The following is a 44,592-nucleotide window of genomic DNA, read 5'->3' on the forward strand; positions in this document are numbered from 1 at the left end:
ATGGAGCCGACGCCCTTCGCGGTTTCGATGTCGGCGCTGGTGAATTTGATGCAGTTCGTGGTCATTGCTCTTCTCCTTGTTTGCGTTGCAATGATGGTCACCTTGCAGCTGGCCAAGGCCCGGCCACACCGAAGGCGAAGCACAGCGGAGAGGGGCAGGCGCCGGTCTTTTTGTCTCGCGAGGAATGACCCGCAGGGGCAGGGGAAAAAGATCGGCGACAACCTTTGTGGACGGGCCGACAGCTGCGACCAGCATGTCATGCAACTCAGACATCGGGAGAAGTGCGGGGGCCACGAAGGAAACTGGGTGAACTGCAAACAGAGATGCTGCGGGGGGGGGCGCAATCCACTCCTAACTAAACTCGCCTGAAATATAACCTAAGCCAGACTTCAAAGTCGCGCGCCCGCGCTGGCCTGCCGCAATCAATGTCTTCGCTGCAGCGTCCACGATGCGGACGAGTACTCGATGCGTCGAGGCTAAGAACGAAGGGCCGCCTCGTTACGTGACACCGCCACCCTCCAATGGTCTGAAACGACGAACCGGTCGGTCGGATCGGTCATTCTATGCGAGGATACACATGGCCAGGGTAGTCCCGCCCACCGACCGCGCATACCAATTGGCCCAGGCAACCGTCGCTGACTTGCCCTTCCAGTGCGCATGCTATACGTCATTGACACATATGCCGCCAAAAACTATATGGAACTGACGATGACGCGATTACAGACAGTGGTCGAACTGCCCGAATTCCAAAGGCGCGCCAAGGTAATCATGTCGGACCAGGAGCGTGAGGCGGCGATCAACTTCATTGCCGCCAATCCGGAAGCGGGCATTTCTCTTGGTGGCGGGTTACGCAAAGTCCGCATCCCGAGAGAGGGTAGCGGCAAGAGTGGCGGCTTCAGGACGGTGTATGTCTTTGGCGGGACCCATATGCCGATCTTTCTGATCACGGTCTTCGCCAAGAATGAGAAAGCCAACCTGTCGAAGACCGAACAGGCCGCTGCGGTAGAGATGAGCAAGGCGCTTGTCGCGAAATATGGAGACGCAACATGAGTGCATTCGAATCCATCACCAAGGGGCTGGAAGAGGCGCTGGCCTTCGCAGATGGCGACTTGGCCGGCGTGAAGGTCCATGAAGTTTCCGTCGCGGAAGTCGATGTCGCCGAAGTCCGGCAACGGACGGGCCTGTCCCAGGCGGAATTCGCCAAGAGCATCGGCGTCGCGAAAGGCACGCTTCTGAACTGGGAACACGGGCGCCGGCACCCCACGGGCCCGGCCCAGGTTCTGTTGGCACTGATCGCAAAGAAGCCTTCTGTCGTGCAGGACCTGTTGCGCGGTGCGTGAACCGGGGCCTAAGCCCCGATCCTCTTGATGCGGATACCGATCTTGCGGGCCTTGTCGACGATGTTCTCGGTGATGCCCGAACCGGGGGTGGCGATAAGACCCTGTGGCATGGTCTCGAGCATCTTGTCGTTGCGCTTGAAGGGAGCGGCCTTGCCGTGGCTCTTCCAATCAGGTTTGAAGACCACCTGTGTGACGCCACGGGTATCTGCCCAGCGGGCCGCGATCATCTCAGCGCCCTTGGGCGTGCCACCGTGCAGGAGCACCATGTCGGGGTATTTGGCGTGGGTGGCGTCGAGGACGGACCAGATCAGATCGTAAGCCTGATAGTCCCCGCCCGAGAAGGCGATCCGCGTGCCTTCGGGGCAGTGCACCTCGGTCTCCTTGCGGCGCTTGGCCGAGAGATAGGCCCGGCTGTCCACCACGGCTGAAGTCAGGCCGCGGTGCGAGACCTTCGATCCGGTGCGGGGCAGCCAGGGCGATCCTGTGGCGGCTGAGAAGTGGTCCACGGCCAGATCGCGCATCTGCTCGAAAGCGTCGCGATGGTCCCAGAGCTTGAGCCCGATCATCTGGAGGCGCTCGAGCTCGACCGAAGCGACCTCGGAGCCGTCCTGGATGGCCAGACTTTCCCGGACCTCGAATTCGTTGTCGTCCAGAAGCTTCTGGATATAGGTGAGACGGCGATGGAAGATAGAGGTGAGCGACCAAAGCATCTCTTCGAGATTATCTTCCAACTGGCTGCCCGTGAGGAGGCCGATGGTGGTCTCGAACAGTGTCGCCATGGCGAACTCGACCTCGTCAGGCTGGGGCAGGGGGCGGTGATCGGTCTCGCCGGGCCCGGGCGTTGCGCCATGAAGTGCGAGGTGGTCGAGGATGGCGGATGTCACGCCGGTCTCCTCGGGGATATCTTTCTGATGGGGCATTGTCTGGTTCCTCTGTTTGATCTGACCCGATTTGGATGGGCGATAACAGGACCGGCGGCGACCGGGCCGCATCCGTCAGGATCGGAGCGCAGCGGAGAATGCGCCGCGGACCGGAAAATTGTTCCCGCGAGGAATGAGCCGAAGGCTCAGGGGAATTTTCTGGTTCGGGGCGCATTGCTGCCCGGGCGAGGAGCGCTCTGCCCCGACCCGCTGGTCCATCGCTCCCGAAATCCAAACGGGATCAGATCGAACCCGCGGAACCTTTGCCCCGTCAGGCATCCCAGAGGAGGTTGGCGCTCAGCCGGCCTCGAGCTTCAGACCTTGCTCTTTCATGGCCTCTATCAGCGACCGGCGCAGCGCATCCTTGCCGAAAGCCCGCAGATCGTCGTTGAAATCACCCATGTTTGGCACGAGATCACCACAGGTAATTCCAAGCGATTCCAGTTTGTTACGCAATCTCATTGATCCGTTACGCCCAGCTTCGTCATTGTCCCGCGCGATGCAGATACGCTTGACGCCCGGCGGCGGGATGAAGAGACCGAGATGGGCGGCGGTGAGACAGGAGGCGAGATCGAACTCGGGGAGAGCCGTGCCGACCGAGAGGGTGTTCTCGAGCCCTTCGCCGACGATGAGATCGCTGCGAGGTGAGCCGGACCAGAAGCGGATGGCATGGCCGTGCAGCTGTCCGATGATCCGCTTCGGGCTCTCGATCTCGGCCAAACCGCCGGTGGACGGGTCGAGATAGACCCTTGCGCATCCGGTGATCTGGCCGCGATTGTCGGTGATCTTTGCGAGCAGGGCAGGGGCTCTTTGCGGCGGATCAGGATCGTCGTCGCCTTGCCACAGAAAGACCCGTGGGTGATAGCGCAGGGCCGGACCTAGCCGTGTGATACCGCGCCCTTGCAGATAGGCGGCAGCCAGAGTGCCGAGTAACGGCTTGCCTGCGGCAAAGAGTTTGCGCGCCCGCGCGATGCGTTTGTCGGCGTCTGCATCCGAGCGCTCAGCTTTTCGTGGCTCTCGTGGCTCTCGTGGCACGGCAGGGCAGGGGTCCCCGCCGAGAAAGGACCGGGCCTCCCTCAGCGTTTCCTTCAGCGTGACCGACCCAAGCCGTTCCTGCAGCAGGTCGATCAGATCGCCATATTCACCCGTCGCGAAATCGGTCCAGGATCCGGCTTTACGACCACCCTGCGCTTGCAGCCGGATGGCGAGGCTCTGGCCCTTTGCGCCCGAAGTGTCGCCGACCTGCCAATAATTGCCCTGCTTGCGCCCCTCGGGAAAATACTGGCGGCAGAAACTCTCGGCCCGGTCCGCCAGATCGGCCGAGAGCTCCGCGATGCTGCGCGGCGCGCTCATGCGGCAGCATCCGCGGCGCTGGCGCCAACCGGATGTTCGGCGAGCACGCGCGCCAGCACGTCAGTGCCGTCCACCGGGATGAACACCCGCGTCTTCCACTGGATGACCTCGGTGAAACAGCCCAAGGCCTTCAATGCGGGCAGTGCCGCGCCCGACGCTCCGATCAGCTCGAGCCTCGGCTGTCCCATGACCAGAGAGCGACGCAGCTGGTAGCCCCCAAGCAGGCTGAGGGTCGTCTTGGCCTCCATCACTGCGCTGAACACTTCCAGAGGTGTCATCTCGATCTGGCAGTCGAGCCCGAGCCGCGCGTAGACGTTCAGGAGTTGCTCCTGGCTGACCAGACGGCCGATGGCGCGCTCCCCATCGTCAGTCTGCAGGCGATAGATGCGCATGTTGTCGGCTGGCAACCGGTCCCAGATCGGCAGGAGCAACCCGCAGATCAGCGTGGTCTTCGAGGTGGTGAACTCCGGCACCGCGTCCACCTCGGCCTGCCAGAGCTGTTCGAACATCGCGTCATCAACCTCTTCCCAGTGCGATTTCGAGAACTCGGTGAGGGCGAGGATCTCCGTCGCCATGGGCCGAAGGAGCTTCACCCGCAGGATCGGCACGCCATCCTCGTCCATGAAGGCCGGCGCCTTCACCATCAACGCCGCGCGTTTGGAGGAGGCGTTCCAGCACAGCGTCGCGCCTTTTGTTTCCGCGCAGATCGCTTTGACGCGAGGCAAGGTCAGCGGATCGTTGCGATCCGTGCGCTCGACGGTCAGGGCGGTGGCCGCCGCCCCGGTCGCCTCATGCTCGAAGATGACCTTGCGATCAACTAACTCGAACTTCTCGGCGCGCAGGGTCTCGAGGCCGACATCGAGCGTGCCTGCCTGGCGCGCATCCTCGATGATGGCCGAAAGAAAACCGCCGAAGGCATCAAAAATTGCGTCCTGCATGTCGATCCGCAGCGCCAGGCAGCGGTTCAGGAACTGCTGGATCGGCGGCAGGTTTTCTTTCATCGTGCCATCCGCCTCATCGAGCGTCAGCCCGGTCATTTCCTGGAACTTGGCGTAAGAGCAAGCCTCGATCTTGCCCGCGCGGAGCTTGTAGAAGAACTGCCGCAGCGCCGCGCGCGCGTAGGGGCTTTCGAGGTTGTCCTCGGCACGAAACATGTTCTGCCCGCCAGTCTCGCGCTGTCCCTTGGTGATGGCGCCAAGCGTGTCGAGGCGACGCGCGATGGTGGAGAGAAACCGCTTCTCACCTTTCACGTCTGTCGCGACGGGTCGAAAGAGCGGCGGCTGCGCCTGATTTGTGCGATTGGTGCGTCCAAGACCCTGGATCGCATTGTCGGCCTTCCAGCCGGGCTCCAGCAGGTAATGCACCCGAAGGCGCTGGTTCTTTGCCCCGAGATCGGCGTGGTAGCTGCGCCCGGTTCCACCGGCATCGGAGAAGATCAGGATGCGCTTAGCGTCATCCATGAAGGCCTGCGTTTCACCAAGGTTGGAAGAAGCAGGGCGGTTCTCGACCTTGAACCGTCCTTCACGCGTCTTCACAATGCGCCGCTTGCGCCCCGTGACCTCGGCCACCGCATCGCCTCCGAAATGCCAGAGGATCTGATCAAGCGCACCCTGCACCGGGGCCAGCGCCCCAAGATGCTCGACAAGCTCGTCGCGACGCCGCTCCGCCTCACGGCAGATAATCGGGTTGCCATCGCCATCGAGGGCAGGGCGAGACCGCAGGTCGCCATTCTCGTCCGTGTAAGGCTCAAAAAGCTGCGTCGGGAAGCTGTGCATCAGGTAGTCCATGATGTTTTCTCTCGGCGTGAAGTCGACCTGCAGGTCGTCCCACTCCGAAGGCGGGATCTCTTCGAGGCGGCGCTCCATCACCGCCTCACTGGTCGAGACCACCTGGATCACCGCTGAATGGCCCGCCGCCAGGTCCGCCTCGATCGAACGGATCAGCGAGGGACATTTCATGGCGGTGATGAGATGGTTGAAGAAGCGCTGTTTGTTGCTCTCGAAGGCCGAGCGCGCGGCGGATTTCGCCTGAGCGTTCAAGGTGCCCGTCTCGGTGGAAATACCGGATGCCTGCAGTGCTGCACCGAGGTTGGTGTGGATGATCTGGTAGGCATCGGCGTAGCTGTCATAGATCGCGACCTGGGCAGGTGACAGTTCATGGACCAGCATCTCGTATTCGACCCCCGCATAGGAAAGCGAGCGCGCGAGATAGAGCCCGAGCGCCTTCAGGTCGCGCGAGATCATCTCCATGGCGGCAATACCCCCGGCCTCCATCGCGGCGACAAACTCGGCCCGCGTCACGAAGGGGAAATCACCAGTGCCCCAGAGACCGAAGCGGGAAGCATAGGCGAGATTGCCGACGACCGTCGCCCCGGTGGCCGATACGTAGAGGACGCGCGCATCGGGAACCGCGTTCTGCAGCGCGAGGCCCGCAAGGCCTTGCTGGGACGCTTTCTTGTCACCGCGGTCGGACTTTTCACCGGCGGCATTTGCCATGGCGTGGCTTTCATCAAAAGCGATGACTCCATTGAACCCTTCGCCGAGCCAGGACGTCACCTGGTCCAGGCGAGAGGCTTTGCCCTCACGTTCGGCCGAGCGCAGCGTGGCATAGGTGACGAAGAGGATACCCTCGGGCAGGCGGATGTCGCTGCCCTGGCGGAACTTCGAGAGCGGCACGATATCGCCCTCGCGCCCCCCGAGCGCCATCCAGTCGCGCCGCGCATCTTCGATGAGCTTGTCGCTTTTTGAGACCCAGACCGCCCTGCGGCGGCCTTGTAGCCAATTGTCGAGGATGATGCCCGCAACTTGCCGGCCCTTGCCGCAGCCGGTGCCATCGCCCAAGAACCAGCCCTTGCGCAGGCGGAAGGCGCCCTCGTCACCCTCGGCCGCTGCCATCAGATGGCCTTCGATCTCGCCGCGCTTGAACCAGCTCTTCAGGTGCGTCTCATGGGCATTGCCAGCATAGATGACGCTTTCGAGCTGTGGAGCAGAGAGGAGGCCATCCTCGACGAGGGTCTTCGGCAGAACCGGGCGGTAGGTCGGCACGGGCGGCGGGACCGAGGCCATGGCGGCGGATTGCACCAGCGCGGTCGGATGTTCCGCCGCGCCGTCGACCCGGATCCCTTGAAGGTCATAGGCCTCGTAGACCGTGTCCTGTAGCGTACCCTCTGGTTCGCTCCAGGCTTTCGGCAGGTACTCGAGTGGTGCCGTTTCGATATCATCGAAGGGATGCCTGGCGCGTTCCACGGCGAGGGCGCGGGTTTCCTTGCGCGCGGCGTTGCGTAGGGCGTGTAGGTTGGTGCGGGTCGGGCGGGCAGGGATCGATAGGGCGGTATTGTTGGGGCAGGGCGGAGGACTGCGGCGTTCCGGGCAATGGTTCAGCACCGCGTTGAGAAGGTCGCTCGTAGTCGCGGAGATCGGATGATAGGCGGTCTCGAGGTCGACAGGTGCGGTCTCTTCAACGCCCGCCGCGCGCTTGTCGATTACTGTGAGCCGCGTGTCGATCGTGGTGCCATGCCGCGCGAAGACCTTGCCGTCGATGGCGGCGGAAAACACCACATCGGCGCTCTGCCTGAACCGCTGGAAGGTTGACTGGAAGGAATTCGTCGAGGGACGGAAGCTCTCGCCGGTGATGACGACAAGACGTCCGCCCGGCGCGAGGCGGGCCAGGGCAGAGAGTACATGCTGGCTGGTGGCCTGCCGGAACCGGCCTTCCACATGGTTGGCAGCCGAGAAGGGCGGGTTCATCAAGATGACAGAGGGCATGATCGACCGATCCAGCCGGTCGTCGATCGAGGCGGCATCGTGATCCGAGACCGTTGCTGCTCGGAACAATTCACTCAGCAGGGCACGGCGGGTCTCCGCGAGTTCATTCAGCGCCAGGCCGGTGCCGGCGACCCGGGCGAAAATCGCCAGCATCCCGGTGCCGGCCGAGGGCTCGAGTACCAGGTCGTCGGCCCGGAACCGCGCCGCCTGGGCCACGATGGCCGCAAGGGGCAGAGGGGTTGAGAATTGTTGCAGACGGACGCTGTCCTCAGAACGCCGCGTGTGGGACGGGGCCAGCCCGGCGAGGCGCTCGATCATGGTGAGGAAGGCTTGCGGTGAGGCGGCCTGGCGCTGCATCAATGCGCCGTAGCGCGAAAGCATCAGGATCTGCGCGACTTCTGCCGCTTCGTAGGCGTCCTTCCAGACCCAGGCACCGCTGCTGTCACTGGCGCAGAAAGTCTCCTCCATCGCAGTGCGAAGAGCGGCGGCATCGACGGGTTTGCCCGCTTCGAACCGCGGCACGAGGGTTCTCGCAGCCTGCATAAGGTTTTGGGCGAAGCCCGAGGCATCCGGCAGGGAAAGAGCCTCGGGCGCAAGAGGGACGGAATGGGGGTGAGCGTTCATCGGCAATCTCCAGGGTTGAGGGTTGGCCCCGAACCCCGCGCGCACTCTCTCACCCGGGAGGGGTCACCCCTCCCGCCCTGTCTTTCACTCTTTTCGGTCGGGTTCTAACAGCGCTCACAGAGAATGTGATTGCAACCGAACTTTCACTGGTAATTTGCAACCTTATTCATCCCCATTGGCCATGCTCTGGCAGGTCTCAATGAATGCCCGTAACGCGTTGGATGTAAACCGGTTGGGGTAGTAGAGCCTTGGCCCATCCAGAGGTTGCCAGTGCTCTTTCAGGATCGGCACAAGCGTCTGTGCGCGAAAATCGCCCTCGAGCCAATTGCGGAACATGGCGATGATCCCCATTCCCGCCCGCGCATAACTCAATCCGGAGTTCAGGGCATTCACGCTGAGGACCAAACGTGTGATAGGCTCGACCGTGATGGCCTGACCTCCGCCTTGCAATGTCCATGGGAGCAGAGGCCCACCCGGCAGGCGATATCGGATCGCATCATGGGAGGTCAGTTGGTCAGGAGTCTCTGGGCGGCCATGTGTCTCCAGATAGGCGGGCGAGGCGGCAAGCGCGATCTGCTGGCGACGCGGTCCAATGGGGATGGAGATCATGTCCTTTTCAAGCGATGCGCCGTAGCGAATTCCCGCATCGCAATCAGACGCAACAATATCGACCAAGCCGTTGTCGACAACAAGCTCGACCTCCACAGCCGGGTGTCGATGCTGAAACGCGGCCAGAATAGGCGGCAGGATATCGGGCATGACCGCGCCCGGCACATTGATCTTCAACCGGCCGCTCACACGACCCGTCGAATCCGCAGTTTCAGCACAAGCCGCGCGCAGCTCGGCCATCAGGGGCGCGATCCGTTCCGCCAGCGCGCGCCCTTGGTCTGTCGCCCGCATGCTGCGCGTCGTGCGCAACAGGAGCGGGACACCGAGCTGTGTCTCGATGCGGGACAGCGTCGTGCTGACGTTTGACGGCGCAAGACCAAGACGCCGCGCAGCCGCTCGAAAGCCCCCCTCGTCAAGGACCGTCAGAAACACGATCAGATCGTCTTGGGATATATTGTTCTTCATGGAGAACGGGCTATTCGATATTTGGCGGATTATCAAAGATATAAAGAACAATGGATACTCTTGGTGTAACCAGCGCCGACCGACATTTGGGTCCGGCGGACAGAAATAGAAAGGACAAAGCCATGTTGATCGTGACCGGGGCAACGGGCCAGCTTGGCCGCAAAATTGTTGAAAATCTGCTGCATCACGTCGCCGCCGAGCGCATCGGGGTCAGCGTCCGCGACACCGCAAAAGCCGAGGCATTCGCGGCGCTTGGTGTGCGCGTACGCCAAGGCGACTATAACGATCCAGAGAGTTTGCGCCACGCTTGGGACGGGGCCGAACGTTTGTTTCTCGTATCTTCGAACGCTGCGGCGACTGGCGGTAATCCTCTGACGCAACACGCGACGGCCATCGACGTGGCCCGCGACATTGGTGTGGAGCGCATATTTTACACCAGTCAGGTGTCCAGTTCGCCGGACTCGCATTTCCCTCCGGGTCGCGATCATGCGGCAACGGAAACGATGCTCGCAACATCGGGGATGTCATGGACGGCCTTGCGCCACGGTTTTTACGCGGCGAGTGCCGTGATGATGAATGCCAAGGGCTTGAAAGCGGGGCGATTGGCTGCCCCGCAAGATGGGGAAGTCGCCTGGACGACCCATGACGATCTCGCTGCGGTGGATGCAGCGCTGCTGGCGGGGCAGGAGGTGACTGACGGCCCGACGCCACCGTTGACCGGGGCTGAAGCGCTCGACCTTGCCGAGCTGGCGGCGCGCGCGGGTCAGATAATGGGCAGGCCTGTCGAACGCGTTTTGATCAGCGAAGATGTCCTGCAAGCAAATGCGCGGGCCGCCGGTGTCCCGGAAGGCTCAATCGCCGTTATGTTGGGCTACTACCGCGCGGCGCGGGCGGGTGAATTCTCAACGGTCGATCCCACATTGTCACGTATCCTCGGGCGGGCTCCGCAGACGATGAGCGCCGTATTACAAGCCAGTCTCGGGTAGGGATCCTCTGTTGCTGTTCGAGAGACCTGCTGCCGGACATCGAACACAACCGAGTTCTAAAGCCTGTTGGGTCCTCAGACGCTTGAGCGCTTTGCCGCTCCAAATCACAGATTGTGGAACCGCCAGAAAAGAAAAAGGCGGCATCCGGGAGGAGGTGGATGCCGCCGATTATTCTGGATCAGCTCAGGGAGGAGGAGGAACTGATCACATAACAAAGATAGGAGCATTGCTGCGTCTGCACAATAGCTGAGCCAGAAAATTCTGCATCGCAGCAATCCGAGCTACTCTGATTGCAAAAAGGCAGGCAGACCGTAGCTCACCAATCCAACTTCCTAAAAGTGAGCCTGCGCCTGAACCCCAGTCGAATGGGATGTTTGACCGGGTGCCGGTGCGGGCACGGCGTGTCGCGCCTCGAGCAAACAGTCCAGCTCATAATCGCCGACAAACCCCCAGCAGGCGTCGACCTCCTCGCCGTTGTTCTCAACGACATAGCCGTAGACCCGTCCGCCGAGATAGGCATCGTAGCTGACGATTTCCGCGCGCAGGATGTCTTCTGCCTTTTCGCGCAGCACCTTGGTGACGCGGTTCACACCGAATTCTTTTCGAACGGCCTTGAGCGTCACATAGATGAAACCAACCTGGCCGGAATCCCACGGGCAGTGAAACCCGATCGTGTTCATCGCGAGGCCGGAATGGTCATAGAGGTAGATGGGCAGGATGATAGCCTTTCGTGCCGCGCGGTCGCGCAGGCGATCCATCGGGAGATCGCTCGGATCCGAGACACCCGCGAGGTCGCGCAGGAACGCGTCTGGGCTGTCGAACTGATGGCTGTCGCCAAGCCGATAACGCCCATGCCAGCAAATCAGCGTGCCGAGATTGGACCACTCCCACGGGCTCTCAGAATCGGGGTCGTGGTAGATCTTGATGATGTGGCCTTGGTAGGCCTCCTCGTAGACAGGGTCTTGCATGTCGATATCCTTTCTTGAAACGCAATCGACCCGCCGAGCCGGTTGAGGCCGCAGGCGGGTCGATTTGGACGTGGTCAGATGGTTGGCGAGCTTGCCGACCGGCGGATCAGGCGGCGGCGCGGTTCTGACGATGCTGGACGTGCTCGACAGAAACCTTCAGGAGCCAATCCTCAAAACCGAGAATGGTCTGGTGATTGGCGACTGCTTCGATCCAGGCCGCGCGCGGATCGCGGCCGATTTGCGTCGGGTCGTTGTCGATCCGGCCATTGGCCATCCAAGGCTCAGGCTGAATGCGTCCGAGCCATTCCGCCAGCGACGGGATGCGCCCCTGGCAATCTTCGCGCACATGCTGCTCGCCAATCCAGCGGATCGGGACGACCCGGCCGGCGCTGTTGGTCAGGCTGTGGCCAAACAATCGCTCAGCTTCGAAGATCCCGAGCGTGTGGTGCCGATGTGCGCGATGCGTAAAGATCGCGAGGCGCTCTTTGGATGAGTCAAACCAGTCATGCACATGCTGGTAATCATCCGGAACTCCGCCAAATTTTCGGGCCGAGCTTTCGGCGTGGTGGAGGGGATGTGCCATGTCAGAGCCCCTCGTGTACGGTGGTGTCGGTCTCGATATAGCGCTTCGAGTGGCTGACATCGATTTTGTCCGCCTGGAGTGCCCAGGTCAGTTCGCCATAGCCACCTTCGTTGTTCTTGAAGCCGGGACTCAGCGCATAGGCGAAGTCCCAGCCGAAATCTTCGACCCGGTGCCGCAGGTCTTCTGTCAGCGTGATCGTGTCAGGGCTCACGACGACATCCTCGACATTGCCGGAGTCGCCGTAGCCTTCGTATTGCACCTCGATGGTCGTCACGCCGAGAGCGCGCAACTCAGGGAGAAGAGCCGCGCGGGTCTCAACCCGCTGTTCGGCAGTCCGTCTCTGGGATTCGAGCATCTGTGCGTAGAAATCAGTCTCTTGCGTCATGTCTTTGGTCCATTTGAATTGAGGGAAGGGGAGGGCGACCGCTGCGCGAGGCCGCCCCGGAGGTTTCCTGCGAGGGCTTCAGGCCGCAGCGTCGCCGCGTTTTTCAGCCGTCCGGTCAACGAGGTTGAAATAGAGGTTCTCGGTCGCGCGCTTGAACCCCGGCGGTTTGCGCGGGGCGAGACAGCGCACCGAAGCGCTGCAGCTCTCGCCATGCTCCATGGCGAACTGCGTCACCTTGTCGATCAGGTCATCCATTCCCGCGGCCTGGATGCGCTTTTCGGGGTAGCTCCCCAGCATTTGGAACTGGGTAACAACGAAGGCGCCATCGCGATGCGCGGGATAGAGGGTAATCTGGTAGTCGAGTGTCTTGGCCATCTCTGGTCTCCTGTGGCGGGCCGGACGCGGGTATCGCGCCCTTTGGAACCCGCCAGCCTGAAAGGACCGCCCTTTGTGCAAGGGCGGTCCGGGGCGGTGACTAGGGATGGGGGGCGTCAGTATTCCGACGGCAGCAGCAGGGTCAGGACCCGACGCGTTTGCGCAAGGTCAGAGGGCTCGGGGGAGCCGTATTGGTAGTCGACATCGTACAGGTCGAGTTTGAACCAGACCGTCGTGTCCTCAAGCTCAATGACACCCATCTCGTGCCAGCCATGGGGGTCGCTGTCGGCAATGAAGGTGTCGAAAGCGGCGACGCGGCGGGTGAGTTCCAGCTGCACATCGAGCCCAAGCGCCGCGACGCCGCGTGTCATTACGAACTGGCCCTGCGGGGCATCGGCAACTGGGGCATTGCCAAGGATGGTACGGCGAAAGGCGTCATTCTGCGCAGCGATAAGTGCGGCTTCCTGAACGGGGTCGAGGTCGAGTGTGGTGGTCATAGGAATTCTCCGGGACGGGCCAGCTGATCCGTTATCGGCTGTGGTCAACCCGCCAGCCGGAAAGGGCCGCCCTCGATGTGAGGACGGCCCAGAGATCATGTCAGGTTCAGGTCGGTGGTCGCTTCGTCAGGCAGCATCCCCACTGAGGAAGGCTGGCAAGGACGACGGTTCGTCGTTCTCGGCATCGATCTGAGTATCTGAGGCGGGCTGGTCGCCTTCTTCGGCCTCGGGCACATCGTCACCCATGTCGGCGTCAGCGTCCATCGCACCGGCAAACGCCATCCCGTCGGGCAGCCAGCGCGTCGTCTTCGCAACCGTCGCCGCGCCGAACCCTTCCGTCTCGCCGGCGGTTTCCGCGAAAGCCCGCTCCATCGCGGCCGCGATATCGCCCTTGCGCTCGCGATTGCGATCTTCGGCGTAGTCCTCGCTGATCAGCTTGAGCGCAGTCGCGACTGCATGGCCCTTGTTGACTCGACCCCAGTAGTTTTGCGCGGTCGGGCGCCAGCAGGCCGCCACATCGACATCAAGCCGCGCGCCAATCTCCTCGATGATTGGGGAGGGGCGATTGTCGGAGGAGAGCTGCGGCTTTACCGCCAGACCCGTCGCCCAGGCGAAAAGCGCCTGCTTATCGGCAAGAGGCAGCGCCGACATCACCCGGAAGTCCTCTGGTTTCTCGAGCTTCATCCAGTCGGTGGCGAGGTCCTGTTCCAGTGCCTCGAGCATTTTCTGGGCGACAGTATCCGCATGCAGCACCTCGCGGTCTTGCGCCTGGAAAGGCCGGATCGAGATGTCGAGCGCTTCGTTGTTGTAGGACCGCCCCAAAGCCTGTTCGCAGAGCGCGTAGAGCATCGCATCGAACGCCACCTCGAAATCCGCCGCCAGATGCGCCCGCAGGATGTGCTGACGCGTCGCGCGCAGATCGTCGGCGAGGCTCGCCGAAATCCCATCCGCCTTGCGCAAGGTCGCCGCCGGATCGGAGGTTGGCACCGGCGTCGAGGAGGTTGGCGGCGTCACGTGCGGGCGGGCAGGGGATGGGGCATCACCCGCTTCAGCACTATCCTCGCCCGGCTCGGTCGCAGCGGGGATATCTTCTGGTCGCACGAGGCCTTTCTCGACACGTAGCGCCCCGTCATGACCGATGGTCAGAACCACGCCCGCGATGGCACGATCTTCGTCCGCGTACGGTTGCCGTTCGCGCTGCAGGGCTTCGATCTCGCGCAAACGCGGCTCGATTGCGTAGTATTCCTCCGTCTCCGCCTCAGACCAATCCTCGCCGTCGTTCTGCGCCGCCAATTCCTCTTCGCGGGCGATGAGACGTTCCTCCTCGGCGAGCAAGTCCGGATCGGGATCGACATCCTGCGGATAGACCCGCCCGAAACTGCGAAACGCGCCGTAGTCGACCGAGAGGTGAACCTCGACCCATTTCCACATCCCCTCAAAAGTCTTGGCCGCAGCCTGCAGCCTCTCGATGGCGAGGCGCTCCAGGAGCTCGGGGTTTTCCATATGGGCGCTGGCACGATCGTCGAAGAGATCGCGCAGCAGAACGCCGCCTGCCGCCTCATACGCCTCGATGCCGACAAAGCGCCCGAGGGCCGAGTTCGCCGAATGCGCGGTCTCAGTCAGCTGGCGTTTGATGCTCTGTGGGTGGATGTGATAGCCGCCCTTCACCGCGTTCCAAACTGCCAGTTGGCGGTCATGGTCGTCGGTCAGCGTGAAAGCCATCACGCATTCGAGGGTCAGATCGCCCGCACGGAATTGTTCGATGATCTCGGGCGCGACACGGGCGAGTTTGAGACGACGTCGCACCAGGTCGACCGAGACGCCGAACTTCAGCGCGATCTCGTCCTCGCTGCGCCCCTCGGCGATCATCGCCTCAAAAGCTTCGAACTGGTCGGCCGGGTGCATCGCCGCGCGCTGGAGGTTTTCCGTGGTAGATGTGAGGATGGCGTTGCGCTCGTCCTCGACGAGGCAGGGCACGGGGTGATCAACTGGGATCACGCCGTCATCGGCGAGCTGCTTCAGCGCCTTGAGGCGGCGACCGCCGGCATCAACCGCAAAACGTGTCTCAGACAGCGCATGAACCACCAGGTTCTGCTTGATGCCGGTTTCGCGAATGCTTGCGAGAAGCTCGGCTTCGACGCTGGCGCTCGGCGCCACCTTGCGAACGTTGAGCGGGCTGGGCTCCAGCTGGTCGAGCGGGATCAGACGAATGTCGGTCGCTCCGTCAGCCGTTGCCGATGCGGCGGCTTCTGTCTTCTTCACGGTGGCGGGTTTCGGGCGGGTTGAGGTCTTGGCCATGGTCAGGGTCCTTGTTACGCCGGACCCGGATGAGACTCTCTCTATCCTATCAAGCCCGGCACCCGGGCTTCCCTTTCTCTGGCTTTTTCCAATTGCGGATCACGTCACCAATCGACCGATTGATGGCAGAAGAATAAGGTTTCGGAGGTTGGTGCCACCTTTTTTGTCTGTAAGTTCCACATAGGCGGCGCAATGGAAAACCGCTATCTGGAAGAATATGCGGCAGACCTGTGGGCCGGGTCTGCGGGGCGGGAATTGGAGTGTTGCATGGACTTACGGTTGAGGGAATATTTTGATGTCGGCACGCTGCAACGCGGTCAAGATTATGCGCATCGCGGTCTGGTCGCGACGCTCGAGCTTCTGCCGGATGGGAGTATCCGCGGGCGTGTGTTGAATGGGCGCGGGGAAAGCTACCAGCAGCGGATTACCCTGAGCAACAGCTTTGTGGACGGGATTTGCTCTTGCCCGGTGGGGCATAATTGCAAGCACGTGGTCGCTGTTTTGATGACATCGGCGGAACGCGATATCAGCTCCCCGCAACTGGCAGCACCGGTGCGGGGTTGGCTGACCCGCGTCAAGCAGCAGCCGACAGCCCTAGTGCCGCCTGAGGCACGTCCCGAGGACTATCCGGACAAGGTGAAGGAACGCCTGCTTTATGTCCTGATCCCGAATGAACCAAAAGTCAGGATCGACATTTACAAGGGCCGTATCAATGCCGCTGGCACGGGCCTGAACAAGGCGATCCGGCGCTATGATGCGCTGCATGCCCTGCGCAGCAACGCTGTGGCAAAATTCATCCGACCGACCGATCTGGAGCTTTTGTCTGCGCTGGCGCAAACGCGATTATGGCAGACGCATTACAGCTACAGCCTGCCTGATGCGTTCAGGCCTATGGGTCAGGATGTTTTGGCCCTGATGCGGCGGTTGTGCGACACGGGTCGCTTCCTGCATGACAATGCTTCGGATGCTCAGCTGACCTGGGCAGAAGCGCATCCGAAGGCCAGGCTGGCCTGGCGCATGGCGGCCAATGGCAGCCAGAAGCTGGGTTTTGAGAGCGAGACCGGCGCGCAGCTGGATTTGCGGGCGCTGGATGGGGCGACACTATGGGCGAACATTGCGCGGGGGCAGATCGGGGCGCTGGCACAGCCAGTGCCGATCGAAGCGTTACACCTTGTCCAAAGCGCACCCGAGGTCGCGCCCGATGAAGCGACGGCCCTGGCTGCGGAGATGCCCGCCACGCTCGCAGGACTGGCCTTGCCGCCGCCGCATGTGGCGCGACAGATACGGCGCGCGGCCCATAAACGCATCGCTCGGTTGACGCTTGGAGCCGAGAGCGCGCGTGACGGCTATAGGCGTTGGGACAGCGTTTCTGTCACTCTGCCAACACTGACATTGCGCTTTGTCTATGACGGGCAGGAGGTTTGGGAAGGCGAGGCCGACCCCCGGGTCGTTGAAAACAACGAGGTTGTAACGCTGACGCGCGATCATCAATGGGAAGCTGCTTGCGTCATCCGGCTGATGGATGCAGGGGCGATACCCGTTGACGATGTGGACTACCTTTTGCCGAGCGCTCGAATGCTGCAATGCGATTTCGTCTTCGCTGAGGAGGAGATGGGCGCAAACAGTATGCGCCTCCCGTCGTCGCGCGATGGTCTCGAGTTTGCGTTCCGGACGCTGCCCGGGTTGCGGACCGAAGGCTGGGAAATCATTGAAACATCAAAGTGGCCCTTCCGTTTGAGCGATGAAGCTGCCGCGCTGACGGTTGCAACACAGGCCGAGGCGGGCGACACATTCCACGGCAACGACTGGTTCTCGCTGGGGTTTCAAGCCGAGATCGGCGGCAAGCCAGTGGATGTCGCGCCCCTGATCGCGGCCTTTCTTGAACAGGTGCGTGACGAATGGGACGCCGTGCCGGATGTCGACGTCCTGTCGCAGCATCTGTCCGATAAGCCGGTTTACCTGAACCGGGGCAAGGCGGGCTATGCCCCCCTGGATCTCAGTCCGCTGGCGCCCCTACTCCATCTGGTGCTGACGCATTATGCTGAACTGGGCGCGCTGCACCCGTCGGATGCTGATGTCGCCCGGTTGGCAGAAGAGGCGCTGGCAGGCAGCTCGGTGAGGTTCGCCGACAATGCCGGGATCATCCCACTGGCCCGCAGCCTGAAGGCATTGGCCGAGGCTGAGAGCTTTGCCCCACCAAAGGGATTGCGCGCGCATTTGCGCCCGTATCAGGCCTATGGTTCCGCCTGGATGGGCAGCTTGCTCGAAGCCGGTTTTGGCGGGGTCCTGGCCGATGATATGGGGCTGGGCAAGACAATTCAGGTGTTGGCCCTTTTGCAGGCACGTCGCGAAGCAGGCGCAGCTGGCCGGGCGCTTCTGATCGTTCCGACCAGCCTGCTGCATAGCTGGCAGATGCAGGCCGCGCAATTCACTCCGGATCTTCGCCTCGTGGTCCTGCATGGCACAGGCCGGGCGGCGTTGCGCGAGGAGGCTCTGCACGCCGATCTGGTCGTCACCACCTATCCGTTGCTGGCGCGCGACCATGACTGGCTGGCAGCGACAGAGTGGCCTCTGGTGATCCTGGACGAAGCGCAAACCCTCAAGAACCCTGCCTCGCAAATGGCCAAGAGCCTGCGCAACATTCCTGCCAAGGGGCGGCTGGCGCTGACCGGCACGCCGCTGGAAAACTCGCTGCAAGACCTTTGGACGCTGATCGACTGGGGGAATCCGGGCCTTCTGGGGGATCGGAAGGGGTTTCAGAAACTGTTTCGCACCCCGATCGAAAAGCATGGTGACGCGGTCGCACAATCGCGTCTGAACCGTCGGCTGCGCCCCTTCATGCTGCGCCGCACCAAGGAGCAGGTCGCAACCGAGCTTCCACCAAAGACCGAAATCCTGGAACGGGTGGATCTGTCAAAGCCGCAGCAAGCGCTTTATGAAGCCGTACGCAGCACCATGGATGCCCGGGTGCGCGAGGCGATCAGCGCCCGTGGTCTGGCCGCAGCGCAGATTACCGTGCTCGATGCGCTGCTCAAGCTGCGGCAGGTGTGCTGCGACCCGGCGCTGGTCAAGACTGACGCGGCGCGCGCGGTGGCGGACAGCGCCAAACGCTCGCGATTGCTTGAATTGCTGGCCGAGCTGGTGGCCGAGGGTCGCCGCGTTCTGGTGTTTTCGCAATTCGTTGAAATGCTGCGTCTGATCGAAGCGGATCTGGCCGCCGCCGGCATCCCCCATCTGACGTTGACGGGCCAGACGCAAAAGCGTGCCGATGTACTGGAAAGCTTCGCGAAAGGCACTGCGCCGGTTTTCCTGCTTAGCCTGAAAGCCGGTGGTCTTGGGCTGACCTTGACCGAGGCGGATACGGTGATCCTTTATGACCCATGGTGGAACCCAGCTGTGGAGCGTCAGGCCATGGACCGCACCCATCGCATAGGTCAGGACAAACCGGTATTCGTGCATCGTCTGGTCGCCGCAGGCACAGTAGAGGAAAAGATACTTGACATGCAGTCGCGCAAACAGGCGCTGGCCGACGCCTTGTTCGACAAGGATGGGGGACAGGCTGGCCCGTTGCTGGACGAGGCGATACTGCAAGATCTGTTTGCGCCGCTCGGGGTGTGACAGGGGCTCGCCGCCTAGACGTTGCGCCAAAGCATGCGAACGCGGCTCTTCCGGCTTGAGATGTTACCGACCATTTCTGGCAAACGCGCCGAAGGTCCGAAGATTACAGCCCCGCAGCCTTGGTCAGGTTTACGCGGAACCGGTCGCGGCGACGCTGATAGCGGCGGGTCATTTCGGCTGAGGCGTGACCAAGATGCTTTTGGACGTAGCGCTCATCGACTTCGGCAGAGCTCGCGAGACCGGCGCGCAAGGAATGGCCGGAAAACAGCGCCAGGCGCTCTTTTTCGGACAGTTCGGATCGGATGCCGGCGTCGAGGACCGTGCGCTTGATCAGTCGTGCGACATGTTTGTCGTTCAGGCGTGTTTCAGATGCGCACTTGCCATCCCGCGAGGTGCCGACGAAGACAGGGCCGAAGTCGATCTTTGCAAAGTGCAGCCATTGTTCCAGCGCCTGGACCGGGCAGATTTGATCGCTGGAACCGCGGCCAATCTCGACCTCGCGCCAGCCGGTCTTCGCGTTGAGCGTGAGCAGGGCGCCTTTGTCGAAGATCTCAATCCAGCCACCAGAATCCGGCGTGTCGTCCTTGTGCACGTCGAGGCTGACGATTTCGGATCGGCGCAGACCCCCCGCGTATCCCAACAGCAGGATCGCGCGGTCCCGCAACCCACGCAGATCGAAGGGAAGGCTGCCCACCATAGCGAGTATATCGTCGGCCATGATTGCTTCTTTCCGAACCGGCGGTCGCGCGTGCCTGCGCTTGATCCCGGCAAGCACGGAGGCGATGTGGCGGCTTTGTTGCACAAATCGGGTGAAGGGCGTTCTTCCCCTTACCCCAGACGGATTTAGCCTACGGGATCAGTGATGGGTATGCCAAGAGCGGTGTAGCGGTTGAGGACTGCGATGCGGATTTGGATTTCCGCGACCTGCCTTTCGAAGTCCCTCGCCATCAGCGATTGGCCGAGCAGTTTCACACAATGCATCTTCGTTTCTACGCGACTTCGGCGGTGGTATCCGCTCCAGCGTCGCCACAGAGTGCGGCCCAGATATCGTTGCGCATTGACCGCATCGTTGCGGGCTATTGCTCCGTCGCTCGTAGGCTTCCAAGGCTTGGCATTCTTGCGTGGTGGGATCACGGCATGGGCACGTCTCGCGGCAATTGCCTCGTGGCATTTTCGCGTGTCATACGCGCCATCTGCGGTGACGCTGCCGATGTCCTGATCGGACGGGATTTGGGTCAAGAGTTCGGGCAGCATGGGAGCATCACCAATGTTGCTGCCGGTGACTTCGACCGCTCGGACTTCAAGCGTTTCCTCATCGATGCCTATGTGTATCTTACGCCAGACGCGGCGTTTGGGACCACCATGCTTGCGAGCGTTCCACTCGCCTTCACCTTCGGCCTTGATGCCTGTGCTGTCGATAAGGAGGTGCAGCGGACCTCTGGAACCGCGATAAGGCAAACTCACGTTCAGTGTTCGCTGTCGACGGCATAAGGTGCTGAAGTCCGGCACTGCCCAGTCCAATCCGACCAACCGCAGCAGGCTCTGAACGAACCCAGTTGTCTGGCGAAGCGGCAGGCCAAACAAGACCTTCAGCGTCAGACAGGCTTGAATGGCGGCGTCACTGAACTGCTGCTGCCGACCACATTTGCCGCTTGGTAGCGGTGTCCAAACCATCTCTGGATCAAACCAGATCGATAACGATCCGCGCTGCTTCAAACTGTCATTGTAAGACGACCAATTCTTGGTCTTATACTTTGTAGGGGCCCAACTGCTCATGGCCTTCAGCTATCAAGCTGGATTCATACAGTGAATCCCATCAGCCTATTTGTGCAACAAAGCCGTTAGTCCCCGTGAGGCGCGATATGCTTGGCCGTATCACAAAGGAGGAACGCACCATGCATATTCTCATCGCTTATTCCACAACCGAAGGCCAATCGGTCAAGATCGCCCAGTTTACGGCTGATAGACTGGCGCGCAAAGGCCACGAGACGACCGTCCTCAATCTGGGAGAGACCCGCAATATACCGGATCTGACCGCTGTTCAAAGCGTGATCTTGGTGGGTTCCGTCCACGAACGTCGCCATTCGCCTGCGCTTGAGACCTTCATGCAAGCCCGTCGTGCGTGGCTGTCGTTGCGGCCGGTTATGCTCATCTCCGTCAGCCTCAGCGCGGCCTTCAAGCACGGGCGGGAAGAGGCAGAGGAATATGTTATTGAAACCCAAATGCGCACGGGATTTACGCCCGATGAGGTTGTCCTCGCGGAGGGCGCTGTGAAACCGAACAGCTACGACTACTTCGCGAAATCTGTGGTGCGCTTTGTGGTGCTGAATGATCGGGAGTTCGAGATGGGGACGAATGACCATGAGTTTACGGATTGGGAAGTGCTGACCGATCGGTTGGAGGGATTTGCGGCAACCTCACTTGGTCGCACTGCACACGCGTAATCCCTCTGTTGGAAGATGACGATCGCTTCAATGAAAAGGCGGGGACCGTTAATCAGTGCAGCGACAGCCTTGGAATAGCGCCGGCAGCCTCTTTCGGTTTCAGACCATAGCTCAGCCCGCGCCCGACCCGATGTGCTAAGGCGGACCAGCTTTGCGCGAGATCGGCGGGGAGTTCTTGGGCCAAGATTTGGTCAAATAGCTCAAGCCAAATCGGGAAATGCTCCGGATGCACATTCCCCGCAGCTTGGTGAACATGCATCGGATTGCCCTCATAGCTGCGCTGCAACAACAGGGCGTTGCGCCAGAAACATACGATTTTCTCTTCATGTGCAGGCCATTCAGTCACATGGGCGGCAAAGATCGGTGCCAAGGTCGGCTCCCGCCGGACCGCGCTGTAAAACTTCGCTACGACGCGGTCGATCTGAGCTTCGGTAACCGCAATGCGGGGCGGCATTGTCATACGGCAAAGATCCAGACGAAAATGAGGCTCAGGATCAGATAGACAAGCGTGTTGACCATCCAACGGATCAGACCTGCTTCGCCTTCGGGGTCAACACCAAGCCGCTCGCAGACTTTCGTGCCGGGCCAGAGGAATGCTTCGGATAGGGTCATGAGAACATCCTTAATGGGTATTTATAATGCTTAATATATACACGCTTTTAAATGCGTAATGCAAATGCTAAATATTGTACTCATGCAGCTTGATAAATTCTCAGACTATGCCCTTCGCATCCTTATCACCCTTGCGGTGAGAGCGCCGGACCGCGTGGCGACCTCGGAAATCGCCAAGCTTTTTCAGATATCTGAGAACCATCTTTCGAAGATTGCTACACAGTTGACGCGCGAAGAATTTGTAATATCAGAACGTGGCCGGAACGGCGGCCTTACGCTTCGCCATCCTGCCGAAACGATCAGCGTGGGTGCCGTTCTTCGAGCTCTAAAAAAAGACGCGCCTGTAGCTGAATGTTTCGGAGGCAACAAAACCTGTCTTATCTTGCCGGTTTGCGGACTTCGAGGCCCTTTGGCAGACGCGCAAGAAGCCTTCTTCGCTACTCTGGACGGCTACAGTCTGGCAGATGTTCTGGGGCCCCGAGGGACCATGGCAGCAATGCTCCGCATTGAAGCGGATACCGCGCAGTAATCCTTGAACGCTATCTATTCAGTGCGTGCCGGTACATCGGCAAAATTACCTCGCGATCAAACGCAACATGACGGCGCAGCGGTTGAAACAGTCCGCGCAAGAAATATCCTAAGGCTTCAGCATCGTTTTGCGCCGGATCGTGAGCGAAACCGTTGATTGCATCAGCCAGCATCGCGGCGTGATCTTCATCCTCGATATGTTCAGCATGCAACCTATCAAGCATTTGCGCCGATGTGTCACTGGTCTGCCGTAGAAGTGGAAATACCTCTCTTTCTTCAAGTGACTGGCACTGAGTTAATGTCGGTACCAGACGACCGGCTAGACGGACTGCTGCGTAGGTGTCGAGTTGGCGGGGCAGCGTGTCAGCTAAGTCTTCTAATGCGCTGCAGAGAATTTCCTGCTGCGCCAATCCCGCTCCAAACGCATGGATGCGTTTGGAGCGGGATTGGGTGTTCGGATTGTTTACTAACATTCACATTGCCTCCGTGGATCGGGTGCGCTACCAGGGCTACGGTAATATAGGTTTTTAGAATGCGTATTTTGATTTACGTCAAAGAATTTTATAATGTTCTGATAGATCGACGAGACAAAGAACTTTTCAGGTCCTAGACATGCGCAGCGATCAGCCAACCAACCCTACTATCTTCCAGGACGTCGTCTTGACCGCGCCCACGATCCGCTGTGGCAGCTGCGTGGCAAAGATTGAGCGGTCTTTGACAGGCATGCCTGGTGTCGCGCGGGTGCGGGCAAATCTTACCCTGAGGCGGATCAATGTGACGCTGGCTGAGGCAGATGGCGCGTTGCAGAACGTGCTTGCTGAACTGGAAAGCATCGGTCACCCGAGCCGTTTGATCCACAGTGCTGATCTGTCAGCAGAAGCAAAAGATGAGACTGAAGTCGCGTTACTTAAGGCTGTAGCGGTCAGCGGTTTTGGCGCCATGAATGTGATGCTTTTGTCGGTCGCGGTCTGGTCGGGTGCCTCGGATGCGACACGCGACAGTTTCCACCTGATCTCAGGCATGATAGCCCTGCCCATCGTACTTTATGCCGCGCGGTTCTTCTTTACCTCTGCATGGGGTGCGCTGCGGCGGGCGAGCATGAATATGGATGTGCCGATTGCGCTGGCCATCGCGTTGGCGTTGGCGCTGAGCATTTTTGAAACCCTGCGCGGCGGCGATGAAGTCTTTTTCGATGCGGCGGTGACGCTAACATTCTTTCTGCTAATTGGGCGCTACCTGGATTACCGCATGCGCGGCAAAGCCCGTTCGGCGATGACCGGGTTGCAGCGTCTTGCTGTGCGCGAGGCGTGGGAGGTGACATCCGAGGGTGCGCTTCGCGTTGTGGCAGCCGATGCGATCTGTCCCGGCATGGTGCTGCGGATCCTCGCGGGCGAGCGCACCCCAGTGGACCTGCGCATCACCTCCGGTGCCAGCGATCTCGACCGCTCCCTCGTCACCGGTGAATCCGCCCCGGTTGCCGTGGCGGCGGGGGATGAGGTTGAGGCAGGGGCGTTGAACCTGACCGGCCCGGTGGATGCTGTTGCCTTGCGGCCCGTCTCGGAAAGTTTTCTTGCCATGTCCATGCGGATGCTGGCGGGTGCCGAAGAGAGCCGCAGCACCTACGTGCGCATCGCCGACCGGGCGGCACAGCTTTACGCGCCGCTCATTCACATTGTCGCCTTCGCCACCTTCGTCGGCTGGTTGCTCGCCACCGGCGACTGGCACCGCGCCGCCTTTGTCGCGATCAGCGTGCTCATCGTCACCTGCCCCTGTGCGCTGGCCTTGGCCGTCCCGGTGGCGCATGTCGTGGCGTCCAGCCGCTTGATGACCGAAGGCATCCTGATTAAAGATGGTTCCGCTCTTGAGCGGCTCGCCAATGCCACCCGCGCCGTTTGGGACAAGACGGGCACGCTGACCGATGGCAGCCCGGTGCTGGTTGAAAGCCCTGCTGCCACGCCCGACACTTGCGCGGCAGCAGCCCTTGCGGCCTATTCCGCGCACCCGGTTGCGCGTTGCATCGCCACGGCGCAAATTGGTCCTGCTTTGCCCGTTGATGAGGTTAGCGAATATCCCGGCTTTGGCGTTGAGGGCCGAATAAACGGGCGCTTTGCACGACTTGGCCGCCCTTCTTGGGTGGCGGAAATCGCCGGGGACATTGCAGGAGGGGACGGTCCTGCCTTTGCCTTTGCGGGTGCGGAAATGCAGCGCTTCCCTCTGCGCGAAACGCTCCGCGATGGCGCAGTTGACGCGGTGACCGCCCTGCGCGACGCCGGTTTGTCGAGCGAAATTCTGTCGGGTGATGCCGCCACTGCGGTGACGCGGGTCGCGGCACGGCTTCAGATCGATGAGACGCGGGCCGGGCTGACCCCGCAAGAAAAGGTCACGCATTTGCAAGACTTATTGGCCCAAGGTGAACGCCCGCTGATGGTTGGCGACGGGTTGAACGACACTGCCGCCTTGGCCACGGCCCATGTCTCAATGTCGCCTGCCTCCGCCACCGAAGCGGGGCGTGCGGCGGCTGATTTTGTCTTTCTGCGTGACGGGCTGGATGCAGTTCCACAGGCGCTTAAGGTAGCGCGGCGCACCGCCACCACCGTGCGACAGAACTTTGGCCTCGCGATTGCCTACAACTGTATTGCCGTTCCGCTGGCGATCGCGGGGCATGTCACGCCGTTGATTGCTGCGATTGCCATGTCAGGATCTTCCATCGCCGTGGTTGCAAACTCCCTGCGGCTGAATAGGCGCCGCTCGGCCCCATACGTCCCCCGTTTGCGAGAGGTAGCAGCATGACGATTCTGCACCTTCTTATCCCGGTAACGCTGGTAATGGGGTTAACAGGTCTTGGAGCCTTTTTCTGGAGCCTCCGGAACCGCCAGTATGAAGATCTTGAAGGCGATGCGGAGCGCATCCTTCATGACGACAACGACACTCCGATGCCTCCCCGAAAGGATGAACTCAGATGATGGAACGTTTAACCATTGCGGAACGCCAACAGGCCATGCTGCTTGCTGGAAGCTTGGCCATAATGGGATTTGCGCTTGCCATTGTAGGGCGTGGCGACGCAATGGGGGTCCATGGTTGGATCGCCATGTTCTTCGCGGGCGGTCTGTTCTTTGTCGTCGGCAATGCGCTCTATGCACCAGCGCCGGTAGAAGACCGCACGGCGAGCTACTACGATGATCCAACCAAGATCGGTATTCTGATTTCTCTCTTCTGGGCGGTGATCGCGATGGGCATGGGCGTCTGGGTGGCCGCGCAGTTGGCTTGGCCGGACTTGCGCTTTGATGCGCCCTGGTCAAGCTTTGGCCGCATCCGGCCTGTGCATACATCGGGCGTGATCTTTGGCTTTGGCGGTAACGCTTTGATCGCCACCTCCTATCACGTGATGCAGCGCACCTCTCGCGCTCGCCTGGCCGGGCATGTGTCGCCTTGGTTCGTTCTGCTGGGGTTCAACCTGTTCTGCATCATCGCGGCTTCGGGCTATTTGATGGGGATCACCCAGTCCAAGGAATATGCCGAGCCGGAATGGTATGCCGACATCTGGTTGGTGATCGTCTGGGTTACTTACTTCGTACTCTATATGCGGACGCTGGCACGGCGCAACGAGCCGCATATCTATGTGGCGAACTGGTACTACATGGCGTTTATCCTCGTCGTGGCGGTTCTGCATATCGTCAATAACCTCGCGGTGCCTGCTTCCTTTAGCGCGGCAAAAAGCTACTCGGCTTTTTCGGGCGTGCAGGATGCCATGACGCAGTGGTGGTACGGGCACAACGCCGTGGCCTTCTTTCTTACCGCGGGTTTCCTCGGGATGCTCTACTACTTTCTGCCTAAGCGAGCAGGGCGACCGATCTATTCCTACCGTCTGTCGATCCTGTCGTTCTGGGGCATCGTGTTCTTCTACATCTGGGCGGGCTCGCACCACCTGCATTACACCGCTGTCCCGCAATGGGTACAGACGCTGGGGATGACCTTCTCGGTGATGCTGCTGATCCCAAGCTGGGCCAGTGCGGGCAATGCGCTGATGACGCTCAATGGCGCATGGGGCAAGGTGCGCGACGACGCGACGCTGCGCTTTATGATGGTCGCGGCGGTGTTCTATGGCTTGTCGACCTTTGAGGGCTCCTTCATGGCGATCCGCGCCGTGAACTCCCTCTCTCATTACACCGATTGGACCGTGGGCCATGTGCATGCCGGGGCCATGGGCTGGGTCGCGCTGATCACTTTCGGGTCGATTTATGCGTTGGTGCCGGTCCTTTGGCGGCGTGAGGGGATGTATTCGCCAAAGCTCGTCGAATGGCACTTCTGGCTCGCCTTGAGCGGGACCGTCATCTACGTCTTTGCGATGTGGAACAGTGGCATAATCCAGGGCCTGATGTGGCGCACCTACACCGAAAGCGGCACGCTGGCATATTCCTTCACCGACTCATTAGTCGCAATGCATCCCTACTATGTTGCGCGCACCATCGGCGGGGCTTTCTTTCTCTCGGGCGCCATCATTGGAACTTTCAACGTCATCATGACAATTAGAAAGGTCCGTGAGGACACTCCGGAACTCGATTATCCGACCAAATCCGAAGCGGGTGAACCCGCGGTACCAGCTGCGGAGTGATGGCTATGTTGCGTAAAATACTCAAACCCTTCTCGAAGTTTTTTGAATTCCATGCGCGGAGCCACTATCGTGCCGAGCGGCATTCCATGGCTCTGACAATTGGGATTATCGCGGCCTCGGCTGTGGGCGGCTTTGTCGAAATCGCGCCGCTGTTCAGCATTGACGAGACCGTCGAAGCAGCTCCCGACATGCGTGTTTACACTCCGCTGGAGCAGGCAGGGCGCGATATCTATATCCGCGAAGGCTGCTATGCCTGTCACAGTCAGATGATCCGCAGTCTGCGCGACGAGGTGGACCGCTATGGCCCCTATTCGCTGGCTGTGGAGAGCCAGTACGACCACCCGATGCTTTGGGGGTCAAAGCGTACCGGGCCGGACCTTGCGCGGGTTGGGGAGAAATTCTCGGATGAATGGCAGGTGCAGCACCTGGTCGATCCTCGCTCTTTGGTGCCGGAATCTGTGATGCCGCAATATGCCTTCCTACTTAATGCGCCGCTTGAGACCGCAAGCTTGCCGGACCGTTTGGCGGCACTCCGCACCGTGGGTGTGCCCTATAGCGATGAGCAGATTGAGAACGCGGCAGACGATGCGCGCGGCCAGGCTTATCCAGATACCGATCGGGCTTATGCGGTTGAGGAACGCTATGGCGAGGCGACGAACATCCGTTTCTTCGATGGCCGCCGGGACCGCTTGACCGAAATGGATGCTCTCGTCGCCTATCTACAGATCATGGGCGGCCTGACTGATCTGCCTCAAAAAACTCAAATAGCTGACGGGGAGTGAGATCATGGATCTAAGCTATGAGACCCTATCAAATATCGCGAAGTCCTTTGGGCTATTCTACCTAATCGCTTTGTCGATTGGGATTACCATTTATGCCTTTTGGCCAAGCTTAGGAAAACGGTTCGATAAGGCTGCGCAAAGCGTGCTGGACGATGAGGAGGGCCCATGTCGGTAAAGAAGCGCGATCCGCTCACAGGTCACGAAACCACTGGGCATGAATGGGACGGCATTACAGAGCTGAACACCCGCGTCCCTCGCATCGTTTGGTTTTTTGTCGCCGTTACTCACATATGGGCGTTGGTATACTGGGTGTTGATGCCCTCTTGGCCGCTCATCAACACCTATTGGAAAGGTCTGCTGAACTATGATCAAGCTATTGTGGTCGAGGATAAGGTCGCCAAGGCCTACCGCACGCTTGATGAATGGCGCGCCCCGCTAAGGGAGCTTTCGGCCGAGGAGATCCGGGAAATCCCTGAACTCATGGCCCATGTTGATCGTACAGCACCTACGCTATTTGGCGACAATTGCGCGGCCTGTCATGGAACGGATCTTGCCGGGGCGCCCGGCTATCCGAGCCTTGTTGACGACGCTTGGCTTTGGGGGGGTGATAGCGAGACGATCATGGAAACCCTTCGGGTGGGGATCAACGCACCGCATCCGGAGACTCGCTATGCCCAAATGCTCGCCTTTGGTCGCGATGGATTGCTCAGCCGCCCTCAGATCCGGACTGTGGTTGATTATGTGCAGTCTCTTTCGGGCATAGAGCGGGACCTGCCCGCCGGCCGTCTGGAAGAGGGCGCCACGATTTTCGCTGAGAATTGCGCAAGTTGTCATGGCGAGAACGCTCTCGGCATTCAAGACATGGGTGCGCCTAACCTGACAGACGAAGCTTGGGTTTATGGCGGAGATGATGCGACTATGTTCAAAACAATCCACGACGGCCGCCAAGGCTGGATGCCCGCCTGGGAAAATCGTCTGACCGACGCAGATCGGATGATGCTAACATTGTACATCCAAAGTCGCAGTGCGGAGGGGCAGCCATGACCCGACCACGCATCTGGGCAGCAGCCGGGGCGGCATTGTTGGTTTCCGGCTTTGTCGCAGCGAATGCGCATCTTGTCTCCGTCGCGATCGGGACGCAACCCGATTGCGTTCTTCTTCCATCGCACAAAGAGGGCGCTGCCAATCGTGTAGCGAAACCATCATGCTGAGCGACCGTACCAACCATTCTGACTCTCCACCGCCACCTGACAATCCACATGCAGGGGGGATCATCCCCCAAGTAACCCCGCCCTTGCCGCGCGAAAGCCCACATTCCCGACAACTGCCTGCAAGCATGGCCTTTACTTGGCTCAAGCGTGGCTGGTCGGATTTTCTTACCCATCCATCGTTAAGCCTGTTTTACGGCATTCTCGTCTTTGCAGTCTCGGCACTGGTGGTCTGGGGCCTGTTCCAATTCCGCTTTGAATATGCGCTCTTCCCGGCACTTGCGGGCTTTGTGCTGCTCGGCCCGCTGATCGCGGTTGGCCTTTATGAGAAGAGCCGTCGGATTGAGGCGAATGAGCGGATCTCCATGGGCGGTATGTTGTTTGCGCGTCCCGCGTCAAAGCACCAAGCGCTGTTTATGGGGGTGTTGCTGCTCGGTCTGTTCCTTTTGTGGCAACGGGCTGCTGTCCTTATTTACGCTCTCTTTTTTGGATTGGTCGACTTCCCCGGCACGGATGAACTGGTCCCAATGCTTCTGTTCACCCCAACTGGCTGGGCACTTCTTGTGACGGGCGGTGTCATTGGCGCTCTCTTCGCAGCCTTTTCGTTTGCCATAAGTGTTTTTGCTGTGCCCATGTTGCTGACCGAGCGCACAGATGCGCTGTCGGCTATGGGAATTTCGATGGCAATGGTTTGGGCCAACCTGCCCGTGATGCTTTTATGGGGCAGCATCGTGGTCGTGCTAACCGTGTTGTCTCTAGCGACTGGGTTTTTAGCATTGGTTGTTGTTTTCCCCGTGCTGGGGCACGCTACGTGGCATGCCTATCGCACAGTGCGTCCCGACGAACGTCAGCAGGGCGAAAGTGAGCGGATGTTCGTAAGGCCGGCTTAAACGGAAGTGTGAAGTCCATGCCTAAGGGCATCGTCAAGTTGCGAGACATCTCAAAAGCCGTGTACGTGGGCGCATGACCAAACCTAAGCAATCTGGTGCCTTTTCAGGCCATCGTTTTCCTCCTGAAATCATCGGATACGCCGTCTGGGCCTATCACCGATTTCCCATGAGTTTGCGCGATGTCGAGGACTTGTTGGCCGCGCGTGGCATTGTGGTTAGCTATGAGACCATCCGAGCTTGGCTTGCGAAATTCGGGTCGCATTATGCCAAGCAGATCCGCCGAGATCGCCCCAGAGTGGCGGACAAATGGCACTTGGACGAAGTCGTCCTTCCGATAAACGGCAAGAAATATTGGCTATGGCGCGCCGTCGACAGCAAAGGCGACGTGCTGGACATCCTCGTCCAATCCCGGCGCAATAAACGGGCTGCAAGTCGATTTTTCCGCAAGCTATTCAAGGCATTTGGCGCGCCACGGGTGATCGTCACCGATAAACTCCGAAGCTATGGCGCCGCTCTGAAGGAGCTTGCTCCGGGAATAGAGCACCGCAGCCACAAAGGCCTTAACAATCGATCCGAAGGGTCACATCGCCCCACCCGACGGCGAGAAAAGATTATGGGGAGGTTTAAGTCACCGAGACAAGCCCAGCGATTTCTTTCCGTTCATGATCAGGTCCAAACCATCTTCCGTCCGCGCCGCCATACACTTTCAGCCGCAGCCTACCGTCAGACTCGAGCCGACGCCCATTGGATCTGGGACGATATCACGCGTGAGCTGAAGGCTGTTTAAGACCCGGTGCCGGGCTTTCGTCGCCACGAACGCCGATAACTTGACGATGCCCTTTCTGTCATTGTGATGGCGCAAGCGCGCTAAGTTCCTTGGCCATCCAGGTTGGCGCAGAGGCGCGAAGGCTCAGAAGCTCCCGCTGCTCCTCTTCGTTCAACGTCGCTTTGATGCGCCTCAAAGCCTGAGCAGCTTCGGACTTGCCGAAATAGGCAAGCGCCCGAAAGGCGTGACCGGCGCGACTGTTGGGCGCACGAAGCTGCCAGCTCGGCACATGCTTAAGCTCGACGCTTTGCGCTCCGAGTTTCAGATGACGGCTCGGCCCGGAGGTCCAATAAACTTGACGGGAAGGATTCTGCGTCGAGATACCGAGCAGGTTCGCTGCCGACGCTCCGCTTTGCGACACGCGCTCACCTGTCGATTTCGCAATGTGCTCAACCACGGCCTCAACCGAGGGCGCCCGGTTCCCGAAGCGGGTTTTCACGGGCAGAGCGAACAATCCCCGCTTCACACGCAGAAGCTCCCCTCGCCGCACCAACCGCGACAGCGCCTGGTCCACCGCCGCACGCTCTCCGATGTGCAACAACTCCCGCGCCGACAGGGTCGCGCCCTCCGGCAGCGCTTCAGCATAGGCCTTGATCGCTTGAGATGTGGTTTGCATGTTCGCCTCCAAGTGTCAGATATATAGCTTGGTTTCTGACAGTTTTCAAGCTGAGGCTTCCGTGGGTCAGTCTAGCCTAGTGCCAAGTCGAACCACTAGACACATTCTCCGCGGCTCTGAATCAAAAGGAGGAGATCAATGGCGAGTGAAAATCATGACCAATTGGGTTCGCGCGGCACGGCCGAAACTGGTATTTTGACATATGATTTCACTTAATAAGTTCGAATGATCCGGACGCCCGAGCCATCGTTTACCAGTTCATAGTCCCGTCTCGACAAATCTATGTCAGATTCGCCAGGCACCGAGGCGCTCCGAGCGATCAGAAAGCCTGCGGGATCCAGCCAGATAATGCCATCAGGAGTAGGCAATGGCCGAACCGCATACCGACTTAGTTTCCCTTCCACTTCGGTAAAGCTTGCACCCACTGTCCTGGGCGGTACCGCGACCCGATCCGGCTTAGGCAATGACCTGTACCATTCGATAAAGAGCTGCGGGTCGATCAGGTCCTCATCTGAAATCGGGGTGCCTCGTTGGACCAGCCATAAGTCATAATCCACACGTCGTGCAGCACCTTCGTCCCTTGTTCCGACGATCCCCTGCGCGAGCGAGAAGGCGACAAACGGATCCAATGTTCCCCAACGTAAAAGTTCGCGGAACCAGAAACCGATCCATGGCAAGCCGCTAGTTGCTCGCCACGTGTCTAGACTCGGCACCTCAAGTTCGCCCGCACCCGCATTCCACGCTTCTGCAACGGCAGCGCCCACTGCCACCCCGAGACGAAATTCCAGATTGTTCGCAACAAATCCCTGCCATCGTCTCAACTCCACCGGCGGTGGCGGTGGTGCACCTTCACGTTGTAACCACCAGCCGGCTACCTCGTGCCAGCGCCCGATTAGTGCGGTTTCAGTAGCCCCACGTGAAGTAAACCCGAACCCTCGACCGGTTCGTACCAATTCCCCGATCTGCCAGAAAAGGTTAAAGCGCGCCTCCGGCGATCGCCGGCCATAATCGGCTGCTGCCTTGAGGAGGGTGTTTATCTGAGGCGATACCTGCTGGAACTGGCGACCGACATAGGGGGTGAAGCCGATTTGATAGAGGGTTCGCCGCTGAACCGGGTCGGGATATAGACGCTCGACCACAGCTTGGCCGCGTTTGATGAAGGCTGCCTCCATCCAGCTCTCCACAGCACTTGAATATCGGGTGAAGGTCCGTTGCCACACCCGGCTCAAGGCGGCTTCGAGCGACGCCGCAGACAAGCCTTCCAGCGTCTCGATTTCGTCGACGGCAGCGATGATTATACCATCGAGCTCGTCAAGGCTGTCACCTAACATGTCGAGCAGTGCAGGCGAACCGACGCCAAGATCAGTCCCGATCCCCTCGGGCATCGTCTGCTCAAGGAAATTGTGTAGGTCGGCCACGGTTCGCAGTCCGAGGTGATCTCGCAACTTTGTCCAGATCGACGCCAGCAATGTCTGCAGCGGCGCATAGACCACGAGGTCGGCCGACTCCTCGAGCGCCAGTAGATGGAGCATCCGGTTGAGGTTTGCGACATAGGCGTCACGTTGTCTGCGCTGCTCGTCTTGCTTGCTCGCCGCCGTCGCGCTGTTCGCCATTGGCACGCAGACCAGAGTAAGGCCTTCCATCGCTTCCGCCGCCCCGGGCCGTCCTGCGCGCCCCGCGAGGTTGCGGAATTCCGAGGTAGGAATGATGTCGGTTACCGGCGCGCCATTAGTGCCGAACTCGACGATACGCTCTAGGCTCGGGAGAATGATAAGATCGAAAGGTAGGTTGACCCCTTCGGTCAATGTCGCGGTGGCGACCGTGATCGGACACACCTGCTTATCAATCAGTTCAACCATTAGGCGCCGCAGTCGTTGCGGCATCTGACCATGGCTAGTGGCGATGCCGCGATCAAGTAGGCGGACCTCGCTTGACCCCTCGCCGCAATAGTCGACACAGGCCGCGCGCGCCTCATCGAACAGCCGCCGCGCATCCTCAGTTCTCAGCGCAAAGGGGGCGATTGCAGACCACCCCGCCAGATCAAAGGCTTCGGCATAGCGCCGCATTACGCGATCTGGGCCCTGAGTAATCGACACCAGTATACGCCGACCGCTCGGGGCGAGATGCAGCGCCGTCCATAGCGCGTGGATCTGTACATAATGATGCAGGCTGTTTTTCACCCCCGCTGGCGGGTCAGGCATCGGCGGCAAGCCGAGCGCAAGGAACACGGGTGCATCGCGACCTCGCACATAGAGTGGCTGCCCGTTATTCAGTTCCAAAGTGATGAAAGGGGACTGATTAGGACGGCATTCCAGCACCCCGACCAGCTGACGACTACTTCGATAGCCGAGACCTACCGGGACAGCAGCGTCATCACCCTCAATCCATCGCGATACCGGTGGTGCTGCGCCGCCGGCAACGGCAGTAAGTGCGATCCGCGCTATGTTCGGCTTGAGCACGAGGATACGGGATACCAAGCTTTCAAGTCGAATGGATCGATCGCCGTGTGCCGCGAGGTCGCGCATTGTCTTGGGCGTTCCCGCCACCACTACCTGATGCGCCTCGTCGATGATGAGCAAAGCTAGACGATAAATTAGCAGCGTACCCAAGTAGCGCATCAGCGCCTCGGCTTTTTCGACGGTGGCGATGAGAACCGTGGGCGTTTCGGTCGTTAGCCAGTTATCGGTGATGCCCCAGTCAGTCCCTCCGTAGAGGCCAGTGATCACGACGTTCTCGCCTCGGAACTCGGAACTGAGTTTTGCTTCGACCTCACCTGCCAACGCGCGAGATGGTACGAGATAGAGGGCGAGCCGCCCCGGTGCACCGGGTTCGGGAGGTGTAAGTAGCAGCTCTTTGACGAGCGCGAGATTGGCAACCATCGTCTTGCCTGAGCCCGTCGGAGTGCAGAGGGCGAAGGCGTTTCCATCCGTTAGTCGCTCGATCCCCTTAATCTGCGAGGCCCACAACACGCCGCGTCCACGTCCAAATTGCTCGCGTGCAAAGCGGCGTAGCTGATTGGCTGCCGCTGGCGTGTCTTCAACGAGAGCTGCAGCACGTCGATGCAGACTATTCCGCACGAAGCGTTCGGCTGCTGCCAACACCAGGCGCAGCATTACCCATGTCTCATCATTGGTCCAACGTGTGGCGATATCGGCCAATGTTTTCAGCTGCTCTAGGGCGATTCCCGTTCGGGTCTGCTCGCCCCGCCGCAGGCTTTCAGCCAACAAACCGAGCGAGCGGATAGTCTCTACGACGAGGTACCACGCGAGAGGGCTGAAGGATGCCTCACGAGGGGTATCCTGTTCCTCCGCATCCGATTCTCTGCCTGGCTCCGGCATCGGTGGAAAAGATCCCCCGGCGCTGTCTTCGGCGGCATCCAGCAGGTGTGCGGAGCCATCTCGCCTCGTGAGCTCGAAATTTTCCTGCCAGAAGATCGCAGTGCGCCCCAGGACAGAATCAAAGTCACAGGACAGGAATGCGACAATGATGCCGCCAGCACCGCCTACCTGAGAGCGCCGCAAAATTCCCGTTGCCATCGCTGGAAGCCCGGCTAGTTGATAGGCGCCTGCAGCAAGAACCTCTGTGGGAACCTCCCGTGTAACCTCATCGTGTGATCGCGAGAGCCATTCGAGCAATTCTCCTGCTCGGCGATAGCAGGATGCCGCCGCTTCGCTATCGGGGCCGTCAGTATCCTCGAAGATGCCAGCAGCATGTAACAGCCGCCGCGCGTCGCTGAACAGCTCAAGCGACTGACGTTGCGTCCAGGTCAGCGGCTGGACGCCCCAACTGTTTTGTATCGAGCGCACGAACAAGCGCGCTTGCTGGGCCGTTAGCGCATTTTCGATTGCGTGACCTAAGCGAAAGCTTTCCGCCAGTGCCCTCCGTTCCTCGTCAAGCTCCGCCATTGGTCTTCCAAAGTGATGCGTAGAGTCGTTCGATCATGTTCTCGCCGCCCAAGAGCACGATCTCGACGATCTGCAGCGGCCGCCCAGCCGTATAGTCCGCGGGAGGCATCGCCGTCGGAAGCAGAGCGGTGCCGACCGCGCGCGTCGCCGCGCGATTGCCGGCGATCAACACCATGTCAGTGCGCGGCGGCCCAGCATCCGTTAGGAGCGCCTCGTCTAGTGAAAAGATCGTGTGGGCATATCCGTCGCGATCCTTGATCTTCAGGAGATCGCAGATCTGCTGAATTCCCTGAGGGATCAGCAGGGCTGTGTTGATGTCGTTCCAGACGCCATTGTCGGCCCACACCCGCGCTGCGCCTTTACCCTGGCCGTCGCCCTTCATGATCGTGTCAATCGTCGAGGCCGTTAGATCGGCGCGCCATTTTGCTTCCCCCGCGATAAAGGCCAAAACGGTTCCGTCCACAGCGAGTTCAAGGCCGATGAAGTCATTGCCAGGGCGTCCGTGCACTTCCTTGACCCGTGCTGGATCTCGCACGAGATCGAAGATGTATCGCGCGACCGGGGCATGCTCACGGAAAAGGAAGATCGGCACACTCCATGTCTTGCCCCCGACTAGGCTGTAGTTTTCCGCTACGATCCCGCACATGACCTCACCGAAAAGGCCGCGGATCGTCTTTGGTGGGAGGCAATTGGGATAGATTGCATGATCTCCCCTTTCGCCATCTTCGGGATGAAGTGAAATCCGGGCGGCCGCATGTGATCCCCAGCGTTATCTGGCGGTGTTCCTTCAGCGCTAAGTGGCGCCAATTACCAGCGTGGAGCGTGCGGCCTCGACGACGTCGTCAGTAACGAGTGATAGCTCGTTGATCTTTAGGATGCGTTCTATTTGGACAAAGAGGCGATGCAGCAGCCGGAAGTTCCCGCCGGTGATGCGGGCAATGGATGCGATCGCTTGGTGATCAGTAAAGTCGGCGGCGTCCAGTTGCAGGCCGAGTTTTCGCCAGTGGCGGGTGAGGACGAAGGTCAGTTCATCCCCCTTCAGCGCGCGATAGTGGTGTGCGAAGCCGATCCGGCTGTAGAGCTGCGGATAGCGTTCCAGTTTTCGTTCCAGGCCGGGCATCCCGATCAGGATAACGCCGATACCGGTCCGGTCGAAGATATCGCGCACATGTTCAAGACTTTGCGTCGAAAGTCGTTCGGCCTCATCGACTACCAGAACTTCTATAGACCCTTGAGCATGGCGTTCCGGAATAACCATGCTCGGATTGAGCGCCAGATCGATGGAACCTTCTGCGCGGGTTATAAGACGGCGTAAATCTTCCCGAACCTCCCGAACCGGGCCGCCGACTGTCGGTGTGTAGAAAACTGTGCGTGACTTGGCCAATGTCTCATAGGCGATGGCGTCCGATGCGTCGCGTGGCCCCCACTCCGTCAGGAGCGCTTCGGCCTTGTCCCACCGGGCGAAACGCCGCGCCGACATCGTTTTTCCGACACCAGCCGTGCCGAAGCAGATTCCGATATACCGGTGTTTCTGCACCGCAGCTGCGAACTCGACAAAGCGGCGATGCTCTTTCGTGGCGATGAATGTGCCATTGCGCTGTCCCGTCATTGTCAATCATCCGACTGATAGGTTCGGAGTTTCGACTTGCGTTGCGGTCGAGGCGCGGTCTCGGTCGTCCTGCGGGCTGTTCCCTCCGGGAAATATTCCGCAACGACGCCGACCCGTTCATTAACCTGCTGGCGCAGGGCCCGCCGCTGCGCCGCACGGGCTGTCTGTATGTCTTTCAGCGTGATCGTCTCATGGGCATGTTTCGGGCTGATGGCGCGGCACAGGAAGCGGTTCTTGTGGAAGACGCGGATCTCACCAAGGTCGCGCGGATCATATCGGATCGTGACGCTTTCGCCGACATAGGGAGCAAGGATCGTGCTCATGAAGCGCAGCCCTTGAAAATGCACACCGTCGCGGCGCACGAGCCGAGGCTTTGCGACCATGACGAGTAACAGGTCGAGGTCGTCAATACTGTTGGGCATTTGAGGAAGCCAACCGTCGGCGCACCACGACGTCAGCGGCGGCAGCCCCGTTTCGCGATGAGTGCGAGAATTGTAGGTCTCCGTGATCCACGCGCCGATGACGGCATCGAGATCGGCCAGCGACAGTTTCGGCGATGTTGCTGGTTTCCCGTTCACGACGTTGCCGGACAGCTCCGGAAGCAGTTCGGTGTTCAATGTGCCGAAAAAACGCTCAATTTTTCCGCGCCCCTGCGGTCGCGCTACGGCGGAATGAATAAGCTGAAACCGCAGGGCAGCCGCTGCTTGTTCGAGATGTTCTGATGTGAAGTCGCTCCCGTGATCGACATAGAGAATTTCTGGAATCCCGCAGATCGGCCAGTCCGGATTCAGCTTGCGCCAGATGGCCTGTCGAAGCGCCAAGGACGTTTGCAGAGCCGACGGTGCGCCGAGAAATACTAGGTATCCAGCGATTGCGCGGGAATAGTCGTCCATAATCGCAGTCAGCCAAGGCCGCACCGATTTTCCGTTCGCGTCGATGATCAATATATCCAGCATCGTATGATCCGCTTGCCAGAGCGCATTCGGTGCGCTCGCTCTGTGTCGGTGGATCAGCTCGAAGCGGTCTCGATAGGCGCACGCCCCATCCTGCGCTAGCGTGACCATCGCAGGATCGAGTGCCTGTACGATGGAATGAACGGTGCCATAGGATGGAACTGACCAATCCCTGCTTTTGGCAACAGTTTCAGCGCGTCGATAGATTGCGGCACAGGACAGTCGGGGCTTGCGAAGCGCGAGCCCCTCGATCAAAGTGATCAGTGGCCCGGGTAGCTTGCGAGTGCCGCGATCAGATCGCGCTCTGACCTTCAATCCGTCCAGACCTTCCAGCCTGTATCGCGACAACCAGCGTTGCGCCGTCCGGATCGGCACATCGGCCGCGCGGGCGGCAGTGGTCAGAGAAACGCCCTCTTCCAGATGGGGTCGCAGAGCGGCGAACCGGCGCATCGCTTCGTCCATTCTGCATCTCCAATCTGTCCGAAAGGGGAACGCTGAGCGGACGCCGTCCCGCCTCGGGCCCACACCTTATATTTAAGGGGAAAATCGATTCTCATTTAGCTGGTACGGTGATAGTATCATTTAACGGGCCTTTTTCGTTACAATTCTACATGGCTCCAGAATAATTTTTCCGAAGGACGCCCCCATGTCTGAAACTCGTATTGGATACGCCCGATGCTCGACCGATAAACAGGACCTTGCCGCTCAGAAGGCAACCCTCCTGCATCTCGGTGTGGCTGAGGACCGCATCTATACTGACCATGGCTTGACCGGAACGAACCGCGAGCGGCCAGGACTGGCGCAGGCCTTGGCCGCCGTAAGAGCCGGCGACACGCTGGTGGTCCCAAAACTCGACCGGCTGGCAAGGTCGGTTCCGGACGCTCGCTCTATCGCAGACGAGTTGGCAAAGCGCGGGGTTAGGCTTGCCTTAGGGGCGTCGGTCTATGATCCGCACGATCCGATGGGAAAGATGTTCTTTAACATTCTTGCCACCTTCGCCGAGTTCGAGGCTGACCTGATCCGCATGCGCACCAAAGAGGGCATGGCAGTCGCCCGCGCTAAGGGGAAGCTGAAGGGCAAGAAGCCCAAGCTGTCGGATCGCCGCCAGACAGAGTTGCGGCGCATGTATGACACGGGCGACTACTCCATCAGCGATCTGGCAGAACTGTTCGATGTTTCGCGGCCGACAGTCTATCGCGTCCTACAACGGACGCCGAGCGCCGAAGTATCCATCGAAGCGCGCTAGCTGACCTTCGCCGCGCTCTACATCAACAACTGCTCTGCGGACGAAGCAGACCCCTAGCTTACAATGATGAATGGTTGTTTTTGGACAATTTCAATCCGAGAATTAATTGCCGATGCATGTCACATGACAATTGTAAACTTTCTGTTATGTTGCAGAGATGACATCTGTTGCAGACACACACAGCCTGACTTGGCAGGTTTCACCCGACCTACTGGGTATCGTCAATCAGTCGGGGGTTTTCGTGGAAACCAATCCGGCTTGGCAAGCTGTTCTCGGTTGGTCTGAGGCCGAAATAAGAAGCATGGTCTTCACCGACTTTCTTCATCCCGACGACCTGGATCGTACGCTGGCGTTGTTCTCCAAGATGAAGAAGGGTGAACCTGCTCTGCACTTTGAGAACCGATACAGACGCAAGGATGGCGACTACCGATGGCTGTCATGGGTGGCCGTCCCTGAAGGGGACATCTTCGTGTGCAGTGCACGAGATGTGACACGGGACAAGGCGAACGCCCGCGCCCTACAATCCTCCGAGGATGAAGCACTCTTGCGCGAACAGTTCATCGCTATCCTGGGACACGACTTGCGCAATCCTCTGGCGGCCATTGGGTCGGCTGTTCGCATAGCTTCACGCCAACCCCATGACGAAAAGATCGCCGCGATGTTTGCAGCCATAGATGGAAGTGCGGGGCGGATGGCAAAGCTGATCGACAGCATCATGGACTTTGCGAGGGCTCGCCTTGGCGGCGGTATCCCTGTCGATTTGAAACGGGTGGAGAACCTTAATGACGGCTTCGAGAATGTGATCGACGAAATCCGCCTCGCACATCCCGAAAGGCTCATTCAAGTATTATTCGCTTTCGAAAATGTGTTGATCTGTGACGCTGCGCGACTGGATCAGCTTCTTTCGAATTTGCTTGCCAATGCCGTGACTCATGGTTCGAGGGACAAACCCATTACTGTCGCAACATTTGAGGAGGATGGTTATTTCGTTTTGTCAGTAACAAATTCTGGGAAGGTGATCTCCCAGGATACACTTGTGAACCTTTTCAAGCCATTTGAACGCGCGGACGAAAGTGACTCTCTCCAAGGTCTGGGTCTTGGGCTTTATATCGCAGACCAGATCGCGAAAGCCCATTCCGGCAAGATCGCTGCGACGTCGAATGAAGCGGCCACTGTTTTCCGACTGGACATCCCACTGGAACAAAATAGCTGACTTTCGTGCATGCTCGCAGCATCGTTCGAATTGGGCTCAAACCGGACTTTTGCCGCGCAAAGCGCGGATGACAGCTACGCTGCTTCCAGCACCAGCCTACGCCACTTGGCCATAAAGAAAGTGCGCCAAACATCGCGGAAGATCACAGCCGCATGAAACACCTCGCGTGCGTCCTGATGGGCCGACTCAAAATAAGGGCGCAGTTCAGCTATGTCAGCATCTGAAAGAGCAGTGACCTGCTGCTCGAGAAGCAGGTGGCCGTAGGAACCCGATCCGGCAGTCGTTGGGTGCAAGATGCGCGCAAGAGTGGCAGATGGAGGTGGTTCGGTGTGCAGCATATCAGGGCGTACTCATCTTAGAATACCTACATGAACAGGCGATATGGATAGACATTTCGCGGCAGGTCCGTGACGTTGGCTATCGTGCGGGCGAGTTTCTGCGAATAGCGAATGCTAACCGGCACAGGGTCGTAAAGCGCGTCGTTATTCCAATCCATCTTGGTCAATGCCAGCGCCTCATGAGCGGTCAATTCGAGCGGTCCGCTGCCGGCATGACGGATCAGTTGTAGCGGCCGGGGGATGCTCTTCTTGCCCTGATAGTAATCGCCTTTGGTCGAGACCTCGGGAGCATTGCCGGCCACCCATACCAAGGCAGAATTGCCCGTGCGGATCACCATCGTCCCGCGCGGCACGGGAAATCCAGAGGGTTTTGACAGCGGTTTCTCCACCCCCGACTTGATTAGCCAGACGCCGCGCCAGCACGATGCCGAGCTGACCTCGACACACTCTATCTCCGCTACACCAGCAAGCGCGTCGAACGCACCCTCGATTTCGGCCTCTTTGAAGGCTGTCGTTTTGTGAATGACCATGCGTTTTGGTAGGTTGCCACCATTGCGACCCTGATAGAGTTCCAGGCTACGGGCGAGGACTGCGCGCATATCGTCCCGACTAAGAAATGGGTTCCTGCGAGCCTCGGCTACGTCAGCCACCGGGTCTCGCGCCTCGAACGCAACGAACTGCATGCCGCCGCCGTCCATGTCAAAGACCTGCGAGCAGCACGTCACATAATGCACGTCTTGCTGGTCACCGCGCAGGGCATAGGCCAACCCGATATAGGCGGTATCCGCAGGCACGCCTTTCAGTGGCGCAAGCTTCCACGGCGTGCCCGCAGCCTTCACATAGAGTGCGGTCGACAGACGCCAAGCAAGCGAAGCCTTGTAGCTGAAGGTGAAGACGCGATCATTCAGGACTTGGGTCGGAATATTATACTTAGCACCCATAGCTTTAAGCACGTCGTGTGCGTCAAAGAATTTTCCACGTGTCGCCGTGTCCCAGCTCTCGGGAAAGTGGACCAGCACAACGTCGAATTCGTTGCGAACGGCGTCGAGGCGGCGGAGCGCGGCATCCATTGTAAAAAATAGGCGCTGCTGGGCAGTGCCGTCTCCCGGCAGCTGGTCGAGGTGTTCAGGCCACTTGATGTGCGCGCTCGCGGGCGCGGCTTCGAGCGACACGCGGAACAGGCGCTCGAAACCGGGATATTCCGGTACATATTCTGATCGGTCGGAAGGGCGATGCACGCCCCACAACAGCTTCATCAAGTCGCCACGACGATGGAAAGCGCTCTCCGGGCCAACCGTCGCGATTCGAATTCGGGGCGTGTATCCACCAAATGATCCTTTCGAATACGGGCCGAAATTAAGAAGACCGCGCAGTGGATGGACATCAATTTGGTTGGTGTCGGATGGCGAAAACGACAGGTTCGGCTCCTCCAAGAGCGTGAATGGCGGCAGCTCGGTGAGGGCTGGGTTCCCCATCATTTTCTCCTGTCGAAGTAGCTATGGTGATGCGACGGTCGGCTAAACCCCGTCACGGGCGACACTTTGAATACGGCATCAATGCCAGTGCCATCTTCGAGTCCGAAAGCGCTTCGAGTCGTGCCCCCTGTTTCGGTTAGAAGCTGAGCCCAAGCCCCAATAATGCTGGCCCAATTCCTATTATAGCGCGGAGCCCATCGCTCGCGGCGCCAGTCGCCGGCAGGATCACCTCGATGCTCGGTTCGTATTTCCAGTTCAGCCGGAGCTTTTTCGGCGACCAACCCCTCCGCACCATCCGTTTGGGAGGTGTCTTGCCGGGGAAACTGGACGAACGTGTAGGGCTCGAAGCCGCACCACCACTTCCCATCTAGCTGTTCCAGCTTGAGGTGGACGCCCTCCTGAAACGGGAAACCAAGCTTAGGTACTGCACCAAACAGACTAGTGCCGTACGCATTGCGTAACCGGGATAGGATCTGTTGCTGGCCCCGCGTTCGCTCAGGATCATCGCAGTCGCGCGGTGCGGCAACGACGAGCGAATGGCCGGAACGCCTGTAGCGTGGGATGAGCGGGCGATGCCGGGCGAGAGATCGCACGAGTGTGTCGTATATCAATCCCATCGCCCAGCTATCTGCGACCGGATCTAGGTCTATCGTTCCAGCGAGCGACGGGCCCAGCGGAGCCAAGGCATCCAGGATTTCCTGGTCCCGCCCGAACACGGCTAGATCACGCCCCAAAGCGGCCGCCGTCGCCCGACATCTCTTCGCCTTGAAGATCTCGCGCACCTCTGCCGATGTTGTCGGTTGGCTTAACCTGATGCGCCTGGCCGCGGTCGGCATCGATTGGAGCAGAATTGCCGAATAGCGCAGCACCGGGAATGCACGGGCTTTGGCATTTGGAATCTGAACAGGTACGAGACGCGGCGTAGGTCGTCCTTCCATCACCCGATCGAGAAGCGGCTTGGGTAAATCGGTTACCTTGATGATATCGGCAGCTAATTCGTCAAAGGTCGCGCACTCAACGACGGCCACATCCACGCCAGCCGTTCCGGCGCGCTCTAGGAATTCGATCACCGCGGGCAGTAAGCGCGAAGCTGACGACGTGAGCCAGTACAGTCCGTTCGGAAATGGCGACGGCGTATCGAGAACTGTGTTCAGCGCCTCCATGATCGAAGCGTCGCGTCCGCTATAGCCGACGAAGATCATTCCGAAGCGTTTGCCGGATTCCACCAGCACATGCCGCATTCGGGCGTCCTGTTCCTCTAGTTCCGATCCCGTGTTCTTAATCGCGATTGACTGATAATCACCGTGGAGCTTAGCGACCAGCGGCCAGTCCGATTCATTGAGGCACCGCATGGCACGGTCGGCGGAATCGATCGCCGCCACAGTCGGGCGGTTTTGGCCGTCTTTCGGGAGGATCGCATTTGCCGAATGCGCCGACTCCTCGATAAGCGGATCGAAGTTCGTGGTGAAAACGCTATCGATCTTGCCGGCAGCCATGAGGCTACCGAGCACCTTATGTCCAAAACAGGGAGTCCCCTTGGAGATCGCATCGTCGATATATTGGCGGCGATGCCGGGCTTCCGGATAAACCGCTTCGAAGGCCTTGGCATATTCCGTCGGATCGCCGTCAGGCGGCAAAAACGACGTTTGTCGAAAAAAGGCATCGATCCTGTCGGTCCAGATTGGGTCAGCCGTATCAATTTCCCGCTTTGACAGGTTCGTCTCGCGGCAAAAGATTTGCGCTTTGAAATCGCGGATCATGGCATAGCCAGTCGGGATGCCGGAGGCTGCCGAAGCACCAGCACCGAGGAACCACGAGAGTAGATTTGGTCTTAGTGTAAAGGCGGTCGCGAACTGCGCGGCGCTAATTTTTTTAACGAAACTGATTTGGCTCTCCTGCGATAATGTACGGGCTTTGGGGGCAATCCAGTACTTCAAAGCGCTGAATTTTGCTACGCGAATGCACCTAGATTATCGTCCCAGTTAACAAACGCTCACGCAAGACTTTACGCGACTATTTGACGATCTCACCCGGCCCGCAACGGCAGAGTCAAACGCCTTTGCTCAGCTTACGACGTGTTAAACGGCGCGATTCGAGCATGACATGAGTGCCAGGCGACGGCCTCGATCCCGGACAGGGTACGAGCGCGCAAGCTGTCAAGCACAGCCATAGAAGGGTAAGAATACGCATGGAGTCTCCTATGTGATTCTCCCCCTTATCGCTCTAGCATTCGTCTTCCGAGAGCTCGAACGCGATCGCGGACCTGAGAAATGCATATCAGCATGCCCATATGCCTGAAATTGCTAGGAAACCCAGATGGCGAAAGCGGCCCGGAGCTGACCTGCGGAGGCTCACCGCGCGTCGACCCAGTGATTTAGGTGGCCGCAGTCGGTCCCATGAGGCCGAGTCAGGAGAGTACCGCAAAGTGTGGGGCAGTTGCTCGGGGCAGGCGTTGATGGCAAGTTCGGGTCATGGCCCTTACAGGAGAAATCGTTCAGTTGAAAGTCCGGCTGCTCGGGATCAGTCCCATGATCTGGCGGCGGTTGCTGG

At 59.7% G+C, this 44,592-nt stretch carries 39 protein-coding genes and 1 pseudogene; 17 read left to right on the plus strand and 23 right to left on the minus strand.

Annotated elements, in window-relative coordinates; translation table 11 throughout:
• Nucleotides 1-708 precede the first annotated feature (708 nt).
• Nucleotides 709-1,050 carry a type II toxin-antitoxin system RelE/ParE family toxin gene (locus tag AC13DE_RS05730; protein ID WP_483047334.1) on the plus strand — a complete coding sequence of 114 codons (342 nt, stop codon included), beginning with the start codon at nt 709-711 and terminating at the stop codon, nt 1,048-1,050.
• Nucleotides 1,047-1,340 (plus strand): helix-turn-helix domain-containing protein, encoded by a 294-nt coding sequence (locus AC13DE_RS05735; protein ID WP_483047335.1) that lies wholly within the window; start codon nt 1,047-1,049, stop codon nt 1,338-1,340. The genes AC13DE_RS05730 and AC13DE_RS05735 overlap by 4 nt, the downstream gene beginning before the upstream one ends.
• Nucleotides 1,341-1,348: 8 nt before the next feature.
• Here the strand turns inward: AC13DE_RS05735 and AC13DE_RS05740 are convergent, their stop codons facing one another.
• The 4 genes from AC13DE_RS05740 to AC13DE_RS05755 form a co-directional block, all read right to left on the minus strand.
• Nucleotides 1,349-2,260, minus strand: coding sequence for a DUF2493 domain-containing protein (locus AC13DE_RS05740; RefSeq protein WP_483047336.1), 912 nt, complete (start codon nt 2,258-2,260; stop codon nt 1,349-1,351).
• A gap of 297 nt (nt 2,261-2,557) precedes the next feature.
• The gene (locus AC13DE_RS05745) at nt 2,558-3,613 is read right to left on the minus strand and encodes a DUF7146 domain-containing protein (protein ID WP_483047337.1); all 1,056 of its coding nucleotides are present in this window, start codon (nt 3,611-3,613) and stop codon (nt 2,558-2,560) included.
• A complete protein-coding gene (locus AC13DE_RS05750; RefSeq protein ID WP_483047338.1) occupies nt 3,610-8,001 on the minus strand; it encodes a strawberry notch-like NTP hydrolase domain-containing protein in 4,392 nt (1,463 codons plus the stop codon). The genes AC13DE_RS05745 and AC13DE_RS05750 overlap by 4 nt, the downstream gene beginning before the upstream one ends.
• A gap of 162 nt (nt 8,002-8,163) precedes the next feature.
• Nucleotides 8,164-9,075 carry a LysR family transcriptional regulator gene (locus AC13DE_RS05755; RefSeq protein WP_483047339.1) on the minus strand — a complete coding sequence of 304 codons (912 nt, stop codon included), beginning with the start codon at nt 9,073-9,075 and terminating at the stop codon, nt 8,164-8,166.
• A 122-nt stretch (nt 9,076-9,197) separates the two neighbouring features.
• Here AC13DE_RS05755 and AC13DE_RS05760 point away from each other — a divergent pair, with 122 nt between their 5' ends.
• A complete protein-coding gene (locus tag AC13DE_RS05760) occupies nt 9,198-10,061 on the plus strand; it encodes an NmrA family NAD(P)-binding protein (RefSeq protein ID WP_483047340.1) in 864 nt (287 codons plus the stop codon).
• A 332-nt stretch (nt 10,062-10,393) separates the two neighbouring features.
• Here AC13DE_RS05760 and AC13DE_RS05765 read toward each other — a convergent pair whose 3' ends face one another.
• The 6 genes from AC13DE_RS05765 to AC13DE_RS05790 form a co-directional block, all read right to left on the minus strand.
• A complete protein-coding gene (locus AC13DE_RS05765) occupies nt 10,394-11,029 on the minus strand; it encodes a hypothetical protein (RefSeq protein WP_483047341.1) in 636 nt (211 codons plus the stop codon).
• Nucleotides 11,030-11,135: 106 nt separating this feature from the next.
• On the minus strand, nt 11,136-11,612 hold the full coding sequence (locus AC13DE_RS05770; RefSeq protein ID WP_483047342.1) for a DUF6915 family protein: 477 nt from the start codon (nt 11,610-11,612) through the stop codon (nt 11,136-11,138).
• Between the two features lies 1 nt (nt 11,613).
• A complete protein-coding gene (locus AC13DE_RS05775; protein ID WP_483047343.1) occupies nt 11,614-11,997 on the minus strand; it encodes a DUF6878 family protein in 384 nt (127 codons plus the stop codon).
• Nucleotides 11,998-12,075: 78 nt separating this feature from the next.
• The gene (locus tag AC13DE_RS05780) at nt 12,076-12,372 is read right to left on the minus strand and encodes a hypothetical protein (RefSeq protein ID WP_067264293.1); all 297 of its coding nucleotides are present in this window, start codon (nt 12,370-12,372) and stop codon (nt 12,076-12,078) included.
• A 116-nt stretch (nt 12,373-12,488) separates the two neighbouring features.
• The gene (locus AC13DE_RS05785; protein ID WP_008335689.1) at nt 12,489-12,869 is read right to left on the minus strand and encodes a DUF3768 domain-containing protein; all 381 of its coding nucleotides are present in this window, start codon (nt 12,867-12,869) and stop codon (nt 12,489-12,491) included.
• Nucleotides 12,870-12,995: 126 nt separating this feature from the next.
• Nucleotides 12,996-15,167, minus strand: coding sequence for a ParB/RepB/Spo0J family partition protein (locus AC13DE_RS05790; protein ID WP_008335691.1), 2,172 nt, complete (start codon nt 15,165-15,167; stop codon nt 12,996-12,998).
• A 192-nt stretch (nt 15,168-15,359) separates the two neighbouring features.
• On the opposite strand from AC13DE_RS05790, the gene AC13DE_RS05795 reads away from it, so the two are divergent.
• Nucleotides 15,360-18,785, plus strand: a complete 3,426-nt coding sequence (locus AC13DE_RS05795; protein WP_483047344.1) for a DEAD/DEAH box helicase — start codon at nt 15,360-15,362, stop codon at nt 18,783-18,785.
• Nucleotides 18,786-18,888: 103 nt separating this feature from the next.
• On the opposite strand, the pseudogene AC13DE_RS05800 reads toward AC13DE_RS05795, so the two are convergent.
• A pseudogene (locus AC13DE_RS05800) lies at nt 18,889-19,584 on the minus strand (tyrosine-type recombinase/integrase); the annotation flags it as partial.
• 44 nt (nt 19,585-19,628) lie between these two features.
• Nucleotides 19,629-20,561 carry an IS5 family transposase gene (locus tag AC13DE_RS05805; protein WP_446314325.1) on the minus strand — a complete coding sequence of 311 codons (933 nt, stop codon included), beginning with the start codon at nt 20,559-20,561 and terminating at the stop codon, nt 19,629-19,631.
• Nucleotides 20,562-20,680: 119 nt separating this feature from the next.
• On the opposite strand from AC13DE_RS05805, the gene AC13DE_RS05810 reads away from it, so the two are divergent.
• On the plus strand, nt 20,681-21,229 hold the full coding sequence (locus tag AC13DE_RS05810; RefSeq protein ID WP_446314324.1) for a flavodoxin domain-containing protein: 549 nt from the start codon (nt 20,681-20,683) through the stop codon (nt 21,227-21,229).
• 52 nt (nt 21,230-21,281) lie between these two features.
• Here AC13DE_RS05810 and AC13DE_RS05815 read toward each other — a convergent pair whose 3' ends face one another.
• Together AC13DE_RS05815 and AC13DE_RS05820 are read right to left on the minus strand one after the other, a co-directional pair.
• Nucleotides 21,282-21,689 (minus strand): group III truncated hemoglobin, encoded by a 408-nt coding sequence (locus AC13DE_RS05815; RefSeq protein WP_446314323.1) that lies wholly within the window; start codon nt 21,687-21,689, stop codon nt 21,282-21,284.
• Entirely contained in the window at nt 21,686-21,841 is a 156-nt protein-coding gene (locus AC13DE_RS05820; RefSeq protein WP_165935597.1) for a hypothetical protein, read from the minus strand. The genes AC13DE_RS05815 and AC13DE_RS05820 overlap by 4 nt, the downstream gene beginning before the upstream one ends.
• A 64-nt stretch (nt 21,842-21,905) precedes the next feature.
• Between AC13DE_RS05820 and AC13DE_RS05825 the strand changes: the two genes are divergently transcribed.
• Nucleotides 21,906-22,370, plus strand: a complete 465-nt coding sequence (locus AC13DE_RS05825; protein WP_317406639.1) for an RrF2 family transcriptional regulator — start codon at nt 21,906-21,908, stop codon at nt 22,368-22,370.
• A 10-nt stretch (nt 22,371-22,380) separates the two neighbouring features.
• On the opposite strand, the gene AC13DE_RS05830 is transcribed toward AC13DE_RS05825, so the two are convergent.
• Nucleotides 22,381-22,842 carry a hemerythrin domain-containing protein gene (locus AC13DE_RS05830; RefSeq protein WP_446314322.1) on the minus strand — a complete coding sequence of 154 codons (462 nt, stop codon included), beginning with the start codon at nt 22,840-22,842 and terminating at the stop codon, nt 22,381-22,383.
• Between the two features lie 139 nt (nt 22,843-22,981).
• Here AC13DE_RS05830 and AC13DE_RS05835 point away from each other — a divergent pair, with 139 nt between their 5' ends.
• The 9 genes from AC13DE_RS05835 (at nt 22,982) to AC13DE_RS05875 (ending at nt 30,648) form a co-directional block, all read left to right on the plus strand.
• Entirely contained in the window at nt 22,982-25,159 is a 2,178-nt protein-coding gene (locus tag AC13DE_RS05835; RefSeq protein WP_446314321.1) for a heavy metal translocating P-type ATPase, read from the plus strand.
• On the plus strand, nt 25,156-25,332 hold the full coding sequence (gene ccoS, locus AC13DE_RS05840) for a cbb3-type cytochrome oxidase assembly protein CcoS (RefSeq protein WP_317406641.1): 177 nt from the start codon (nt 25,156-25,158) through the stop codon (nt 25,330-25,332). The genes AC13DE_RS05835 and ccoS overlap by 4 nt, the downstream gene beginning before the upstream one ends.
• Complete coding sequence (gene ccoN, locus AC13DE_RS05845) at nt 25,329-26,981, plus strand: cytochrome-c oxidase, cbb3-type subunit I (protein WP_446314320.1); 1,653 nt, start codon at nt 25,329-25,331, stop codon at nt 26,979-26,981. The genes ccoS and ccoN overlap by 4 nt, the downstream gene beginning before the upstream one ends.
• Before the next feature lie 5 nt (nt 26,982-26,986).
• Nucleotides 26,987-27,763, plus strand: coding sequence for a cytochrome-c oxidase, cbb3-type subunit II (gene ccoO / locus AC13DE_RS05850; RefSeq protein WP_446314319.1), 777 nt, complete (start codon nt 26,987-26,989; stop codon nt 27,761-27,763).
• 4 nt (nt 27,764-27,767) lie between these two features.
• A complete protein-coding gene (locus AC13DE_RS05855) occupies nt 27,768-27,938 on the plus strand; it encodes a cbb3-type cytochrome oxidase subunit 3 (RefSeq protein ID WP_317406648.1) in 171 nt (56 codons plus the stop codon).
• Nucleotides 27,929-28,807, plus strand: coding sequence for a cytochrome-c oxidase, cbb3-type subunit III (gene ccoP / locus AC13DE_RS05860; protein WP_446314318.1), 879 nt, complete (start codon nt 27,929-27,931; stop codon nt 28,805-28,807). Before AC13DE_RS05855 ends, ccoP begins: the two co-directional genes overlap by 10 nt.
• Entirely contained in the window at nt 28,804-28,974 is a 171-nt protein-coding gene (locus AC13DE_RS05865; protein ID WP_446314317.1) for a hypothetical protein, read from the plus strand. The genes ccoP and AC13DE_RS05865 overlap by 4 nt, the downstream gene beginning before the upstream one ends.
• A complete protein-coding gene (locus AC13DE_RS05870; RefSeq protein WP_483047345.1) occupies nt 28,968-29,861 on the plus strand; it encodes a DUF2189 domain-containing protein in 894 nt (297 codons plus the stop codon). Before AC13DE_RS05865 ends, AC13DE_RS05870 begins: the two co-directional genes overlap by 7 nt.
• A gap of 73 nt (nt 29,862-29,934) precedes the next feature.
• Nucleotides 29,935-30,648 (plus strand): IS6 family transposase, encoded by a 714-nt coding sequence (locus AC13DE_RS05875; protein ID WP_349540062.1) that lies wholly within the window; start codon nt 29,935-29,937, stop codon nt 30,646-30,648.
• Between the two features lie 58 nt (nt 30,649-30,706).
• On the opposite strand, the gene AC13DE_RS05880 is transcribed toward AC13DE_RS05875, so the two are convergent.
• From AC13DE_RS05880 to AC13DE_RS05900, 5 genes are all read right to left on the minus strand, one after another.
• Nucleotides 30,707-31,303 (minus strand): DUF6088 family protein, encoded by a 597-nt coding sequence (locus tag AC13DE_RS05880; protein ID WP_483047346.1) that lies wholly within the window; start codon nt 31,301-31,303, stop codon nt 30,707-30,709.
• Nucleotides 31,304-31,515: 212 nt separating this feature from the next.
• Nucleotides 31,516-35,208, minus strand: a complete 3,693-nt coding sequence (locus AC13DE_RS05885; protein ID WP_483047347.1) for a DEAD/DEAH box helicase — start codon at nt 35,206-35,208, stop codon at nt 31,516-31,518.
• Nucleotides 35,195-35,800 (minus strand): hypothetical protein, encoded by a 606-nt coding sequence (locus tag AC13DE_RS05890; protein WP_483047348.1) that lies wholly within the window; start codon nt 35,798-35,800, stop codon nt 35,195-35,197. The genes AC13DE_RS05885 and AC13DE_RS05890 overlap by 14 nt, the downstream gene beginning before the upstream one ends.
• Before the next feature lie 201 nt (nt 35,801-36,001).
• Nucleotides 36,002-36,817: an AAA family ATPase gene (locus AC13DE_RS05895; protein ID WP_483047349.1), complete on the minus strand. Its 816-nt coding sequence runs from the start codon at nt 36,815-36,817 to the stop codon at nt 36,002-36,004.
• A 2-nt stretch (nt 36,818-36,819) separates the two neighbouring features.
• Nucleotides 36,820-38,232, minus strand: a complete 1,413-nt coding sequence (locus tag AC13DE_RS05900; protein WP_464580634.1) for a transposase — start codon at nt 38,230-38,232, stop codon at nt 36,820-36,822.
• A 184-nt stretch (nt 38,233-38,416) separates the two neighbouring features.
• On the opposite strand from AC13DE_RS05900, the gene AC13DE_RS05905 reads away from it, so the two are divergent.
• Together AC13DE_RS05905 and AC13DE_RS05910 are read left to right on the plus strand one after the other, a co-directional pair.
• The gene (locus tag AC13DE_RS05905) at nt 38,417-39,016 is read left to right on the plus strand and encodes a recombinase family protein (RefSeq protein ID WP_025031067.1); all 600 of its coding nucleotides are present in this window, start codon (nt 38,417-38,419) and stop codon (nt 39,014-39,016) included.
• A gap of 157 nt (nt 39,017-39,173) precedes the next feature.
• Entirely contained in the window at nt 39,174-40,229 is a 1,056-nt protein-coding gene (locus AC13DE_RS05910; protein WP_072298296.1) for a PAS domain-containing sensor histidine kinase, read from the plus strand.
• Between the two features lie 74 nt (nt 40,230-40,303).
• On the opposite strand, the gene AC13DE_RS05915 is transcribed toward AC13DE_RS05910, so the two are convergent.
• From AC13DE_RS05915 to AC13DE_RS05925, 3 genes are read right to left on the minus strand one after another with little or no spacing between them, the layout of a single operon-like run.
• A complete protein-coding gene (locus AC13DE_RS05915; RefSeq protein WP_483047350.1) occupies nt 40,304-40,567 on the minus strand; it encodes a hypothetical protein in 264 nt (87 codons plus the stop codon).
• A gap of 26 nt (nt 40,568-40,593) precedes the next feature.
• Nucleotides 40,594-42,045 carry an argonaute/piwi family protein gene (locus AC13DE_RS05920; protein WP_483047351.1) on the minus strand — a complete coding sequence of 484 codons (1,452 nt, stop codon included), beginning with the start codon at nt 42,043-42,045 and terminating at the stop codon, nt 40,594-40,596.
• On the minus strand, nt 42,042-43,979 hold the full coding sequence (locus tag AC13DE_RS05925; RefSeq protein ID WP_483047352.1) for an SIR2 family protein: 1,938 nt from the start codon (nt 43,977-43,979) through the stop codon (nt 42,042-42,044). Before AC13DE_RS05925 ends, AC13DE_RS05920 begins: the two co-directional genes overlap by 4 nt.
• Between the last annotated feature and the right edge of the window lie 613 nt (nt 43,980-44,592).

The organism is Sulfitobacter sp. L-8, assembly GCF_056859255.1.

Excerpts from the sequence above, each read along its gene's own strand:
- AC13DE_RS05730 (WP_483047334.1), top strand. The coding sequence starts at position 709 with ATGACGCGATTACAGACAGTGGTCGAACTGCCCGAATTCCAAAGGCGC.
- AC13DE_RS05735 (WP_483047335.1), top strand. The coding sequence starts at position 1,047 with ATGAGTGCATTCGAATCCATCACCAAGGGGCTGGAAGAGGCGCTGGCC.
- AC13DE_RS05740 (WP_483047336.1), bottom strand. The coding sequence starts at position 2,260 with ATGCCCCATCAGAAAGATATCCCCGAGGAGACCGGCGTGACATCCGCC.
- AC13DE_RS05745 (WP_483047337.1), bottom strand. The coding sequence starts at position 3,613 with ATGAGCGCGCCGCGCAGCATCGCGGAGCTCTCGGCCGATCTGGCGGAC.
- AC13DE_RS05750 (WP_483047338.1), bottom strand. The coding sequence starts at position 8,001 with ATGAACGCTCACCCCCATTCCGTCCCTCTTGCGCCCGAGGCTCTTTCC.
- AC13DE_RS05755 (WP_483047339.1), bottom strand. The coding sequence starts at position 9,075 with ATGAAGAACAATATATCCCAAGACGATCTGATCGTGTTTCTGACGGTC.
- AC13DE_RS05760 (WP_483047340.1), top strand. The coding sequence starts at position 9,198 with ATGTTGATCGTGACCGGGGCAACGGGCCAGCTTGGCCGCAAAATTGTT.
- AC13DE_RS05765 (WP_483047341.1), bottom strand. The coding sequence starts at position 11,029 with ATGCAAGACCCTGTCTACGAGGAGGCCTACCAAGGCCACATCATCAAG.
- AC13DE_RS05770 (WP_483047342.1), bottom strand. The coding sequence starts at position 11,612 with ATGGCACATCCCCTCCACCACGCCGAAAGCTCGGCCCGAAAATTTGGC.
- AC13DE_RS05775 (WP_483047343.1), bottom strand. The coding sequence starts at position 11,997 with ATGACGCAAGAGACTGATTTCTACGCACAGATGCTCGAATCCCAGAGA.
- AC13DE_RS05780 (WP_067264293.1), bottom strand. The coding sequence starts at position 12,372 with ATGGCCAAGACACTCGACTACCAGATTACCCTCTATCCCGCGCATCGC.
- AC13DE_RS05785 (WP_008335689.1), bottom strand. The coding sequence starts at position 12,869 with ATGACCACCACACTCGACCTCGACCCCGTTCAGGAAGCCGCACTTATC.
- AC13DE_RS05790 (WP_008335691.1), bottom strand. The coding sequence starts at position 15,167 with ATGGCCAAGACCTCAACCCGCCCGAAACCCGCCACCGTGAAGAAGACA.
- AC13DE_RS05795 (WP_483047344.1), top strand. The coding sequence starts at position 15,360 with ATGGAAAACCGCTATCTGGAAGAATATGCGGCAGACCTGTGGGCCGGG.
- AC13DE_RS05805 (WP_446314325.1), bottom strand. The coding sequence starts at position 20,561 with ATGAGCAGTTGGGCCCCTACAAAGTATAAGACCAAGAATTGGTCGTCT.
- AC13DE_RS05810 (WP_446314324.1), top strand. The coding sequence starts at position 20,681 with ATGCATATTCTCATCGCTTATTCCACAACCGAAGGCCAATCGGTCAAG.
- AC13DE_RS05815 (WP_446314323.1), bottom strand. The coding sequence starts at position 21,689 with ATGACAATGCCGCCCCGCATTGCGGTTACCGAAGCTCAGATCGACCGC.
- AC13DE_RS05820 (WP_165935597.1), bottom strand. The coding sequence starts at position 21,841 with ATGACCCTATCCGAAGCATTCCTCTGGCCCGGCACGAAAGTCTGCGAG.
- AC13DE_RS05825 (WP_317406639.1), top strand. The coding sequence starts at position 21,906 with ATGCTAAATATTGTACTCATGCAGCTTGATAAATTCTCAGACTATGCC.
- AC13DE_RS05830 (WP_446314322.1), bottom strand. The coding sequence starts at position 22,842 with ATGTTAGTAAACAATCCGAACACCCAATCCCGCTCCAAACGCATCCAT.
- AC13DE_RS05835 (WP_446314321.1), top strand. The coding sequence starts at position 22,982 with ATGCGCAGCGATCAGCCAACCAACCCTACTATCTTCCAGGACGTCGTC.
- ccoS (WP_317406641.1), top strand. The coding sequence starts at position 25,156 with ATGACGATTCTGCACCTTCTTATCCCGGTAACGCTGGTAATGGGGTTA.
- ccoN (WP_446314320.1), top strand. The coding sequence starts at position 25,329 with ATGATGGAACGTTTAACCATTGCGGAACGCCAACAGGCCATGCTGCTT.
- ccoO (WP_446314319.1), top strand. The coding sequence starts at position 26,987 with ATGTTGCGTAAAATACTCAAACCCTTCTCGAAGTTTTTTGAATTCCAT.
- AC13DE_RS05855 (WP_317406648.1), top strand. The coding sequence starts at position 27,768 with ATGGATCTAAGCTATGAGACCCTATCAAATATCGCGAAGTCCTTTGGG.
- ccoP (WP_446314318.1), top strand. The coding sequence starts at position 27,929 with ATGTCGGTAAAGAAGCGCGATCCGCTCACAGGTCACGAAACCACTGGG.
- AC13DE_RS05865 (WP_446314317.1), top strand. The coding sequence starts at position 28,804 with ATGACCCGACCACGCATCTGGGCAGCAGCCGGGGCGGCATTGTTGGTT.
- AC13DE_RS05870 (WP_483047345.1), top strand. The coding sequence starts at position 28,968 with ATGCTGAGCGACCGTACCAACCATTCTGACTCTCCACCGCCACCTGAC.
- AC13DE_RS05875 (WP_349540062.1), top strand. The coding sequence starts at position 29,935 with ATGACCAAACCTAAGCAATCTGGTGCCTTTTCAGGCCATCGTTTTCCT.
- AC13DE_RS05880 (WP_483047346.1), bottom strand. The coding sequence starts at position 31,303 with ATGCAAACCACATCTCAAGCGATCAAGGCCTATGCTGAAGCGCTGCCG.
- AC13DE_RS05885 (WP_483047347.1), bottom strand. The coding sequence starts at position 35,208 with ATGGCGGAGCTTGACGAGGAACGGAGGGCACTGGCGGAAAGCTTTCGC.
- AC13DE_RS05895 (WP_483047349.1), bottom strand. The coding sequence starts at position 36,817 with ATGACGGGACAGCGCAATGGCACATTCATCGCCACGAAAGAGCATCGC.
- AC13DE_RS05900 (WP_464580634.1), bottom strand. The coding sequence starts at position 38,232 with ATGGACGAAGCGATGCGCCGGTTCGCCGCTCTGCGACCCCATCTGGAA.
- AC13DE_RS05905 (WP_025031067.1), top strand. The coding sequence starts at position 38,417 with ATGTCTGAAACTCGTATTGGATACGCCCGATGCTCGACCGATAAACAG.
- AC13DE_RS05910 (WP_072298296.1), top strand. The coding sequence starts at position 39,174 with ATGACATCTGTTGCAGACACACACAGCCTGACTTGGCAGGTTTCACCC.
- AC13DE_RS05915 (WP_483047350.1), bottom strand. The coding sequence starts at position 40,567 with ATGCTGCACACCGAACCACCTCCATCTGCCACTCTTGCGCGCATCTTG.
- AC13DE_RS05920 (WP_483047351.1), bottom strand. The coding sequence starts at position 42,045 with ATGATGGGGAACCCAGCCCTCACCGAGCTGCCGCCATTCACGCTCTTG.